Here is a 57,671-nt window from a genome sequence, read left to right as displayed (position 1 = left end):
TTTGTTATAGAGTGGTGTCAAAAGCAAAAGAAAAAGTATAAGTTTGAATCATACGAAGATTCAGGAAATCAAAGTAAGAAACACTTCAGTGTTCGGGTTAGTATAGATGGTAACATCATAGCTAAGGGTAGAGCAACGTCTAAGAAAAAAGCAGAGGAAATTGCAGCAAAAAGAGTATATTTTGCTATGCAAAAGCAAATGTTAAATTCTTAACACGTAAACAAAAAACGTTTTCGTAAATTTTACATAGTATTTTCTATACATTCATTAATTTAGCAAAAACAAATAATTGTTTTTATGCCAATTTATGAGGTGAATATAAATGAATTTTCCGATGATGATTATACATTAATAGGAATTCATACTACTTTAGGAGAGTATAAATTAGCATATCTATTAAATAAACATTTGCAGGTTAAGTTTAATAGAGCGAGTTACGATTTAGACTTTATTAATAATGGTAGTCAATCATCTTATACAGTATATGAATATACCAATGCAAAACTATGTCAAGATTGGTTTTTAATAGCAAACGTATACAAGTCAACTATTGAATCAGAATCAATAAGTCTTTTTAATCAAAGTGATTCAATTACACGTTTGATACCAGAAAAGAAAAAGGTTGATTTTTTTTTAAAACTAGAAGGAGATTTTGATTATGACTCAATTCTAAAAATTATAGAAGTAATTAAACAAATTCCTCAAATTATAACCTCTTATCAAATAGAGGTAAACTCATTAAAATCGAAAGATTTTTTAATTTTTTAATTATATGCCACACAACAAGAAAACAAAAATTGTAGCAACATTAGGTCCAGCAACAAACACAAAAGAAATTTTGGCTAATATGGCAGCAGCTGGTGTAAATGTTTTTAGAATTAATTTTTCACATGCCGATTATGAAGTAGTAAAAGAACGTGTACGTCAAATACGTGAGATAAATGAAGAAAGAGGTTATAATGTAGCAATATTAGCAGATTTACAAGGTCCAAAGCTAAGAGTAGGTGTTATGCAAGATGGAGTGGAATTAAAAGCGGGAGACACCTTTAGTTTTACTACAGAAAAATGTGAAGGAACACAAGAGAAAGCTTTTATGACCTATCAGCGTTTTCCAAAAGATGTAAAGGTAGGAGAGAAGATTTTAGTTGATGATGGTAAGTTGATGTTTGAAGTAACAGCAACAGATAAAGAAAGTGAAGTTGTTACTAAAGTAATAGTTGGAGGAGCTTTAAAATCGAAAAAAGGAGTTAACCTTCCAAATACTAAAATTTCATTACCAGCTTTAACAGAAAAAGATAAAAAAGATGTAGTTTTTGCATTAGAGCAAGAAGTAGACTGGATTGCACTTTCGTTTGTAAGAACGCCAGAAGACTTACGTATTTTACGTGATATAATTAAACAGAAATCACGTTATAGAGTTCCTGTAATAGCAAAAATAGAAAAACCAGAAGCTGTTGAAAACATAGATGCTTTAATTCCGTATTGTGACGGATTAATGGTAGCTCGTGGTGATTTAGGGGTTGAAGTACCAATGCAAGATGTACCTTTAATACAAAAAATGTTAGTTCGTAGAGCTAAGCAAGCGAGGATTCCGGTAATTATAGCGACTCAAATGATGGAGACTATGATTGATAACTCTGTACCAACAAGAGCAGAGGTAAATGATGTAGCAAACTCTATTATGGATGGGGCAGATGCTGTAATGCTTTCAGGGGAAACTTCAGTAGGAAAACACCCAATAAGAGTTATTCAAAAAATGACTGAAATTATTGGAAGCGTAGAATTTTCAGATTTAATTGAAGTTCCACAAGAGCCACCACACATACGTACTAAAAGATTTATAACAAAATCAGTATGTCATCATGCAGCATTAATGGCTGATGATATTGATGCAGCAGCAATATCAACTTTAACCAATAGTGGATATACAGCTTTTCAAATTTCTGCTTGGAGACCAAAATCACACGTATTAGCGTTTTCATCTGAGAAAAGAATCTTAGGAAAGTTAAACCTTCTGTGGGGAGTTAGAGCCTATTTTTACGATAGAGAACTAAGTACCGATGATACTATTGAAGATATTAACGAAATAGCTAAAGAAAAAGGTTATGTAAAGACAGGAGATTTTATGATAAACTTATCATCAATGCCTGTAAAAGCAAAAGGTATGGTAAACACGTTACGTGTTTCTCATATTGACTAAATAAAGGTATTAAAAACACAAAAAATCCCTATCATAAATAAATGATAGGGATTTTTTACGGCTTACGCCTTCTTTTCAAAAGTAGCCAACTTTAAAGCATCTTTAATAAGTTTACCAGGTCTAAAAATAGTGCGTACACTTTTTATGTTACTAGCAGTTACCTTATCGGCAGTTTCACTACCTTCACTACTACCGCCAGCTTGTAAGGTAAAATAATCACCAGCATATACAATTTTACCATCAGCTACATCATTAGCTATTTTAGTAAATACTGTTTCTAGCACAGCAAGAATATCACCCTTGCTAACCGTAGAGGTTTCAGAAGCATATTTAGCTAAGTCATTTAACGAGGTTTTACCATTCCCAACAATATTTGCATAAAATTTTTCAGGTACTTGAGGGTCTCTTGGATTTCTTCTTTTTACTACAGTGAATTTCACAGCCATAATTTTTAATTTTTTAAGTTAATATTGTTTTTAAAATAACAAAAGTCATACCAAAATAACAGCTACTTTTCTAACACTTAACAACCTATAAAAACAACACACTAAGAAGACTTATAAAAAAGACCTTGACGTTTTTGTAAAAACATCAAGGTCTTTTCATCAAAACATCAAGGTGTTTTTAAAAAAAGATATAAGTCTTTTTATAACTACTCTAAAAACAATGCTTTTTTAGATGGCTTAAGAAAGCTTTTACTGGTTATAATTCAAGCTTTCGAGTACAAATAATAGCATCGTTAACTACAAAGGGCATTGGCATCATTATTTCACTTCTAGGTCGTATAGTAAACTTTGGGTGCGATAATAAATCATTAGATATTTCATTAATTACAATATCAGGTTGGGTATTTTTATTAATTGTAAAAGAAATAGTTAAATCTTTATCAGTATTCGCCATTTGATAAATTAATAGCGTTCCCTTACCGGTTGTAAAAGCTTCCCCTTTATCGTACAAAGTTCCATTAACAGTAAGATTAGTTAACTCTATTTGAGTGTTTGTGTACAACTCGTATTTATCAATGTTTCGCGTAGGCGCAATTGTGAATGAAACATTTCGGAGGTTATTAATAAGTGTATCCTTATTAATTTTAATATTAGAAATAGGAATGTTTTTATTTTCTGCTTTTTGATAATAATTAAAAGAAGTATTGTATTTACTTTTTCCCGCCATTAAATCGATACCACCTTGTTTAGATTCATCATTAAAATATTGTTTGGTATACCCATCTAAGGTTTTATTATGACTTGCCCAATAAGAGGTGTTAGTATCAGAATTTTGAATAAAAACTAAACTATTAGGCTTTTTCTTTTCTATTGAAAAACCGCTATTAAAAGTAGCAAGTACAAAGAATAGTAGCGCAAGAAAACCAGTCAACGTTTGCCATCCGTTTTTAGTTTTTTCCTGATAAAAAACAGGAAGTATCAACCCGAAAATAAACACTAAAAGTATGGCTGAAATAAATAATGTTTTTAAACCTAAGGCTACAGGAAATAATTGAATCATAGGAGCAATCATGTATATAGTAGGGATAGATATAATTGCAAACAACGTAGCTCTAGATGCTTTATTTATATTCATAAATAGCAAGATTGCTAAAATGAATAAAGAAGCAAAAACAGGAATAATAAAGAAACCCGCTTCTGGTAAATTCATATAAATTAAAACATTTATAATTAATCCAAAAGTTATAGGAGCAATTAGTAAATCGATGGCTTTGGCTTCTTTTAACTTATTATATACTTTAAAAAGAACCCAAAGATTTAAAAGAACAAAAGCAATAATGTATTGATATCCATTATAAGTAAAACCATGAAGTATATCGGTATATTGTGGATGGATAATTAATAATAATTGCCATAACCCGTATGATATACCTACGCATAGTACTAAAGATAGTATGTAAGGAATAAAACCTTTTAATACACCTATTACGGTCATCTTCTTCTTATATATACCAACTGCAATCAGTGCTATAAATAACAAAAAGGCAATGATTAGCATTGGCAGCACCCAAGAAAATGGATAGGTTAAAAGCTTTATAAAAGGAAAGTTTACATAAATATAATCTGTATCGCTATTCAGGTTGGTTAAATCAGCATTTGCAAAATAGTTTAACGAAGTGGTAAAATAATCCGCTTGATGTAAGAGTGTTTCTCTATTTAATCTTTCGTATGAATCTTGTTCAGTATGATAATCAAAATGATCATCAATAAAGGCAAAATTAAATCCGTTAATATTTCCTTTTTCTCTAAAAACAGTTAAATCGGTATCGTTAGGAAGTTTTTTATATACACCATACATTAAAGAGTTAGCTGCAGGGTAATTGGGGTTTGCATTTAAAAACTCAGTTAATAATGTTTTGTTTTTCCCGTTAGTCTCCATTAACATATAACTTGAACCACCGCTACCACGAGCTTCAAAATTTAGCACTAACCCAACATCTTTTGCCCAAGGATGATTTTCAACAAAAGCTTGTGCGCCTAAAAGTCCTAATTCTTCAGCATCCGAAAAAAGTATAATAATATCGTTTTTAGGTGTCTTATTTGCGGCTAGGTAAGCTCTTATACCTTCTAAAATAGTTACCACACCAGAGCCAGCGTCACTTGCACCTAAAGAAGAGTGTGGATTAGAGTCATAATGAGTTAAAAGTAATAAAGCTTTGCCGTTCTCAGTTCCTTTAATTTTAGCAATGATATTTTCTGTAGTAGTTGCTGCTCTCCATTTTTTATTAATAGCAGTTTGATATTGAATTTCAGGCTCTAAATTCAGTTTTTTCAACTCTTGTACCAGATAATTTTGCACATTTTTGTGTTCTTCAGATCCAGTATGATGCGGCTTTTGAGAAATGTTTTTTAAATGATACAGTGCATTATCAATTGAAAATTCAGTAGCACTAATTTCTTTTTTTGAAGAGGTTACACTGGGTATTATATCGTTAAAGCTCCAATAAACAGTTAAAATAATGATGAGAACTGCCAGGTAATTTCTTGATGATTTCATAGTTGGATTTTAGTATTTATAAAAGTAAGTAATTTATTTTTTAAGAAGAAAAAACATAATCAATTAAAAATCAGTATATTTAAGAGTAAAATTTAAGATTATGGCAATTAAAAGTTTTCAAGGAAAGAGATCGAGTACACCCCAAGAAGAGAAGGTACCAATGTTGGTTTCAGATTATATGAGTACAAAATTAATTACGTTTAAAGAAGAACAATCTATTGAAGATGTAATAGATGTACTTATAAAGCATAAAATATCAGGAGGGCCTGTTGTTAATAAAAAAAATGAATTGGTAGGAATTATTTCAGAAGGTGACTGTATAAAACAAATATCAGAAAGCAGGTATTACAACTCACCAACAGGTAAGAACAATACCGTTGGAAAAGCTATGGTGAAGGAAGTTGAAACGATTGATGGTAACATGAATATTTTAGATGCTGCCAATAAATTTTTACAATCACGTAGAAGACGCTTTCCCATTGTTGAAAATGGTAAGCTAGCAGGACAAATCAGTCAAAAAGACGTGCTTATTGCAGCTATGAAATTAAAAGGAAATACATGGAAGTAGTTAATCTTGCTTAACTAATAAATATAGTTCATTTTCTAATACTAAATATCCTTGGTCATACACATAAAAATAGGTGTTGCCTGTTTTTGTTGTATAAAGAGATGTAATAAATTTAAAGTCAAAACCTCTATCAAATAATTTACGTCGCGTTACTTTAGTTTTACCAGAAGTATTTAATTCGGAAAGAATTTTATAGTTCTTTCGTAAGCGGTTGTTGGTGTTTCGTATTAGGTTCTTACTTTCTTTATTAACTTTATTATTAAAAGCGTTTCGGCAGTAATCAGAACAAAACTTCTTGTCAACCCTACCAATTACTTTTTCTCCACACTCCAAACATTGCTTATTGCTCATAATCTGTTTTTTTAAGTTCGTACCAGTTAACATCTACACCCTTATAACCAAACTGGTTTATAAACTGTAATCCTATTTTTTGTAGAATTTTGTTAGAACCAATATTTTCTACATCAGCTGCACCATAAATAATATCATAATTCATTTCGTTAAAGCCAAAGTCTAAACAAGCAAAAGCAGCTTCTGAGGCAAAACCTTTACCCCAAAAACGCGGAATAAAACGATAACCAATATCAATAAAATTCGTAAAACCGTTCAAGCTTTCTTTTTCTCCTTGATTAAGCTTTAACCCAGACCATCCAATAAAATCACCCGAAGCTTTTTCAAAAGCAGCAAACCTACCAATACCTCTTTCTTTATATTGCTCTTCAAAAAAGGTTATAATGTCTTCAGCTTGCTTGTAAGTTGTAATAGGGTTCTTTCCTAAATATTTATGCACTTCAGCGTTTGAGTCTAACTCAAAAATTCCTTCAGTTTCACTTTCTCTAAACTCTCTTAAAATTAAACGTTCGGTTTCTAAATAAAATTTCATGCTAAATATTTGGTTTCAAAGGTATAAAATATAATTAAACGATTACATTCAATTACAAACGAAAACAAATGGTTGCTAACCGTTTTTAATTTGCATGCTGTATCATCTTTGCAGTGTCAATTCATTTGAATGACAAATTCTTAACTGTTTAACATTAAAACAAATATTATGAACGCACTAAAAAACAGAGTACAGTTAATAGGTAATTTAGGAAACACACCAGAAATCATTACTCTTGAAAGTGGAAAGAAACTAGCAAAGTTTGCTATTGCAACTAATGAAACGTATAAAAATGCACAAGGAGAAAAGATAACCGATACACAATGGCATAATGTGGTTGCATGGAATAAAACAGCAGAGATTATAGAAAAATATTTAGAAAAAGGAAAAGAAGTGATGATAGAAGGGAGGCTTACTTCACGTTCTTTTGAAGATAAAGAAGATAATAAGCGTTATATAACAGAAGTAGTTTGTAATGAATTGTTAATGCTAGGAAATAAATAAGTGGGTAAGTTGTTGAAAAAGAGACTAATAAAAGAGCCTAAGAAAATAGGTTTTTTTTTTTTGAAAAAAAGATAAGGTAGTATTTAAAAAATACTTACTTTTGCCGGCCATTCCCCCGACCATATCTAATTCGTAAGAATACTCTATACCCATTATTAATTATATAATTACTTATATGAGAAAGTATTTTTTAGTAGTTTTTTTATTGTCGTCTTTTAATTTCTATGCTCAACGAGAAGTATGCGAATCTCCTGATGAATCTTTGATTGATGTTAATAGTATAACAAAATGTACTATTGAACCAATAAAAAACTCAAAGAAAAAAGCAGATAGACAAATTAAAGTTAAAATATCTGCAAGTAAAAGATATCTTAAAAAAAGAGTTGTTAAAAAAAAGGCACAAGCTATAAGCTCAGTTAGTACTTTAAATGTTAATGATGTTTCTGCTTCTGAAGATGTGAAGATAGAAAATGAAGAGATTGCTAAGAAAACATCAGGTTATAAAAACAATTTAACAAGGATAACAGAGATGTTATCAAAAGAAGAATTATCTGAGGCAAAAAAACTTTATTATACAGAAAAAATACCATCTTTTGATAAATGTAAAAACGCGAAGAAAAAAGACAGACTTGATTGTTTTAATCTAGAGATGGTTAATCACATTAATAAACACTTCCGCTATCCAGGAGAAGCAGTAAGAAACCAAATTCAAGGAGAAGTTTGGATTCGTTTCGTTATAGATAGAGATGGTTATGTAACAAATATTAAAACTTTAGGCCCTGACGGAGGAGAAATCCTTAATGAAGAAGCAAAACGAGTGGTATCTATGCTACCTCGCTTCGAACCAGGAAAAAATAAAGGAAAACGTGTGCCTGTAAAATATGGTTTTCCAATAAACTTTTCATTAGAAGAATAAAAATCAATTAAATTTAAAATGTTAAAAAAACAATTAGTAATGATTGTTTTTACCTTAGCTGCTATAACAAGTTATGCTCAGGTAAAAATATCAGGTTCGGTGTATGATGAATATTTAGAGCCGTTTTACAATGCGAAAATTTCAAACGGTGAAACTTTTACAGTTTCAGATGAAGAAGGAAACTTTTCAATCGTTTTATCAAGTAATACGTTACCTCAAACATTAACAATTTCTGCTTTTGGATTTAAAACAGAAGAGGTTTCAATTATTTCTTTTGAGAAAAAGATAAACGTAGTTTTGAAAGAAAACCTTCTGTTAGATCAAGTGGTTATATCAGCTTCTAGAACTCCAGAAAAAATTATTGAATCTCCTGTTACCATAGAAAGGCTAGGGTTAACTGATATTAAAAAAAATAGCTCAAATTCTTTTTATGATGGATTAGCTAATTTAAAAGGAGTTGATGCCAGAGAAGTTAGTTATGGTTACAAATCTATAAACACCAGAGGTTTTGCCGATTTTAATAATTCAAGATTTGTTCAGCTAGTAGATGGTATGGATACAGCAGCACCAGCTTTAAATACTAGTGCTGGTAATTTATCTGGTGTTTCTGAACTAGATATTTTAAGTGTAGAGATATTACCAGGAGCATCTTCGGCTTTATATGGTGCCAATGCTTATAATGGTATTATGATAATGGATACTAAAAACCCATTTAACCATACAGGTGTAAGTGTTTTAGTAAAGGGAGGAATGACTAGTCAAGAAGCGGCAGGCAACAACCCTTTTTATGATGTTAGTACTCGAATGGCATATAAGTTTAGTGATGCTTTTGCAGCAAAAGTAAACTTCTCTTATTTTGAAGCAGAAGAGTGGCATGCTACCGATAATAGAAACAAAAGAATTGACACTAATGAGATTATTGACGGAAGCTTTGATGCTTCTCAAAGTTTAGATTACGATGGTGTCAACATGTATGGAGACGAAGATTTTGCAGACTTAGCAAGCTCAACTCCTATACTTGTATATTTAGGGTATTTACCAGCATCATCGTTAGATGAAGATTCTACATTAAATTTTCCAGTAGGAACACATATTAGTAGAAAAGGATATTCAGAAAGAGAATTAGTTAGAGATTACAAGTCTAAAAACTTAAAATTTTCTACCTCATTGCATTACAGACCTTTTAAAGATGAATCGTTAGAAATTCAGTTAGCTACAAGAATAGCAATGGGTGATAATATGTTTCAAGGGGCAGCATCAAGATTTGCACAACGCAACTATTATATAGGGCAGTCTAAGTTAGAGGTAAAAGGAGATAATTTCTTTGTAAGAGGATATTATACACGTAATGATGCAGGAGATAGTTACGATTTAACAAGCACAGCTCAAAGATTAAACTCATTAGCAGACGCTAAAATTCCTGTTTTATCTGGTACAAATTACATACCAACTTGGGGAGATTACTACGCAGAACAATATATGGCTCTTATAAATAATGATCCATCTCTTATAGGAGCTTCTGGAAATGCTTTTAACGTTAACGATGTTGATCCAAGAGTTATAGCAATGTCTAGAGAATATGCAGATCAATTTAGATTAAATCCAGGTACTGCTGAATTTACGAACGGATTTAACTCAATTACATCAACATTAATAACTGAAGGAGGGAGTAAAATTTACGACAAAAGTGCTTATGCGCATGTAGATGCAAACTATAACTTTAGAAGTTTAGTTAATGATTGGGCTGATATCCAAATAGGAGGTTCATATAGAAACTATAATCCAGAATCAAAAGGAACAATATTTAATGATGCTAACGAAGAAATAAATATTGAAGAATACGGTTTCTATACACAACTTCAAAAGAAATTTTTAAATGAAAGATTAAAGTTTACAGGTTCTATCCGTTACGATAAATCTGAAAACTTTTCAGCAAACTATTCACCGAGGTTAGCGCTTAACTATGCTTTAGGAGAGGAAAAATTGCATATAATTAGAGCATCATATCAAACAGGATTTAGAAATCCAACAATTCAAGAGCAGTACATGTTCGCTCCATCAGCTAGAAAAATTACCGTAGGTTCTACAGCTGATAACCTAAGAAGAATAGGAATACCTACTGTTAGCAGATATGAAGATCCTACAACAGGTGGTACTGTAACAGAAAATTCTATTACAACAGGAGATGATATAATTAATAATGCTTTATTAACAAGATCTGTATATGATTTAGGTTTTATTGATGAGAGAGGACAAAATATTAAATCTGAATATAAAGAAATACAAGCAGAAGAAGTTAGAACATTTGAGTTAGGGTATAGAAGTCTTTTAAATATAAATAATACTAATTTAGATATAGACTTTAATGCATTTTATAGTGTACACAACGATTTTGTGTTTTTCCAAGATGTGGTGGTGCCAAATATAGGAAACGTAATAGCAACAGGTCAATTAGATCCTTTAGCTGCTGAAGCAATTAGAACAGGAAGTGTAACTGAGTTTAACTTAATTACGAATGCTAAATCTAAGATTAATTCTTACGGTATTGGTATTGGTTTCAATACAAAGTTATTTAGAAATTTCAATATAGGTGCAAATTATAATTTCACAGATTTTGAAATGAAAGAAGACTTAGATTTTGGATCTTTTGAGCCTAATTTTAATACCCCAAAACATAGTGCTAAAATTCAGTTTGGAAATGAAAAGCTTTTCAAAAATTTTGGATTTAATATCAATGCAAGATGGACTGATAAATATAGATGGGTTTCAACTTTTGTAAAAGGTAATGTTGATGCAAGAACTGTTTTAGATGCACAATTAAATTATCGTATTCCTAGTTTAAAATCTAAGTTTAAAATTGGAGGTACAAATTTATTCGGTAAAGAATACCAACATGCTCCAGGGTTAGGGAACATAGGTAGGTTATATTACCTTTCTTGGATTATTAATAACTAAAAAAGAAGTTATTATTCACACAAAAAAACGAGCTAATTTAATTAGCTCGTTTTTTTGGTTAAAAATTCATACTTAACTGAATACGTTTTCTTACAGTGTCCACCTCCAATATCTTAACTTGAACGTGTTGATGCAAGCTTACATGCTCATTTACATCTTTAACAAACGTATTAGATAAATTAGATACGTGTACTAAACCACTTTCTTTAATGCCTATATCAACAAAGCAACCAAAATTGGTAATGTTATTTACAATTCCGGGTAGTACCATGCCTGTTTGTATATCATCTATTGTTTTAATATGTTCGTTAAAACTAAAGGCTTTGGCTTTTTTACGAGGGTCTAAACCAGGTTTTTCTAACTCTTTTACTATATCTTGTAGCGTAGGTAACCCGTAAGAATCGGTTACATATTGCTGAAGCTTAATTTGTTTTAAAACAGAAGAATTACCAATCAAGTCATCTACTTTTTTACCAATATCTTTGGCTATTTGTTTTACTAAGGAATAACGTTCAGGATGTACAGCAGAGTCATCTAATGGATTATTACCATTTTTAACACGTAGAAAACCAGCCGATTGCTCGAATGCTTTTCCTCCTAAACGAGGAACTTTTTTAATAGCAGTTCTATCGGTAAAAGTTCCATTTTCATTTCTGTAATTCACTATGTTTTCAGCCAATTTAGGTCCAATTCCAGAAACATAACTTAATAAAGAAGCACTAGCAGTATTAATATTAACACCTACTTTGTTTACACAATGTTCTACTACAGTGTCTAGTGATTTTTTTAATTGTGTTTGATCTACATCGTGTTGGTATTGACCTACACCAATCGATTTGGCTTCAATCTTTACCAGCTCAGCTAAAGGGTCAGCTAATCTACGACCTATTGAAACTGCACCACGAACCGTTACATCATAATTCGGAAACTCATCTCGTGCAATTTTAGAAGCAGAATAAATAGAAGCACCAGCTTCACTTACAACAAATACTTCTATATCATTTTTAAAGTGGATACGTTTCACCAAGCGTTCAGTTTCTCTTGAAGCAGTTCCGTTACCTATAGCAATAGCTTCTATTTTATAAGCATCTGTTAAAGAGCTAAGTTTGTTCATTGCTTCTTTGGATTGGTGTTGAGGTGCGTGCGGAAAAATAGTTTCGTTATGTAATAACTTTCCTTGTTCACTTAAACAAACCACTTTACAACCCGTTCTAAATCCAGGGTCGATAGCTAAAATTCGTTTTCCACCTAATGGAGAACCTAATAATAATTGTTTCAGGTTTTTAGCAAATACTTTAATGGCGCTTTCATCTGCCTTTTCTTTAGCTATAGACAAAGCTTCATTTGATAACGCAGGAAAAATTAAACGCTTATAAGCATCAGTAATTGCTAATTCAATTTGTTCAGTACATTCGTTATGCGAACGAATAATTCTGTCTTCCATTTTTTGAAGTGCTCGTTCATCATCAATACTAATTTTTATACGAATAAAACCTTCTTTTTCGGCACGTAAAATAGCTAGCAATCGATGCGAGGGAATTCTACTTAGATTTTCCTCCCAATCAAAGTAATCTTTAAATTTTTGGGCAGCATCCTCGTCTTTTTTAGTTTTGATAACCTTGGTAGCAATGGTGGCAAAACGCTCTAACTGGTAACGAATGTTATTACGGATATCCGTTCGTTCGTTAATCCATTCAGAAATAATATGGCGAGCGCCTTCTAACGCTTTTTCTTCAGATTCTACTTCGTTGTTTATATATTTTGAAGCCGTGTATTCCAAATCGTTTACTCGCTGACTCATAATCATCTTCGCCAATGGTTCTAAACCGTTTTTACGAGCTGTTTCTGCTTTGGTTTTACGTTTCTTTTTATAGGGAAGGTAAATATCTTCTAGGGTAGTTAAATCTTCTGTCTTTTCAATTTTTGCTTTTAACTCATCGGTTAAAACTTCTTGCTCTTCTAAAGCTTTTAAAATTGCTGTCTTTCGTTTTTCTAAGGCTTCAAATTGTTCTTTAAGTTGTACAATTTGTCCTATTTCAACTTCATCTAAATTACCTGTTTTTTCTTTTCGGTAACGGGAAATAAAAGGAATGGTACAATCTTCATTTAATAATTCAATCGTATTTTGAATTGATTTTTGTGAGATTTGCGTACGAGAGGTTATATAGGAGATAAGTTGCATTGAAAAATTATTTTAAATAAAAAATCTCGCATGAATAGCGAGGTTTCAAATATAGTAAAAGGTTAATTTATCTTGTGAATTTTCTTAAGTGATATGTTTTGTCGCTAGGGGTATAATCACTTCTAATATAAAAATCTTTATATTTAAAAATAGTGTAGCCAATATCACTTTTTCTAGGGGTACTTTTTATTTTATCAAAAATATTCCTAGCTATTTTGGTGTCTTTAATGTGTTCAAAACGTGTGTCAAATAAACATTCAATTTGAGTTGATTTTGTATTATTGAAAGAGTTATATGCAAACATAATAGGATTAAAATAAAGGTTCACATTTACACCTCCTAGATTAGCTATTGGTCCACCTACACCTCCAAACCCTGCCATCATCATTGGAGCAGTAGATCGTTGTTCAACATACCCCCCTAAAGTAAACAAGTAACTGTTTTTATTTTTAATGACTGAAACACCAATTTTACCAGTAGTTATTTTACGTAAAAATTTCTTGGTTTTTTCTAGCTCTCTATAACCGTTATATAAACCTCCTTTTTGAATGATTGGAGAGTTTTTAAAGAGTATTTCCTCGTCTTTACTAGCAGCATATTCTTTTATGAAATTCCCAGTTGCTAAGTCTAAGATGTACATTGATAAAACATCCTTTGTAGCTGCTACTACGGCTATTTTATTGTCAAAAATAAAAGAATTGGTTTTTTTTCTTCCTGATTTAATATTAGAAAGAGGTTTGTTAAAAATTGCTGTTGAAACTTTATAGTTTGTTAAGTTTACAGTAAATAATTGAGTTATATTTTTATTATTATCAAAAGAAAAAATAAGGTTATTATCTTTTAAATACATTTTGGCAGTCTCAGAAACTGACTCAATTGAGTTAGGCGTATTTTCTTCAAACTTTTTGATAGGTGAGTAGTTAAAAGGTAATAACAAATCTACAACTCTTACTTTTTTATTCTTTTCGTTAAGAAGTCTTAGCTCAGAAATGTCTAGTGGAATATATTGTAAGTTACCATCTTCATTAATATAGTTTAGATATACACTGCCATTTATTTTATTTCCCGAAATGATATAAAACTTATTTTTTAATGATATTGTTTGGATAAAAGTTTGTCCAGAAGGAAGTAAAAACTCTTTTACGGTGTTTTTTTTATTGTTAAAAGAAAAACTTACAGCAGCAAACTGTGTGTTACTTTTATTGGTTAGAAATATTTTATATTCATTATTGTAAATACTGCTTCCTAAAAGTATTTTATACTTCCTTTTTTTAGTTTCTGATGAAAGTTGACCAGTTAATTTAAATTCATCATTAAATTTATATGCGTAGACATTTTTAGCGTCAGCAATTAAAATAGCTAAATCATTATTTTTTGTGTTTACAACAGGAATTACATCTTTAATATCTGTTGAGTTTTCTTTTAAAAAGTTTTTAAAACTAGTAATTTCTGTTTGAGCAAATAAAGAATTACACATAAACCCTATTAAAAATAGGATGTTGATACAATTTTTTTTCATTTTAGTTATTAAGAGGTATAAAAAAACTCGCAAATTTTGCGAGGTTTTTTTATATAATAAATACAGTTTTTTGTTTAAGCAATAAACTCTCCGTTATTAACCTTTTCAGAAGGTTGAACAAAAGCTAATTTACCCTCAGGAGTATCTGTCATTAAAATCATTCCTTGACTTTCTACACCACGTAATTTTCTAGGAGCTAAATTACATAATACAGACACTTGCTGACCAACGATATCTTCTGGTTTAAAGCTTTCTGCAATACCAGAAACAATGGTACGTGTGTCAATACCTACATCTACGGTAAGTTTTAGTAGTTTTTTTGTCTTAGCCACTTTTTCAGCAGCAACAATAGTCCCTATTCGAATATCCATTTTGGTAAAGTCGTCAAATTGGATAGTTTCTTTTTGAGGTTCTACTACTTTATTAGCAGCTTCATTTGCTTTCTTGGTAGCTTCTAACTTGTCTAGCTGTGTTTGAATTGTAGTATCTTCAATTTTAGAAAATAATAATTCAGCTTTATTAATTTGATGATCTGCTGGTAGTAAAATGTCTTTTTCAGCTACATCATTCCAAGCAAGTGTAGTATCAATATTTAAAATTGACTTTAACTTACTTGAAGTAAACGGTAAAAAAGGTTCTGATAACACTGCTAAACCTGCTGCGATTTGCAAGGCAACGTTCATAATAGTTTTGGTGCGCTCTTCGTCAACTTTAATTACTTTCCATGGTTCTTCGTCAGCTAAGTACTTATTACCTAAACGCGCTAAATTCATCATTTCTTGAGAAGCTTCTCTAAAACGATAACGTTCTATAGATTTTGCAATAATGTTTGGGAACTCTTTTAATTGCTCTAAGGTATCTTTATCAACTTCAGATAAATCACCAGCAGCAGGAATCACTCCATTATAGTATTTGTTTGTTAATACTACCACACGGTTAATAAAGTTCCCAAAAATAGCAACTAGCTCGTTATTGTTTTTTGCTTGAAAATCTTTCCAAGTAAAATCGTTGTCTTTATTCTCAGGAGCATTGGCTGTTAAGGTATAACGTAACACATCTTGTTGGTTAGGAAATTCTTCCAGATACTCATGTAACCAAACTGCCCAGTTTTTAGAAGTAGATAATTTATTTCCTTCTAAGTTTAAAAACTCGTTAGCTGGTACATTTTCAGGTAAAATAAAATCGCCATGCGCTTTTAACATTGCAGGGAAAATAATACAGTGAAATACAATATTATCTTTACCAATAAAGTGGACTAATTTAGTATCATCTTTTTTCCAATAGTCTTCCCAATTTTTACCTTCGCGTTCCGCCCATTCTTTGGTAGAAGAGATGTACCCGATTGGTGCATCAAACCAAACATACAATACTTTTCCGTCAGCACCTTCAACAGGAACAGGAATTCCCCAATCTAAATCACGGGTTACAGCACGAGGGCGTAATCCGTCATCAATCCAAGATTTACATTGCCCTAATACATTAGGTTTCCAATCATTTTTATGTCCCTCTAAAATCCATTCGCGTAAAAAAGCTTCGTGTTTATCTAAAGGTAAAAACCAATGTTTAGTTTCTTTTAAGGTAGGAACATTTCCTGTAATTGCTGATTTAGGGTTGATTAAATCGGTAGCGTTATGACTGGTTCCACACTTTTCACATTGATCTCCGTAACTTTCTTCATTTCCACATTTAGGGCAGGTACCAATAACAAAGCGATCAGCTAAAAACTGATTCGCTTCTTCGTCATATAGTTGTTGCGTAACTTCTTCAATAAATTGACCATCGTTATATAATTTTGTAAAAAAATCAGAAGCTGTTTTATGATGAATTTCAGCTGAAGTACGTGAATAATTATCAAAAGAAATTCCAAAATCTTCAAATGATTTTTTAATGATTCCGTTATATTTATCAATAATATCCTGTGGAGTAACACCTTCTTTTTTAGCACGCATTGGTATTGCAACTCCATGTTCATCAGAACCACAAATATAGGCTACGTCTTTTCCTTTTTGACGCAGATAACGCGCATAAATATCTCCAGGAACATACACCCCTGCTAAATGTCCAATATGGATTGGGCCATTTGTATAAGGTAATGCTGCTGTAATTGTATATCTTTTTGGTGTACTCATGTTTTTCTACTAAAATTAAAGCGCAAAAGTACGAAAAAGCAATTTTTTATACTGTTATAAATTAGGTACATTTGATGGAATTTAGACTTTTAAGATCAAGAAAAGAGACTTGTTTATGGAAAAAAGAATTTTTACCTTATTTTTTATACTGATAATTACATCAGTCTATGCGCAAAATGAAACGATGAAGTTAACTACACCACCATACTTGCAAAAGGGAGATACGATTGCAATTGTTGCTCCTGCAGGAATTTTAAAGAACCGTAAGCATACAATTGATAAAGCTAAAATATTAGCAGAAAGTTGGGGGTTAAAAGTGGTGTATGGTAAAAATATGTTTAATCAGAATAATCATTTTTCGGGCACTGATGACGAACGATGTCAAGATTTTCAAGATGCATTAGATGATCCGAATATTAAGGCTATTTGGAGTGCACGAGGCGGATATGGTTCTGTAAGAATTTTAGATAAATTGGATTTTACCAAGTTTAAAAAACATCCAAAATGGATTGTTGGGTATTCTGATGTTACAGCGTTTCATAATCACATTCATAATTTGGGTGTTGAAACTTTACATGCAATGATGGGTACGAGTATGGAAGAAAAAGCAGAAGAAATAGTACAAACCATAGCAACTTTTAAAAAAGCATTATTTGGAGAAAAATTAAGTTATAAAGTTGCTGCTTCAAACAAGAATAGAGTAGGAAGGGTTTCAGGTGAGTTAGTAGGTGGTAATATTGCTATTTTAGCTTCTATGTTAGGGTCAGATAGTCAAATTTCTGCAGATGGAAAAGTTTTGTTTATTGAAGAAATAGGAGAATATAAGTATTCGATAGATAGAATGTTACAAAGCTTAAAGCGGGCAGGGTATTTTACTAAAGTTAAAGCGATTATTGTTGGTGATATGACTAAGATTAAGAGAAATACCACTCCATGGGGAAGTTCAATAGAACAATTAATTTTAGAGGTTATTCCTAAGGATATTCCTGTGCTATTTAATTTTCCGGCTGGTCACGAACCAGACAATAGAGCATTGATAATGGGTAGAGAAGTTAAATTATCGATAAGTAAAAATAAGCAGTGTTTGGTAGAATTTAATTAACTGTTTTTTGTTTTACATGTGTTTATTCCTAATAACTTATATAGTGAGCAAAAGTTTATTAAACTGGTAACCAAAAGTATAATTGCTAATACAAGTAAGATATTACCAAAAATTCCTGTAATAAATTCAAAGTAAGATAACGTAGCTATTATTAGAGCAATTAAAGTTCTAATAGCTTTATCAGTGTTTCCCATGTTTTTTTTCATGATAAAAAGATTTAAGGTTACTCAAATATAAATTTTTTAAATGGCAGAACACAATGAACTTGGTAAAAAGGGAGAGCAACTAGCAATAAACTATCTTGTTAAAAAAGGATATATTATTGTTGAAAAAAACTATCGATTTCAAAAAGCTGAAGTTGATATTATTGCTCAAAATGGGGAGACTTTAGCTGTTGTTGAAGTTAAAACGAGATCAACAGCTTATTTTGGAAATCCGCAAGATTTTGTGAATCCGAAGAAAATAAAACTATTAGTTACAGCTATAGATAATTATGTAACAGAAAATGACTTAGATGTAGAAATACGGTTTGATATTATCGCTGTTATTAAACAACAAAACGAATTTGTAATTGAACATATTGAAGATGCGTTTTTATACTTTTAAAAAAGAAAAGCTCAACAAATTTGTTGAGCTTTTCTTATGTTATTTACACTAGTAATTACTTATCACTACTAAAGTATTTTTCTACATCCTCTTCATGATCAGGCATAGCAATAATGTTCTTATCTTTGTCTAATATAAAATAAGAAGGTGTGCCAAGTAGGTTATACTTTTTTACTGTTTCGTTGTCAAATTTATATTCAGGATGTGTTCCTATAGCATTGTGCCATCCTGGTAAATTCTTAACAAACTCGTCCCATTCATTTTCTTCATTTTCAATACCAAAAGAAACTACCGATACTTCTTTATGAGTTTGCATAAACTTATAAAGTTCTGGAATTTCTTTTATACAGTGTGGGCAACCAGTACTCCAGAATACTAATAAATACTTATTACCATCATTTAACGTTGATAATTTATATTCTTGATCATTTTCTTTCCAAGAAAAGTCAGGAGCTACTCTACCTACAGTTGCAAGTAATATATCTAATTTTTCCTTTTTAAAATCAGCATCTTGATCTTTGGTAGGAAGCTTATCGTAATATTCAGCAAACATCCAATCTACAATTGGTCCGTTACGTTTATCAGTAAGTGCACTAATTAAATAATCGATAACCGCTTTTTCTAATTTGTCAGAAGAAATTTTCTTCATAACTTTAGTAATAGACTCTTTAATTAGTTTTTGTTGAACATCTTTATCTTCAGAATAGTTTAAATAGAAAACGTAGTCGTTAATTCTATCGATTAAAAAAGAAGAATTATATAACTTATCACTTTTAAAATCGATATGTTCAAAAAAGTTTTCACTAGTAGCAGATAAATAATCTTGTACATTATCGTGAGGATTGGATGAGTTGTAACGACGAGAAGCTTTTATAAAGCTATTTACCAACATTCCTTCAGACTTGTTTTCATAAGTTTCTTGTACGTCTTCTAGTTTCTTAAGCTCTTTTTTATAGGTTTTTTTCGTGTCTTTTGATTTAGTTTCAATATAAGAAGCTTGTAATGAATCTATCTTTTTTTGCACAGCATTGTATGCTTGTAAGTATTCACTGTATAGCTTGTTTTCTCTAGAGCTAGTGAAAAGAACTGATTGATCAGGGTATCTTGGATTAAAAACAAATTCAACATTTTCTTTATTAAAGAAAAAATCAACAAAGCCAGCACCAGAATTTCTATAGGTAGCTCTATAGGCCCCAGAAGTTGCGGTGTTAGGTAGTTCAAAACTAAACTTTCCTAAAACTTGTTGTTCACCACTTATTGCAACAGTATCAAACTTAATTGTAGTATTTGCAAGAAACTTTTGTTTCGCCCCTTCAATTTTATATAAAATAACCCAATCTCCTTTGTCGGGAGGGGTCATAGTACCTTTAACAGTGTACTGTGCATTTACAAGTGATGTGGTGAATATTAATAGAGCCAGTAATTTTTTCATCATAATGTTTTAAAGGGTTATTAATAAGGTTTTAAAACTAGTCATTTGCGAACTTCTATCCAAGAAGTGTACCGTTTTTATTTTTTCTTATGTATTTTAGAAACATTTATTTAATTGTTTCAAAACATGAACTTTAAAGAACAAATATTTTGGGTAACCGGTGCTTCTTCAGGAATTGGCAAATTTCTAGCAGTTACGCTATCTAATTATGGAGCAAAGTTAATTATATCTTCAAGAAATGAAAGCTTTTTAAGAGAAGTGAAAAAACGTTGTAAATATCCAGAAAAAGTTATGGTTTTACCTTTGGATTTAGAAGATTATGAAAACCTTACGGATAAGGTAACCAAAGCGGTTTCGTTTTTTGGTAGCATTGATGTTTTAGTAAATAATGGAGGAATAAGTCAACGATCGTTGGTGAAAGATACTTCGATAAAAGTTGATAAACGTTTGATGGATATTAATTATTTAGGAACTGTAGCTTTAACAAAAGCTTTATTGCCTCATTTTATTGAAAATAAATCGGGACATTTTGTTGTAACTACAAGTATTGTTGGAAAAATAGGAACTCCACTGCGTTCTACCTATGCAGCAACTAAACATGCTTTGCATGGTTTCTTTGATAGTTTGCGAGCAGAACATTGTAATGATAATATTGCTGTTACTTTGGTTTGCCCAGGGTTTGTAACTACTAATGTGTCAAGAAATGCATTAACAGGAAATGGAACTCCTCAAAATAAAATGGATTCAGCCACAGCAAATGGTATAGATCCAGATAGGTTTGCCGAATTGATGCTAAAAGCGATAAAAAATAAAAAAGAAGAAGTTTATATAGCTGGAGCAAAGGAAAAATTAGGTGTATATACCAAACGCTTCTTTCCTAAGTTATTGTCAAAAATGATTCGGAAGTTAAGCGTTACTTAGTCAAAAAAGTTAATTATCTCAAAATAATTAATGATAGCTTCTTTCATTAAAACTGACTGTTCACCTGGCTTTAGGTTAGGTAATTCAGTTAGAGTTTTATAATGTGGCCATCCTTCATCATCAAAAAAATCAAACTCATAGTATCCGTAAGGTTCCAATAATTTACAAATAGCAATATGCATAAGGTTTACTTTTTCATCTTTTTTAAACTTACGATGTCCTTGTCCTAATTCTTGAACACCAATTAAGTAGATAACTCCGTCGATATTAAGATCGTCACCATCTGCGAATTGTTCTGATAACTGAGTTATTAGAAAATCCCATTTTTCTTTTAAGTTAGTTTCTTTTGTCATTTGTGCTTTTTGAAAAAAGCAAAGATAGGAATGAGTTATGTATATTTGTATAGTATCTACACACATAATTAATTTTGCTGTGTTTTTCTATTAAATCTCATTAATTTAGAATTTCAGAAAACAACAATGAATACATTCGACATAATAATAGCTGCGTTATTACTTTTTGGTTTTGTGCGTGGATTAATGAAAGGTTTGTTTGTAGAAGTAGCTTCTTTGGTAGCGCTTGTAGCTGGAGTTTATGGTGCAATACATTTTTCTTACTTTATTGGAGATTGGTTGAAAAACAGTGTTACTTGGGATGAAAAGTATATTTCTTTAGCGGCTTTTGCTGGAACTTTCGTGGTAATAATTGTAGCAATAGCGTTATTAGGAAAAATTTTAACCAAAATAGCAGATTTTGCAGCTTTAGGGATTTTAAATAAAATTTTGGGAGGTGTTTTCGGGGCTTTAAAAATTGGATTAATTTTAAGCGTAATTTTTATTTTTTTCGGGAAAATGAACGATACTATTCCGTTTGTAAAAGAAGAAAGCTTAGAGGAGTCTATTTTATTTAAACCTGTAAAAAAAATTGCTCCTACAATTTTCCCTTCAATTATAAAAGATGAAGGAGAGCAGGAGGATAGTAGTGAAGAGGTAGAAGTAGTAATATAAAAAAATGGATAAAAAAGTTATCCGTTTATATATTTAGTCTAAGTGGTAAATTTCCATAATGTCTTCCAAGATGTGTTCAAAATCGATGTTTAAATCGATGAGATTTCCTGTTTTAATATCAAAAACCCAACCATGTACTTTTAACCCTCTATCTCTATAAGCTTTTTGTACAGCAGCAGTTTTAATTAGGTTAACGCATTGTTCTTGCACATTTAAATCAACCAAACGATCGTAACGAGCATTTTCATCTTTAATTTTATTCAATTCATCTTTGTGTAAGCGATATACATCTCTTATATAACGTAACCAAGGATTTAACAATCCTAAATCGGCAGATTGCATAGCTGCTTTTACACCTCCGCAAGAGTAGTGACCACAAACCACAATATGATTTACTTTTAAATGTTCAACAGCATATTCAATTACTGAGGCAGAATTTAAGTCAATTGCGGGTACCATATTAGCAATGTTTCTATGTACAAAAACTTCACCAGGACTTGAACCCATCAAATCTTCTGCGGAAACTCTACTATCAGAACAACCGATATACAACAATTCAGGACTTTGTCCTTCATTTAATTTTTTAAAGTAACCTTTATTGGTAGATAGTTTGTTTTTTACCCACTCTTTATTGTTTTCAAAAATTTTAGATAGATTCATTAGTATAAAAATTGTTTGTTGGAAGAATCTTTTATACTTGCTTTTGAGTTAAGCAAAATAATTATCGAAGTTAATAAAAAAAGAGAACCTGAAACTAAGTTTAGATTCTCTTTATAATAATAATTATAGGAGATGTTTTTTATTCATAAAAAGTAACAGAACCATCTTTAATATTATACATAGCTCCAACAATCATAATTTCACCATTTTTGTGCATTTCAGCTAGTACATCACTTTCGTTTAAAATTCTATCAATAGTTAATTGTACATTTTTTTCTGCAACTTTATTTACAAACTCTAAATTAGAAGAGTTTCTTAAGCTCTCATCTTTAGGTTCAGTTACAGCTTCTACAGCAGGTTTAATTTTACCTAACATATTGGTTAGGTTACCTAACTTAGCATTATCACAAGCTCCTTTAATAGCTCCACAACTTGTGTGTCCTAACACAACAATTAACTTAGTGCCAGCTAATTTACAAGCAAACTCCATACTACCTAAAATATCTTCGTTTACAAAGTTACCAGCAATTCTTGCGCTAAAGATGTCTCCTAAACCTTGGTCGAATACTAATTCAGCTGAAACTCTAGAATCGATACAACTTAAAATAGTGGCGAAAGGAAATTGCCCTTCTCTAGTATCGTTAACTTGTTCTAATAAATTACGATTTGCTTTTAAGTTGTTTTGGAATCTTTGATTTCCTTCTTTTAAGTACTGTAACGACTTTTCAGGAGTCATTGTAGCTTGTGTTTCTTTAGTATGTGCTTTCATTGATATATTTTTATAAAATTATTTATGTCGTTTTTTTAATTTACGAAGTTAAAAAGTTTAGGCTGCTTTTGGCCTAAGTTTAAAGAACTTAATAAAGCTTTCAGGGTTTTCTACAACACCACGCTCAGAAATAAGTTTAATGTTGATGTTTCTTTCTTTGGCTTTAAATGCAAAATCTTCTAAAATTTCAACAATGTCATTATCCAAGTATCTTGTTTTTCTTACGTCTAACTCTAAATGAGTGCCTTCAGGTAAGCTGTCTAATTCTTTTAAAATTGCTCCTTTGTTAAAGAAAGTCACTTCTTCAGCAAGTGTCATTTTTATTTTGTGCACTCCGTTACTTTTATCTTCAATATGTAAGAAGTGAGAGTTTTGATAACTTTTTATCAAAATAACAAAAACTCCAACAGCTAACCCTAATGAAATTCCTGTAAGTAAATCGGTGAAAACAATACCTAAAACGGTTACAATAAAAGGCACAAATTGTTTCCATCCTAAAGCAAACATTTGTTTAAATAAGCTAGGTTTTGCTAGTTTATAACCAACAACTAATAAAATTGCCGCTAGTACAGATAAAGGTATTTTATTTAATAAGGTTGGAATTAAAATAACAGATAGTAACAAAAATAATCCGTGAATAATTGCAGACATTTTAGATCTACCTCCTGATTGAATGTTGGCAGAACTTCTTACAATTACTTGAGTAATAGGTAAACCTCCAATTAAACCAGATAAAATATTACCTGTTCCTTGTGCTAATAATTCTCTGTTGGTTGGAGTTACATTTTTTTCTGGGTCTAATTTATCTGTGGCTTCAACACAAAGTAGCGTTTCTAAACTTGCTACTAATGCAATCGTAAATGCAGTTACCCAAACTTCGTAGTTTGTAATAGCATTGAAGTTAGGGAATGTGAATTGTGTTAAGAAAGAATCAAAGCTCTCAGGAATAGGTACACTTACTAAATGTGAAGCTTGTATTGCTAACGTTTCATTTCCTTGCATTAAGGAAAAAAATATAATTCCTGTTACAACAGCTACTAAAGGTCCTTGAATTAAATGAAATATTTTCCCTTTTTTACTTAAAACTTTATCCCAAAGAATTAAAATAGCCAATCCAATAAAACCAATAACCATTGATCCCATGGTAATATTATCAGTAATGCTTAATATAGCTGAAAAAGTGTTTTCTCCTGAAGCTTCTATAAAGCTATCAGCCCCTTCTGGTTCAGCATCATATCCAAAGAAGTGAGGAATTTGCTTTAAAATAATAATAATACCAATACCAGTAAGCATTCCTTTAATAACCGATGATGGGAAGTAATAACCGATAACACCAGCTTTAAGAACACCAAAAAGTATTTGAATAATACCTCCTAATACAACGGCTACTAAAAAGTTTTCATAACCACCTAAAGACCCTATAGCGGTTAAAACAATAGCAGCTAAACCAGCTGCAGGACCACTAACTCCTATTTTCGAACCACTCAAGGCTCCAACAACAGTACCTCCAATAATTCCGGCAATTACACCTGAAAAAAGAGGAGCTCCACTTGCTAAAGCAATACCTAAACATAAAGGTAAAGCAACAAAGAATACGACAATACTTGCGGGTAAGTCGCTTTTAATAGTTTTAAACATAATATATGCGTATATTTTATACTCCAAATAAAAATTTAGAGTGTGTTTTTAAAATGTAAATAATTTTTACTTATTAGATTGATTGATTTAGAGCAGTTTTGTGAAAAGCTCAGATCAAAAAATATTGTTTTTGTTTACTAAATATCTATCGCAAGGGTTTTTGTTTTCCATGAAATAGTTAGTAAAAAAAATTAAGCAGTAAAAAATTCAGGAGGTGGAGTGAGAATTTTAGGATATTGTGACACGTAGTTTTTAGATTGAAAACGTACGTTTTTCTTTTTTTGAATTTTTTTATATAAAAAAGAAGTGTAATCTTCATTAGGGTGAGCTTTTAACTCAGCGACCTTAACATGTTTAGTGTTTTCTTCTTCTTCACTTAAACTTAAAAAAATAGTGATATCTTGGTTCTTATCTACCAACGTAATTATCGAAGGCGTAACAATAATGCCTGCGAACAAAACGATAAAAAAGATAGCGATTTTAGATTTCAAAATAACTTTTCTATTTAGTTAGAGGCAAAAGTAATTAATTTTTTACATCTAAAATGTTATAGTTCTTTTAAATTTTTTGCTTTTATCCATCCAACTTTTCCATCAGCGAGCTTTATTTTTTTCCAATTATCTACAGAATCTAAGACATTAACTTTGGTTCCTTCGTGCAATGTGAAAACTTCATTTGAATTATCAGTAGGTTCATTGCTAATTGAAACTTCTTGAGTAAAAATGATAGCTTCAATAGTGTTGTTAGCTTGATTGTATTGTGTGTATGTAATAGTTAAAGATATTATTAAAAGCAAAAAAGAAATAATACTAGTTGTAAAATAAGTTCTTTTTTTGTTTGGAGTATAGGCAAAATAAAACAGCAAAAATAAAATAGAAGCAACAAAAGAAAGCACAATGGTAATTATTGCCCAAGTGTTATAAGTAAACTTTTGTAAATAGTTTTCATTAAACCTTTGAAAAACTGATTTGGGTAATGCTTCAATTCTATCAAGAGTTAAACGCTTTGCTATAATTAAGTTATTTTTAGCATCTTCATTTAAAGGGTTTAATTGTAATGCTTTTTCATAATTATAAATAGTAGGCGCTATTTTATTAAGCTTATAGTAACAGTTAGCCAAGTTATAATACACTTCTGATGATACTAAATTTTCATCTTCTATTTGCTCATATAGTTTAATTGCTTCTTCGTACTTCCCTTCTTTATATAAAGAATTCGCGTTTGTAAATAAATCATTGGCATTTTGTGCTAACGTACTAATTGACACCAATAAGAATAAATATATAACTAACTTTCTCATTATAATTGTCTGTCTAATTGCGTTATTACTTGTTTTGCCTTCTCATACTCCTCTTTCATTTGTACATTGGTAATTGGAGTATATCTAGCAAAATCACAGTTGTTAAATACTTGAATAAAACTATTAATAGTTTCTTTATTAACGTTTTTATTAGCTAATAAATCAGTAATCTTTTCACGACTTATATCAGAAGTTTCTACACCTAGTTTTGCTTTTAAATAATTATGTAGGGCTCTTTCTAAAGCTTCATAAAAAGCTTCTTTATTACCTAATTGCTTTTGTGCTTCCGATAAGTATTTCTTGGCGAGTTTGTCTGCCTTTCGTAGCTTATTTCCTAATATATCACTATCACGCTCTTCTTTCTTTTTTTGAATAAAGATTCCAACAGGAATTGCTAAAATAGGAAGTAATAAAAGAACATAAAATAAGGTAGATTTAAAGAAATCATCTGTCTTTATGGGATGTAAGTTAGTAGATGTTTGGATGTATCTAAAGTCGTTACCCGTAACTTTCACATCTTGTTTAGCTACTGTGTTAGCATCTGAATTTGTCGGAATTTCTTTTCCTTCTAAAACATCAACATATAAATCATCAGTAGTAATAGTTTGATACACTTTTTCTTTCGGGTTAAAGTAAGAAAAGCTAGTTTTTGGAATTCTATATTTTCCTTTGAATTCGGGAACAACTGTATAGCTATCGGTAACTGAGCCTGATAATCCGGTTCCTGTAATACGAACGTTTTCTTTTCTTTCTGGTTGATAAACTTCTAGTTCTTTAGGAGTTTCAATTTTTGGAAGTTCAAATAATTTTAAATTTCCTTTACCATTTACAGAAACCTTAATTTGTGAAGATTCATTTGCCTTTAAGGTGTTTTTACTTAAAGAAACATCAAAAGAAAATTGACCCACTGCACCCGTAAAGCCCTCCGGTTTATTTTGAAGAGGTAAAGCCCGGGCGTTAACAACTTTCTTAGCGGAAGAAAACTCTTTACGAACTTGACGCGTAATTACGTTTCCAAAAAAATCAGCCCTTCCAGTAGGTACTGCCACGACTATATCCATCTTCATTGGGTCTATTGTTAGCTTACCGGAAGTGGTTGGTATTAATAGCGCCTTGTGTAATACTGCATAACGATAATTCTCTCCGTTATAGGTGCCAGTTTTAACACCCATTCCGTTACGCTTAATTTCCTGATTCCAAAAGCCATTGTATTGTGGAGCTTCTGTAATTGCATTATCGTAAATACCAACATTGTCGCTAAAGTACAAGCGATATTCTACATAAATACCTTCACCAACATAAGGTTGAGATTTGGAAATTTCAGCAACTAAATGAATGTTCTGTTCTGCAATATAATTAGGATCGTTCGGGTTTTTAGGGATGTCTACAGCATCTAGAACGATAACTTTTATAGGGTTAGAGGTGAGTGTCTTTCCATCAATTTCAATACTCGCAGAGGGAATATTAAATTCTCCTTTTCTTTTAGGTTGTAAAATGTAAGTGTATGATTGATTAAAGGAAACTTTACCGTTAATCCAAGATTGACTTACTGATTGACTAGGGCCACCAACTATTTTAAAATTAGTGAAATTAGGAGCTTTAAAATTATCGGCTCCTTGTTTATTGATAGAAAACTCAATACGTAATCGTTGGTTTACTCCCAATTTATTTTTACTAACCGCAGCCGTTAATGCAGCGTCTTGCGCACTAAGGGCAAGTGTAAAAAAACTAACTAATAACGATATGTATATTTTCAACTTCATGTTAATTTTCAAAAATGTATAAAAATAATTAAGATTTTAAAAACTGTAAAATTACCAGTCTTTTTCTTGTTTTACTTTTCTTCCTTTTGATTTTTTCGCATTCATCTTTTTCTGCGTTTTGTTTTCCTCATTATTTAAACTCTCTAACAATTGTTTCATCTGTTCTGGAGTCATTTTTCCTTGTTGAGGTTTAGGCTTTTGATTCTGTTTGTCTTTTTGGTCTTGATTAGGTTTTTGTTGATTTTTTTGATCGTCATTTTTCTGATCTTGCTTATCATCTTTTTTGTCCTTATCGTCGCCTTTTTGATCTTTATTCTTGTCGTTCTTTTTGTCTTTGTCGTTTTGTTTTTTCTGATCTTTCTGATCTTTATTTTTTTGGTCTTTATTTTTATCCTTGTTATCCTTCTGGTTTTGTTGTTGCTTTTTAACTTCTTTTTGGGCAACGGCTAAATTATAACGTGTTTCATCGTCATTCGGATTTCTACGTAGAGAGTTCTTAAAGGCTTCTACAGCTTGCTCATATTGTTTTTGTTCCATCATAGCATTACCAATGTTATGATAAGCTTCAGCCTGAGCCATTTTATCTTTTGAAGTCTCAGTAGTTACTTTAAACTGTTCTACAGCTTCTTTGTATTTCTTTTCTTGGTATAAAGTATTACCAAAGTTATAGCTTGCTTTTTCATACTTACTATTTTTACCCAAAGCTTTTCGGTAAGCAATAGCTGCATCGCTAAACTTTTGTTTATTGTATAGTTTGTTTCCTTCTCGTAATAAAGCACGTGCTTCACGTTGTAGTTTAAGTGTATCTTGCTGTGCATTTACGATTGCAGAAACTGTAAGAGCTATAATGAATATTAAATTTTGTAAACTTTTCATACTACATATTAAGATTCTTCGTTAAACAAATCTACTTTCTTCAACCATTTGGTTTTCTTATCAAACAAAAACATATCTAAAATTAAAAACAGGAGTCCAATAGCTACAAACCATTGAAATTGGTCTTTATAATCAGAAAACTGTTTTGTTTCAAATTCATTTTTTTGTGCGTTTCCTATAATTTTTTCAATGGCTTCTACTGGATTTTCAGTTTTATTACCATCAAAATATTGTCCATCAGAAGCATCAGCAACTCCTTGTAAAACATCAGGTTTTCTTTGGGTAATTACTGTTTCTCCCATTCTGTCTTTTTTGTAACCAATAAGCGCGCCATTTAATTTAATAGGAATTGGACCTCCTTTTTCGGTTCCTACACCTACGGTATATACTTTAACGCCTTCGTTGGCGATGTTTTGAGCAACTTGTTTAGTTTCTTCTTGATGGTCTTCACCATCAGAAATAATTATTAAAAAACGATTAGTTTGCTCATCGTTATCATAATAAGTGTTTGCTAAGTTTAGTGCTTCGTTAATGGCAGTACCTTGGCTTGAAACGATATCAGGATTTGCGTTTTGCAAAAACATTTTTGCAGCAGCATGATCTGTGGTAATAGGAAGTAGAGGATAAGCATTACCTGCATAGATAATAATACCAACTCTATCACTGCCTAACTTATCAATAGTTTTAGATATTATTTGTTTTGCTTTTTCTAATCTATTAGGGGCAATATCTTCTGCTAACATACTTTTAGAAACGTCTAAAGCAAACACCACATCAACACCTTCTCTTTTTACAGTTTTTAGTTTTGTTCCCATTTTAGGGTTAACTAATGATAGAATTAAAAATGATAATCCTACCAAAAAGAAAATAAGTTTTAGTACCGATTTAAAGGTTGATGTATTTGGTGCTATTTTAGATAAAAGCAACGGATTAGCAAACTTTTTTTGAGTTCGTTTTTTCCACCATAAAACGAATAGGAAAACCACAATTATTACAGGAATAATTGCAAAAAGATAAAAATATATTGGTTCTTCTAGTTTGTACATCCTTCGGATAGTTTAATTGTTGATGCGTTTAATCGTTTAACTGTGATTTTCGTAAAGAATTCAACATGTTAGAAATTTTGTATATAGTATTTCTTAATTTTAAATAGTCTTCTTTATTGATTTGTTAAACCAAACTCCTCTGAATCAGGAAAATTTTCTATAACAGAATATGTTTTTTTAGAAAGCTTAACAGCTTCTTTCCAAACTTCTAATTTTTCAAAAGAGAAAATATACATTTTTTAACTTTTAAACAGTTTAACAATTACACAATTTTATATAAAACTTTTAAATACTGTGTTTTTTAGGGTGAATTCTAGGAGCAAAAATATTCCTGCTAGAAATACTAAAAAACGATATTTTTCTGAGTAATTATAATATTTAAATTCTTCGATTTTAGTTTTTTCTAGCTTATCGATTTCGTCGTAAATTTCTTTTAATTTGGTGTTGTTAGTTGCTCTAAAATATTTCCCACTAGTTTCGCTGGCAATATGCTTTAGTAAGCTCTCATCAATTTCAACAGGTTGGTTTTTAAAAGAAATTTTACCAGTTCTTGGATCTTTAGCCCAAGGGAAAGGAGCCATTCCATTAGTTCCAATTCCAATAGTATAAACCTTAATTCCGTTTCCTTTTGCTAAATCAGTAGCAGTCTTAGGATCAACAAAACCAGCGTTATTAACACCATCTGTCAATAAGATAATAACTTTACTTTTGGCTTTGCTATCTTTTAATCTATTAACAGCAGAACCTAAGCCCATACCAATAGCAGTTCCACCTTCTAGCTGCCCCCATTTAATTTCTGAAATGGTTCTTTTTACGATAGATTTATCACTGGTTATCGGAGTTTGTGTAAAACTTTCTCCTGCATAAACTACAATACCAATACGATCATTTGGACGTCGGTTTATAAAGTCAGTTGCAACTCTTTTTAAAGCTTCCAGACGGTTTGGTTTAAGGTCTTTTGCCAACATACTGGCCGAAACATCAACAGCCATTACAATATCAATTCCTCGATTCGTCTTAGTTTTTTTACTAACAGCTACATTTCTAGGGCGTGCCAAAGCAACTATTAAGCAGGTTAATGCTAATAACCTTAAGAATTGTAGTAAAGGTTTTAGTTTAGGCAAAATTGAACCCTGTGCTTTAAAACCTTTAGTACTTGGCATTCTAAGCTGAGCACTATCTTTTTTTTGGGTATGAAAACTCCAAAAAGCTAATAAAGGAATTAATACTAGCAACCATAAAAACTCAGGACTATGAAACTCGAAATTATTCCACTTCATCATCTTCTTCTTGTTTTTTAGGTTTTAAATTGTCTATTATAAGCTTTGCATCTTTTCGATCTTCCTCTATTTCATGAGATAAAGGTTTCGATTTTGCAAACTTAACTAAATCAGACTCTTGTAAAAGTCCTTTTAGTTTATCAATAATTTCCTTAGGAGCTTCTATTGACTTTGTGTCGTTGAAATCTTTTAATACATCAATTAATTCATCAGTAGTACTTTCTAAGGCAGGAACATGTAACTCTCGTTCAATATAACCTCTTATGATGTCTGTTAATTCACTATAATACTTTTTAACCTGATTATTTTGCCATAATAATTTTTTGTCTAACTGCTCTAGCTTTTGGATGGCCTCTTCATAAGGAGGCAATAAAGGAATAATAATCTTTTCTTCTTGTTCTTTTTTCTTTTTGAAAACAAAGAAATAGAGTAGTGTCAAAATAACAATTAAAGCTATTATAACCCACCAAATATATTGTTTGAAATCATCAAGTTGATATGGTTCTCCTTTAATTCCTTTAATTGGAAATTTTTTAACTTTAGTAGTGTCGATAGGAACCGTAGCTACGTTAACTAATAAACTATCGGTTAAGTAAGCTTGGTTTCTAATAAATATTTGTTGTTTTGGAATGTAAAAAGCACCGCTATCAAAACCTGTTAAAATATATTTTTGGATTAGCTTGTTTTCAATGGTATCAATTTTTAATGTATCAATAACCTCCAATCCTTTTAAGTTTTCTAACTTAGGAATGATAACGTTTTCGGTTTCGTCAACAGATATTTTATATTGAAATTGTTCACCAATTCTGATGTTTGTTGTATCAATTTCTACTTTTACCTGAGGTTGTTGTGCAAAGGCAAAAGAAGTTAAAAACAAGCATATGTAAAGTAGTTTGTGTTTCATTGTTTGTTCTTATCCTTTTCGTTTAAAATAACCTAACAGTTTTCGTACATAACTCTCATCAACTCTAGTGCTAATTGTTCCTGCACCACTTTTTGTAAAAGTGGTTTCAAAATAATCAGACAAACGTAAAGCATTTGCTTTGTAATGAGTTCTAACTGATTTAGAACTAGTGTTAACTAGTTGTGTTTTTCCAGTTTCGGCATCCATCATAGAAACCATCCCTAGGTTTGGAATTTCTTCGTCGTGTTTATCGTATACACGTATGCCAGTTACGTCATGTTTATTACCAACAATTTTTAATGTACGTTCATAATCATCATCCATAAAATCAGAAAGCATAAAAACAATAGCTTTCTTTTTCATAATGTTTGATAAAAACTTGAGAGCTTCACTAATATTGGTTTGTCTACTTTTTGGTTGAAACTCAATAAGTTCACGAATAATTCTTAACACATGACTTTTTCCTTTTTTAGGAGGAATGTACAGTTCAACTTGATCTGAAAATAAAATTAAACCAACTTTATCGTTGTTTTGAATAGCAGAAAACGCTAGTGTAGCTGCAATTTCTGTAACGGTATCTTTTTTAAATTGTTCAGAAGTACCAAAAAATTCAGAACCAGAAATATCGACCACCAACATCAAGGTAAGTTCACGTTCTTCTTCAAAAACTTTCACATAAGGTTCGTTATAACGAGCAGTAACATTCCAGTCAATTGCCCTAATGTCGTCTCCGAATTGATATTGACGAACTTCAGAAAAAGTCATACCCCTACCTTTAAAGGTTGAATGATACTCTCCTCCAAAAATATGATTAGACAACTTACGTGTCTTTATTTCTATTTTTCGAACTTTTTTTAGTAACTCTTTTGTATCCATATTTTCAATTGTCAGTTAACAGTTATCAATTAATCAGTAAAATATTTTAAGCTGATAATTGCTTATTGATAATTGATTAAGGTACTTGCACTTCGTTAATAATAGAATTGATAATATCTATAGATGTTATATTCTCAGCTTCGGCTTCATACGTAATACCAATTCTATGACGTAAAACATCGTTTACGATTGCTCGAACATCTTCAGGAATTACATACCCTCTTCGTTTAATAAAAGCATAGCATTTTGCAGCTTTTGCTAAGGCAATACTACCACGAGGAGAAGAACCAAAACTGATAAGTGGTTGTAGTTTTTCTAAATTATATTTTTCAGGATAACGAGTTGCAAAAACAATATCTAAGATATATTTTTCAATTTTTTCATCCATATAAACCTCATTAACTACGTTACGAGCTTTAATAATTTGTTCTATTGAAATTACAGGATTTATTTTTTGAAAACTTCCGTTTAAGTTTTGACGCATAATAAGCTGCTCGTCTTGTAATTTTGGGTAATCAATTACTGTTTTTAACATAAAACGATCTACCTGTGCTTCAGGGAGCGGATAAGTTCCTTCTTGCTCTACTGGGTTTTGAGTAGCCATTACTAAGAAAGGCTCATCTAACTTAAAAGTTTCATCACCAATCGTAATTTGACGCTCTTGCATGGCTTCTAATAAAGCAGATTGAACTTTAGCAGGCGCACGGTTAATTTCATCGGCTAATACAAAATTGGCAAAAATAGGTCCCTTTTTAATTGAGAAATCATTTTCTTTTACATTGTATATCATGGTACCTACTACATCGGCAGGTAATAAATCTGGAGTAAACTGAACACGACTAAAGCTTCCGTCAACAGCTTTAGAAAGTGTGTTAATTGCTAATGTTTTTGCTAGCCCAGGTACACCTTCTAATAAGATATGTCCATTTCCTAAAAGTCCAATTAGTAATCGTTCAATCATGTGTTTTTGACCTACAATTACTTTATTCATTTCTGTAGTTAATAAGTCTACAAAAGCACTTTCTCTTTCTATTTTTTCATTGATGGCTCTTACATCTATATCCATAGTAATTGAAATAAATTAGAATTTATATGAAACAAAGCTACAATAATAGTGTTTTTTTAGTTGTTAAAAGTTGGTTAAACCTTGTATTTACAAGCTAAAAGGTGTTGTTCTTTAAAGTTAAGTTTTTGGTTGTGTGTTTTATGTTACTGAAAATAAGTTGTTTATAATTTGTTTTTGTGAGTAAAAAAAATGAAATTTAGCTTCTACTAACTTTAAACTTAAATTTTATGAAGAAAATGTCTTTTAGCAAAACGTTGCTAATTAACGCACTTATCTTTCTGTTTTCTAGTTTTGTTTACGGGCAAACAATAAAAGGAAAAATTGTGGATGTAAATGGAGAAAGTATTCCTTTTGCAAACATTATAGAGAAAGGAACAACAAATGGTACCACTTCTAATGAGAATGGTGAATTTAGCTTAAATATAAAAACCTTTCCGGCAGTAGTAACAATATCTTCCTTAGGGTTTGTTATAATAGAAAGGAATATAGCTAATACAGAAGCTTTTTTACAAGTAACATTACGAGAAGATTCTGATGTTTTAGAAGAAGTAGTGATCTCGGGGCTAGCATCTACTGTGAAAAGAAAAAACTTAGCAAATTCTGTGGCTACTATTTCTGCTGAAAAGCTGGCAGGGGTTGCACCACCACAAACATTAGACGGGGCTTTAGCAGGGAAGTTTACAGGAGCTGTGATAACATCGAATTCAGGAGCACCAGGAGGAGGATTGTCTGTGAAGTTAAGGGGAGTAACATCAATTAATGGTAATTCTCAACCTTTGTATATTATAGATGGTGTTTATGTAGATAATAGCAGTATTTCTTCTGGAGGGCTAAATGCAGTTTCTCAAGCTTCAACAGGTGGTAATGCTTCTTCTCAAGATAATGCTACTAACAGGATAGCAGATATTAATCCGAATGATATAGAAAACATAGAGATATTAAAAGGGGCTTCAGCTTCAGCTATTTACGGTTCAAGAGGTGCGGCTGGAGTTGTAATTATAACAACTAAATCAGGTAAAACAGGAAAAGCCAGAGTGAATTTTTCACAATCTGTGGGGTTTAATGAAATAATTAATTTACAAGGACAAAGAAAATGGACAGAAGAATTAGTTGAGTCTCAATTTCCAGGAGAAGGTGTGCTTTACACAGCAGCAAAAAATGCTGGTAGATTAAGAGATTATGAAAAAGAATTATTTGGAGAAAAAGGAATAATAACAAAGACTAATTTAAGTTTATCGGGAGGGTCTGAAAAGACAACTTACTTTGCAGGTTTTTCAAGAAGTCAAGAAGATGGAATTGTAAAAAATACAGGATATGATAAGACTTCAGTAAGATTGAATTTAGGGCATCAGTTAAATGAAAAAATGAAAATATCATTATCAAGTAATTATATAAATTCTTCAGCTGATAGAGGTTTTTTTAATAATGATAACTCAGGTGCGACTATTGGGGTAGCTTTAACAGCGACAAGACCTTGGGATTACTTATTGCCAGATACAAATGGTAACTATCCAGATCACCCTAATAATTCTTCAAATCCTCTTCAAACAAGAGATTTGATGACTAACAACGAAAAAATTAAAAGATTTATTGTTGGAGGGTCTTATGAATATGATCTGTATAGAAATGATAATTCAAGTTTAAAATTTGTGGCTAAAGCTGGTACAGATCATTATACTCTTACAGCTACTGTAATTTTCCCTAAAGAATTACAGTTTATGAGGCCTGATAATGGTGGGGTAAATGGTCTTACTGCAATTAGTAATACGGTAAATACAAACTCAAACTATTCAGCTTTTTTAGTGCATAATTTTAGTACAAAAAATGATCTAAGATTCGCAACACAAGCAGGTCTTACAAACGAACAATTTTCTCAAAATATAGTGAGGGTAACAGCAACAGATTTGATTGCTTCAGAAACAAATGTAGACCAAAGTGCTAATCAAAATGTTAATCAATTTAGATTAGAACAAGAAGATTTTGGATTTTATGTTCAAGAGGCTATTAATTATCAAAACAAGATAATTGCAACTTTAGGCGTAAGAGGAGATAAATCAACAAATAATGGAGATCCAAATGAGCTATTTTATTATCCAAAAGCATCTTTAGCTACGAATCTGCATAATTTTAAGTTTTGGGGAGAGAAAAAAGGATTTAATAGATTGAAATTGAGAGCGGCTTATGGTGAAGCAGGAACTTTTGCTGCATTTGGTTCTTTATATACTACATATGGAAATACTTCAATAGACGGGAACGTAGGTATTATTGTACCAGGAACTAGAGGAAATGCTGATATAAAACCAGAAAGACAAAAAGAATTAGAAGTAGGATTTGATGCAGGTTTTTTAAATGATAGATTGTCTTTAGAATTCACATATTATAAGAAAGATGTAGAAGATTTGTTATTGACTGCTAATATTGAGCCATCTACGGGGTATGTTACAGAGTGGGTAAATGCTGGAGAACTCCAAAATAAAGGTATTGAAGTAGGGTTGAATGCGAAGGTTTTTGACTCAGAAGATTTTACATGGGATTCAGGAATTAGCTGGTATAGGAATAGGTCGAAAATGACAAAACTGAATGTTCCAACATTTAACCTTGGAGGTTTTGGTAATAGTTTAGGGCAGTTTCAAATTGAAGAAGGAAAAAGTGTAACTCAAATTGTTGGGACGACTGGACCAGGAACACCTGTGATAAAATTAGGAGATGCTGAGCCAGATTTTCAAATGTCATTTAATAATACTTTAAAATATAAAAATATAAGCCTATCATTTTTATGGCACTGGAAAAAAGGAGGAGATAATATAAACTTATCTAAATTATTGTCAGATTTTGGGGGAACTAGTAATGATTATGATGAGATTACTTTAGATCCAAATGGAGTTATTCCAAATGGAACCTATAGGATTAATAATGGTTTGTTTGCTGGTAATGCAAGACCTTTTGTAGAAGATGCTTCTTATTTAAGACTTAGAGAATTAGGATTGTATTATAGTTTTGATAAAGAAGTGTTAGAAAATGTTTTTAGTGGAGCAGTTTCTAGTCTAAGACTCGGTTTCTCTGGGAATAATCTAATCAATATTTTTGATTATAATAGTTATGATCCAGAAGTGTCTAATTTTGGAGGAAACGGGCTCTCTACTGGGGTTGAGGTGACTCCTTTCCCATCTTCTAAAAGATACATGTTCCATCTATCAGCACAGTTTTAATTTTAAAAAGAATAACAATGAAAATAGCAAAAAAAATAAGTATAGTAACTTTAGCAATAACCTTACTAGGACTTACATCTTGTGAACTTGATGGTGGAGAAAGTTTAAATGGAGCAAGCACAGGGTCTATATCTTCTGATTTATCTAGAGGGGAACTACCTCAAGCTGTTTCAGGGGTTTTGTCGGATATGAGAGTTCGTCTAGCTACACAGGTTGATGTGCAAAGTATATTAGGTAGGGAGTATTATTATTTCACAAATTCAGATCCAAGGTTTGAAGGTGATGTTGTTACTGGAAATTTAGACAATAACACTTTTTATACTACCGCTCCTTGGGGCGCAAGATATGCAGCTATAAAGGATATTAATCTAGCTTTACAAGGATTGGAAAATACTACATCTGACTTTTCAGCTGAAGAAATAGCAGCTACTAGAGGGGTATTAAATACATTAAAGGCTCATGAATTTTTAATGTTGTCAAATAATCAAGCAGGTAATGGAATACGTTTAGATGTTAGTGATCCTGATAATTTGGGACCAATTGTTGATTATACAAGTGCTTTGACAGCAATTTTTAATCTATTATCAGAAGCTGCAACGGATCTTGAAAATGGTGGTTCTGATTTTCCGTTTGAATTAGGAAGTGGATACACTGGTTTTAACACACCTTCTTCTTTTTTAAAGTTTAATAAAGCTCTCAATGCCAGAGTAGAGGCATATAGGGGAAATTACGCAAATGTCTTAACCTTATTAGCTGATTCTTTTATTAATATGAATGGAGATTTAAACCTTGGAGCATATCATACTTTTTCATTAGCAGGAGCAGATTTAGCTAATCCACTATTCATAGCATTAAATCAGGAAGCAAATGTAAGGGTTGCTCATCAAAGTTTTGTTACTGATGCTGAGGCAAATGACAGTAGAGTTGATAAAGTTGTGCTAAGAGATAGTCCGAGAGAAGCTTCAGGTTTAATAGGGACTCATGATGTATGGATTTATCAATCTAATACTCAAAGCGTACCAGTAATTAGAAATGAAGAATTAATATTGTTATATGCAGAAGCAAATATGGTTAGCTCGCCAAGTGATGCTGTAATGGCAATCAATGTCATTAGAAATGCAGCAGGATTGGCAGCGTACACAGGAGGAACTTCAGAAATGGAATTAACTAATGAAATTTTAATGCAGAGAAGATATTCTCTTTTTGGTGAAGGGCATAGATGGGTTGATATGAGGAGGTTTAATAAATTAGATGAATTACCTAACGATAGAAGTACAGATAATGTACCTTCAGCAGTGCCAATACCAGCAAATGAAAACATTTAAAGTTAATATTTGAATTAATTATAGACTAAAAGGTTGGAATAGTAATATTTTCAACCTTTTGTTTTAATATTCTTTTAATCTTAAAACATTATCTTCAAAAACAGCATAGGTAAAATACTGAATCCAGTCACCAGTATTTAAATAAGCACTATTCTCTTTAAGCTGAATCTCTAATGGAAGGTGTCGGTGTCCAAATACAAAATAATCATAGTGTTTAGTTTCTAATTTTCGTTTGCAATACTGAACCAGCCACTCATTGTCTTCTCCTAAAAATTTAGCATCCTCATCACCAGAAATCAATTTGTTTTTTACGGACATATATTGTCCTAATCGAACACCTAAATCTGGATGTAGCCAACGAAACATCCATTGAAATAGCGGGAATGTAAACACTTTTTTCATACGTTTATATCCTCTGTCTCCAGGGCCTAATCCATCACCATGACCAATTAAAAACAATTTATCGTTAATTTTAAATTCTTGAGGAGAATGATATACAGGAATGTTTAATTCCTTTTCAAAATAATCACGCATCCATAAGTCGTGATTCCCAACAAAAAAGTAAATCGGGATACCGCTATCTTTTAGCTCAGCAAGTTTCCCTAAAACACGTATGAAGCCTTTAGGAACTACTGTTTTGTACTCGAACCAAAAATCGAATAAATCACCCAAAATAAAAATAGCCTCAGCGTCTTTTTTTATTTTATTTAACCATGTAACAAACTTTTGTTCACGAGGAAAACTAGCTTCAGAAGTTGGAGCTCCTAAATGTTGATCGGAAGCAAAATAAACTTTTTTATTATTAGAAATATTGATTGAAATCAAATCGTAAATTTTGGTAAAAATAAGTATTTTACCTAGAGTTTACACAAACAAATTTTGGCTACATTTGTTTATATACTTGCAAAAAGCTTTATTGATGAATCCATTTGACGACACCTACTTTATGAAAAAAGCTTTACAGGAAGCTGAACTAGCCTTTGATAAAGGCGAAGTTCCTGTGGGCGCGGTCATTGTTTTTAATAGCCAGATTATAGCGAGAGCACATAACTTAACGGAATTGCTAAATGATGTTACCGCCCATGCAGAAATGCAGGCATTTACTGCAGCAGCTGATTTTTTAGGAGGGAAATATTTGAAAGGTTGTACGTTGTACGTTACGTTAGAACCTTGCCAAATGTGCGCTGGTGCAAGTTACTGGACACAAATAGGCAAAATAGTGTACGGAGCTAGTGAGCCTAAACTTGGTTTTTCTGTTTTAGAAACCAAATTACATCCAAAAACAAAAGTAATATCAGGAGTTTTAGAAGAAGAATGTGGCTTTTTGTTGAAGAAGTTTTTTAGTGAAAAACGCAATTTAAATTGACGATAGTCATTCCGAACTTGTTTCGGAATCTCATTATGAGAAGTTGAAATTAAGTTTAACTAAATAACATTAAAATAATGTTTGTTGTTTTGCTCCACTTTCGTATTCCAATAACCATTTTTTACGCCAAACACCACCTGCATATCCTGTTAACGAGCCATCAGAACCTACAACTCTGTGGCACGGAATAACGATCCAAATAGGATTTTTACCATTGGCAGAGGCTACCGCACGAATAGCTTTTACATCTCCTAATCGTTTGGTTTGCTCTAAATAAGATCTAGTTCTTCCGAAGGGAATATTTAACAGTTCATCCCAAACGGATTGTTGAAAAACTGTTCCTTTCGGATTCAATTTTAGATCAAACGCTGTTCTTGTTCCAGCAAAATATTCATCTAGTTGGGTAACGCATTCTTGCAAACAAGTTGGAACTTTTGTTGGATTTTCAATGTCATCATCTATTACAGAAATTGATTGAATTCCATTTTCATTACCTTCTATTTTGGTAATTCCTATAGGAGTTTTATAATATGTGGTTTGTAGGTTAGACACCAAAAACGTTTTTAGAGTTCTGCGTTGTAATTTCTGAAATTTCTTCGAAAGTTAATCCATAAATATCAACTAACTTATCCACAACATTAGTTATGTAGCTACTTTCATTACGTTTTCCTCGGTATGGAGTAGGAGCTAAGTAAGGAGAATCAGTTTCTAATACAATATGTTTGATATCTATTTGATTTAGAAACTTATCAATTTTTCCGTTTTTAAAGGTTGCAACACCACCAACTCCTAATTTCATATTATAAGAAATTGCTTTTTCAGCTTGTTCTAAGGTTCCTGTAAAACAGTGGAAAATTCCGTATAAATCGTCTCCTTTTTCAGTTTCTAAAACTTCAAAAATTTCATCAAAGGCATCACGGCAATGAATTACAATCGGCAACTTTTTCTCTTTTGCCCATTGAATTTGAGTACGAAAAGCTTCTTGTTGTTGCGATAAAAAAGTTTTGTCCCAATACAAATCGATACCAATTTCACCAATCGCATAAAAATCACGTTTGTCTAACCACTCTTTTACATGTGCTAATTCTTCTTGATAGTTTTCTTTTACTGAAGTTGGATGCAATCCCATCATTAAAAACACATCGCTCGGATAATTTTTTTCTAAATCAAACATACGTTCTGTATACGAACTATCAATCGCAGGAATAAAGAAACGAGAAACGCCAGCTTCTTTAGCACGTTGTATCATTTCATTTCTGTCTTCGTCAAACTGACTTGAATATAAGTGAGTGTGTGTATCTGTAATCATTTATTGCTGTATCTTTACGGGACAAAAGTACGAGAAATGGCAAGTTTGAAAAAAGTATTACGAAAAAAGAAGTACATCAAGATAAAACTTAAAAAAATGGTGACGAATCATTTACAGTTGAACGCAGAGATAAACGGTGTTAAAGGAAGATTTATTTTAGATACTGGAGCTTCTAATTCGTGTGTTGGATTGGAGTTAATAGAACGTTTCAAGCTTATTTCTGAAGAAAGTGAAATTAAAGCAGCAGGAGCAGGTGCTACCGATATGGAGACACAAAAATCAGAAAACAATTCACTTAAAATAGGGAAATGGAAGACGAATGAGTGTGATTTGGTTCTGTTTGACTTAACACATGTAAATACAGCTTTAAAACAACATGATGCTGAAGAGGTAGATGGAATTATAGGAGCAGATATTTTAGAGGTAGGAAAAGCCTTTATTGATTATAATAAGAAGGCGTTGTATTTAAAGAAGCTTAAAAAGAAAAAAGTAAGGAAATTAAAAGTTCCTTTCTAATGTTGTGGCTCTATGTATAAATTTTTATAATGCGAATAGATTCAATACTAGAATGAAAACTCTAAAGATATTTTTTATAATAAAACACTGTGATAGCTATGAAAATAAATAAATTGTTTTTAACTATTTTGTTTTAGTTTGGGTAATATTTGGCTTAATTATTTATATATGGGAACTCTCTTATATTATCTACAATAAAGAATATAGTGAATTTTTTACTTATAAAAGTTTAAAAACAACATTCTTACCTTTATCAATTATTGTTTTATATATTGTCACTTTCTTGAAAAAAAACAAAAACGAAGAATCTAATTAAAAATTCAAATAAAAAATCCGTAAGATACGTCTTACGGATTTTTTTATGTTTAATGATGATATTGTTCTAAGTTAATTAACTTAAAACCTCTTTAATTCTCTTGATTGCCTCACGTAATTGTAATTCAGAAGCAGCATATGATAAACGAACACAGTTTGGTGCACCAAAAGCTTCACCAGTTACTGTAGCTACATTTGCTTTTTCTAATAATAACATAGAAAAATCATTCGCATCTTTAATTTCTTTTCCTTGGATAGTTTTTCCAAAGAAATCAGAAATATCAGGAAATACATAAAAAGCCCCTTCAGGTACATTTAATTTGAATCCTTCGATTTCCCCTAATAAATCAAGAACTAAATCTCTACGCTTTTTAAATTCATCTACCATGTACTGTACTTTTTCTGGAGATGCTTTTACGGCAGTAATTGCTGCACGTTGTGCAATACAGTTAGTTCCTGAAGTAATTTGACCTTGCATTTTAGTACATGCTTTAGCAATCCATTGAGGAGCACCAATAAAACCAATTCTCCATCCAGTCATAGCAAAAGCTTTCGCTAATCCGTTTACAGTAATGGTACGGTCGTACATGCTTTCAATAGCTGCAAAACTAAATGGCTTAGCTCCGTAGTTAATATGCTCATATATTTCGTCTGATAATATGTATATATGAGGATGCTTTTCTAATACTTTTGCCAGTGCTCTGTATTCTTCCTCGCTATAAATTGTTCCACTTGGGTTGTTTGGCGAGTTAAAGAAAATCATTTTTGTTTTTGGCGAAATAGCAGCTTCTAATTGTTCTGGAGTGATTTTGAAATCATTCTCAATAGAAGACGGAATTTCTGTAAATTTAGCTTCACACAAAATTGCAATCGCAGAATAACTTACCCAATATGGTGCTGGTAATAACACTTCATCACCAGGGTTTAATAATACCTGAGCTACATTCGCAATTGATTGTTTTGCTCCTGTAGAAACGACTACTTGATTTGGAGCATATGTTAGGTTATTATCACGCTTAAACTTTTCGCAAATAGCTTCTTTTAACTCTACGTACCCATCAACTGGAGTGTATGAGTTATAATCTTGGTTGATGGCTTCAATAGCAGCATCTTTAATAAAATCAGGTGTGTTAAAATCAGGTTCACCTAAGCTTAAACTAATGATGTCTTTACCCTTAGCTTTTAATTCTCTTGCTTTAGCAGCCATAGCCAAAGTTTGCGATACTGGTAAACTGTTAATTCTGTTTGATAATGCGTTTGACATTGTGTTGTTATGTTGTATGTTGATTTATGCTAATTGAGGTTTTCTTCCTAACTCAGCTAAATGTCTAAAATGCTCAATAATTGCTTTACGAGTAGTTTTATATTCGTTGTATGGAAGATTGAATTCTTTGGCAGTTTCTTTCACTATTTTAGCTAGTTTATCGTAGTGAATGTGCGATATGTGTGGAAAAATATGATGTTCAACTTGATGGTTTAAACCACCAGTATAAAAATTAACTAACCAGTTTTTAGGAGCAAAATTTGATGTAGTGTACAATTGGTGTATAGCCCATGTGTTTTTCATGTTACCATCTTCATCAGGCAAAGGCATTTCTGTTTTAGGAACAACATGTGCTAATTGAAATACAACACTTAAAATAATACCTGCAGTATAGTGCATTACAAAAAATCCAATTAATACCTTCCACCAAGTTACATCCATCACTGCGATAGGTAATATTACCCAAAGTGAATAATAGATTACTTTAGAAACTACTAATTTGGTCCATTCTTTAGCCGGGTTGGGAAATTCACCGTATGATAATTTACGTTTTAAATAATTGCGCATTTGTTTAAAATCGGTAGTAATTGCCCAGTTTATAGTTAGCAACCCGTATAAGAATACAGAATAGTATTTTTGAAATTTATGAATCCATAACCACTGTGCATGTTTAGAAAAACGAATTATTCTACCAGCATCAATGTCTTCATCATGATCTTGTATATTGGTATAAGTGTGGTGTAATACATTATGTTGTACTTTCCAATTGTATACATTCCCCGCTAAAATGTATATACTACTTCCAAAAAGTTTGTTTACCCATTTTTTACTTGAAAAAGATTCGTGGTTGGCATCGTGCATTACATTCATTCCAACTCCTGCCATTCCAACACCCATTAAAACGGTAAGTGCTAATTTTATCCATTGAGACATATCAATAGTTAAAATTAGTATAAACGGAACAATAAACATAGCTAGCATAATAATAGCTTTTGAGTATAGTTTCCAGTTACCTGTACGCTTAATGTTGTTTTCTTTAAAGTAAGTGTTAACTCTTTTATTTAGAGTTCTAAAAAACTTAGCGTTATCTATTCTTGAGAAGTTTACTGTCTTCATTTGTTGTTTATTTGTACCGCAAAAATAAACGTTTTTGGTTCACAGTTATTGCTAAAGGCTAACTTTTTAACTAGATTAATATCTTTTATATAAAAATTAACAATACCAATTAGTTTTTTATTTTTGCAACGGAAAAAATGACTTCATGGAACTTATAAAAAAATACTTTGACAATTTATCAGAAAAGCAGTTAGAACAATTTTCTAAGTTGCAAGAATTGTATCAAGATTGGAACTTAAAAATTAATGTTGTTTCTCGTAAAGATATTGATGAATTGTACTTACGTCATGTATTACATTCGTTAGGAATAGCAAAAGTGATGGAGTTTAAGTCTGGCGCTAAAGTAATGGATGTAGGAACAGGTGGTGGATTTCCAGGAATTCCGTTAGCAATTTTGTTTCCTCAAACACAATTTCATTTGGTAGATTCTATTGGGAAAAAGATAAAAGTGGTAAATGAAGTTACTGAAGGATTAGGTTTAAAAAATGTAAAAACTACTCACGGACGTGTTGAAGAAGTAAATGATACGTACGATTTTATTGTAAGTAGAGCAGTGGCACAAATGGAAACATTTCAACGTTGGGTAAAAAATAAAGTGCATAAAAAACAAAACCATGCACTTAAAAACGGAATTTTATATCTAAAAGGAGGTGATCTTACGGAAGAACTTGCGAACTTCCCTAAAGCCACCATTTATAATTTACTAGACTTTTTTGAAGAAGATTTCTTCGAAACTAAAAAAGTGGTACACTTACCGGTGAAATTTAAAGGCTAATTTTTACACAGGAAAACACATACTGCATTTCAGCTGCAATTTCTAAACTTCTTTCTAAATATTTTTGTTTTTCAGAAGGTGTCCCGTCATATAATTTAGGATCTTCATAAGTAACGGGAACTCTTTTTTCAGCACCAGCTATAAAAGGACAGCCTTCGTCGGCTTGTGAGCAGGTCATGATAGCACAAAACGCTGAAGTAGGATTAAACTCATTATCATACTTTTTAGAAAAACCTGTTATAGAAGGTACATTATCAGCGTATTTTATTGCATAAACAGGATTGGTTTCGTTTGACAATTGCTGAACTCTAAATCCGTTATTTACCAAAGTATCTACCACTGTTGAATTCATAGCGGTGATTTCAGTTCCTCCTGAATAGCTATATACATTTGGAGTTTGGTAATAAAAAGCCATGGTTTGTGCCCATATTTGCGATAAATGACTTCGTCTTGAGTTATGCGTGCAAATAAAATTTAGGTTTATTATCTCTTTGTTGTCTAGTTTTTTCTGAATGAATTGAATAAAGAGGTTGTAAAACTTCTTTGAGCTCTTCCAAAACAGTTGGTAATTCAGAGAGGGTTTCTTGTATACCAGAAAATAAAGATGAGTTTAGTGTTTTCATATTAGCAACATCCTGAATTTGGTTCACAAGCAGTTTGCTTTTGTAAATCTGATAGTTTTACGCTAGGTTTTTCTGTTGGAATACCGCAGTTATCTTTCGCCAAACAATCAGTTTGCTTCGTAGTAAGTAAGAAGTTGGTTCCGTCAAAATCTAATCCGTATTTTCCTATGGTGCTTCCTTGGTATTCAACCTCGATTTCTAAATCAGGAATATTTAATTCTTTTTCTGATAATTCTATGATATGAACTAATTTCTCAGGATGCAATCTGTGGTCATAGTCATTGGCATTCCATAATTGAAAGTTCACGACTTCTTCATTTCTAACAGTTCCACCACAATCAATAAAGTTTTTAGTGATTTTTCCTACTTCAGTTACGTGAAAATGATTTGGAACTAAACTACCGTCAGGTAATTGAAAAGCAATTGTTTTTAATGTACTTAAATGTTGTTTGATTTCTGATAGTTTCATGACTTATATATTTATTGTAATATTACGATTAATAAATTCAAATTTTTTTAACAGCAGTTTTTATTGTTTGTGTCAAGATTTAAAAAAGAAGAAAGTAAGGTTTTTATTTCTTTCCAGATTGAAGGGTTAATACAATAGCAAACGCTAGTTCCTTCAATAGTGCCTTTGATAATACCAACCTTCTTTAATTCTTTTAAATGTTGCGAAATGGTAGGTTGTGCCAAACCAATTTCATTTACCAAATCACCACAAACACAAGAATTCAATTTAAATAAGTGTTGTATAATAGCTATACGAGCTGGGTGACCGAGTACTTTTGCTATAGTGGCTAGCTGGTTTTGCTTTTCAGTAAATATTTCAGATTTGGTTAATCCCATATGTTAATTATTGTATCGTAATATTACGATTAATAAATAAAACACGAACTATTTTCCAGTGTTATTTTTTATAAAAAGTTTAATACCAGCGTTTTTTCTTCTTTTTAGAAGCTTCTGATTTTCTTCCTTTCTTGTGTTTGCTAACAGTATTGGGTTGCTTTTTATGTTTAGGTTTAGCAAGAGGAAATGGATGGTCTTCCACAATTTTGATAGACCTGTCCATGAATTCTTGAATAGCTTTGATATACGAAGTTTCATCAGCGCTACATAACGAAAAGGCAATTCCTGACTTCCCAGCTCTACCTGTTCTACCAATTCTGTGTACGTAGGTTTCAGGAATGTTTGGTAAATCAACATTAATTACTGCGTCTACTTTCCTAATATCAATTCCACGAGCGGCAACATCAGTTGCAATTAAAATATTGGCTTTGTTGCTTTTAAAGTCTTCAATAGCTTGGTTACGTAGGTTTTGTGATTTGTCGCCGTGTACGCTAGTAGCTTTATAACCGTTCTTTTGGAGTGTTTTTTCGAGTTTGTCTACTCCAAATTTGGTACGACGAAATATAATAATACGTCCTTTTATAGTGTTACGTAGTAGGTGCAAACACAAATCTACTTTATGCTTTTTAGGTGTATAATACAGTAATTGACCAATGTTTTTTGAAGTAGTTTCAGTAGGTGAAATGTCTACCTTCTCTGGTTTGTACAACATTGATGTTGCTAAATCGTTCACTTTATCAGGTATTGTGGCAGAAAACAATAAGGTTTGTTTTTTACGCGGACATAGTTCTTCAATCTTTCTCACATCATCAATAAAGCCCATATCGAGCATTAAATCAGCTTCGTCTAAAACAAAAGTCGTTAACTGGCGTACATCAATACTTCCTTGTTTGTGTAAATCAATAAAACGCCCAGGGGTTGCAATTAAAATATCAACACCTTTTTCTAGAATATCTTTTTGAGGTTGTGTAGGTACACCTCCGTAAACAACGGTAGTTCTTACATTGGTGTATTTACTATATGTTTTACAGTTTTCTTGAATTTGAATAGCCAATTCACGAGTAGGACTTATAATCAATGCTTTTATTTTCTTAGCTCTTTTCTCAACATCAGTCTCTTTAGAAAGCTCATTGATAATAGGCAATGCAAAAGCAGCCGTTTTGCCTGTACCCGTTTGAGCAGCTACAATCACATCTTTTTTGTTGAGTACTAACGGAATTACTTTTTGTTGTACTAAAGTAGGTGTGTGGTGTCTTTCTTCCGTAAGCGCTTTTAAGATAGATTTATTAAGGTGTAAGTCTGTAAACTGCATTCAAATATTTTTTTGCAAAGGTAGTCTAAAACAAAGAAGGAAAAATTTATTTTGTGGTATTTCAAGAGGTTAAACAGGCATGAACCAGTAGTTAAAAGCACTTTTTACACTTTTTTGACAATTGATTTACACTTTTAACGGAAGGTTGCGATAGTTTTGATGAAAACTTTAAATACGAATAGTATGAAAACCATTAAAAATAGAATTTTGTTAGTTGGGGCATTGTTAGCCATAGTGCTTGTAAGCGGATTTGCTAAAAGTACTTCAACAGTTACACCAAAAGAAATAAAAAAAGAGGTAGCCGAAGTTGTAGAAAACAAAACGATTAATATGTTTGTAACGCACGGTCATTGTAGTACGCCGTTTGGAGGTATTGTAGATGATTTAAAAGTAGACATTCCTGTACGAATGGATGCTGGAAATTCGTTAGAAAACATGCGTATTTCGTTTGAGGTTGATCCAAACTCATTTAGAGTATGCAGAGGTGATGAAGCTGATTTAACTGCAAGAATTAAAACAAAAGGGGTATTTATTAATGATCAAAACGATAGCATAACGTTTAGAACTACGAATGTTTTTGTGATGGGGGTAGATTGGTATCAAATTAACGGAATAATGTCTATTAAAGGAGTTGAAAAAGAGGTGAAGTTTTTTGCCACAGGAATTAGAAATTCATACAAAAGCATGTCTAGCGAACTGGTATTGCAAGGTCAAGTAAATTTATTAGATTGGGGTATTGATTATGATAAGTTAGTAAACGGGCAATCATTAAACATTCCTACCAAATGGTTGTACTTAAATATGAAAATTGAGTTGAGTTAGTTGTAGAAATTTAAAAGGTCCAAAATAGTATTTAGATAATATTTTGGGCTTTTTTCTAATGTTGATTATCTAGTAGAATTGATGGAGTAGGGATTACGACGTTGTGAGTTAGGGACTTGATTTCTTGGTCAAGTCAACTATTTTCTTTCCAACGTTAACAGCTGTTTGCGATGAATCAATGCCTTTACGTTGGTTAAATACGTTTAATTTCTTTCGGAAACTGAAATGATTTTAAGAGACCTTTTGAACAATCAATCTTTAAAATATCATTATGGAACTGAGTCAAGGTCTCTATGGCATTTGTAAAAATACTCATACGTTGATTAGCGATTTCATATCCTTTTTTTGTTTCTCTTAAAGTTGGATTTTCAATTGTTTTAGTTTTATAATGAACCAGGTCATTTCTTTCTTTTATTATTTTTATCATGGATTCATAATATTGGGAATCAGTTTGAAGAGATTCTGAATAAATCAATTTTAGAACTATTTCCCATTTTGCTGAAACTTTTAATTTATCCAGATTCTCATAGTATTTAGAGCCTAATTCAATTCTTCCAATTTCATTTATTAAAGCTTCGTAATAGGAAGCCAAAATTATAATTCCTTCAATACTACTTTTATACTTTTCTTTTTCAAGAGTAGAAATACGAATTGAAAGTCTAATTTTTTCTATTGGAGGAAATAGTCCTTCATCTGATTGAGCAATCGAATCATTTTTTTTTCTTAAATCAACTAACTCATTTTCGTATTTCAATAATCTATGATAAATATCGATTGAAATTTGTAAAAACAATTCTACATGCCCTCTTCTGAATCGACCTTTAGAATCTATATATGATTTTTCCAATTATTTGATTTTAGTTTGTGTGATTTTTTAGATAAAAATCTGTTTTAACAATTTGTATTTAATGGTAACCAAATTAGTTTAATTAAAGGGAAGAATCAACCTAAAAAATAGACTGCTCAGAAAGCGTAGTAAATTCTTCTAAAAAGCGCATACCTCTGTAGGAATTTCCTTTTTTATTCAATTTAGGACTCCATACTGCAATGGCGTATTGGTTAGGGTGTATGGCAATAATACCACCACCAACACCACTTTTACCAGCGAGTCCAACTTTAAAAGCAAACTCCCCAGATTCGTCATAAAAACCACAGGTTTGCATTAAGGCATTAATTCTTTTCGATTGACTTTTGGTTAATATTTGTTCACCTTGTCGTGTTTTTCCGTTATTGGCTAAGAAGAAAAACAATTCAGAAAGTTGTTCGCAAGTCAGTTCCAACGAACATAAATCGAAATAGAAATCTAGCACCACTTCAGGGTCGTTGTATATGTTTCCGTAGGATTTAATAAAATTACATAAGGCAACATTTCGATAGCCTACCGATTTTTCAGAAGCTGCAATTTTTGCTGAGTAGTCAATGTTTTTATTTTTGGAAAGACTTTTAATGAAATTCAATAAATCTTCCTTAGGATTTACCAAACTACTAATTAAAATATCAGCAATTACAATAGCACCTGCGTTGATAAACGGATTTCTAGGAATACCATTATCCGTTTCCAGTTGGATCAATGAATTAAAACTATTTCCAGATGGCTCAACACCTAATCTGTCCCAAATAGATTCACCAAGATGCTTATACGCCAAACAAAGAGATAATACTTTAGCAATACTCTGAATGGAGAACTTTTCTTGGAAGTTTCCTAATCCAAAATTAGTATTGGAAACAGTAGAAATATGTACGCCAAATTTATCAGTATCAATGGTGGCCAATTCAGGAATATAGGTGGCTAACTTTCCTATATTTTCAATAGGAGCGATTTTTTGATATATGTTTTCAAGTATTTCTTTATAGTTCATTGCTTGTTAAAATAAAACAAATTGACGCTAAACGAAATTAGTTGAATTCTGTTTGAAAACAAATAAAAACCTCATAGAAAGTAATGAGCTTAAGATTAAACCGATTTTATATAGCTTTAATTGATTTGACTAATTTCTTAAAGTGCTTTTGTGTTTTAAGAGATGTGTTAAAAGTATATTTCATTTCAATTAAATAGTTGTAACCATTTAAATTAATTAATCGATAATGATATAGATATCTGTTTTTATTTTCAACAACAAACCCAAATAAATATCCATAATCATCCTTGTCTGTTCTCATGTAATTGAGTATTTCGAAGTGTTGATTTAAATACGTGTGAAGTACGTTAGCTAGTTGTTCGTGATCAGGCTTTTTTTCTTTAAGAAATTTATTGTAAATCTTAAATTCAGGTTGAAAATCAATGTCTTCAACTCGACAATGAGTTTTAGGTAATTTAAATAATAGAAAATCTGAGTTTAGAGTTTTGTTATTTCTAATCTTTGAATCAAAGATAATTTTAGAGTTTGATAAATCGATTTTTGTATTCCATTCTTTATTGATGTATACTCTTTTGCTACAACTTAAAAAAAGTAAAGTAAGGATGAAAAAAGAAAGTGATTTCATTTTTAAAAGCAATTTTATTGGCGAAAGATATTTAAAAGTGGAAAAAGATTCAAAAAAATAAAAAGCAACCTCATAGAGGTTGCTTTTAACTTATAGTAAGATTCCTAGTTCGGAATTTTTTTTCTTATCCTAAGAAAGGGTAACGATAATCAGTTGGAGAAACAAAAGTTTCTTTGATTAAACGAGGAGATACCCAACGTAATAAGTTTTGAGCAGATCCTGCTTTATCGTTTGTTCCTGAAGCTCTTGCTCCACCAAATGGTTGTTGTCCTACAACAGCACCTGTTGGCTTGTCGTTTACATAGAAGTTACCAGCACAGTTTTCTAAAGCTTTAGTAGCTTCAACAACAGCGTAACGGTCTGTAGAGAATACAGCACCTGTTAAAGCGTATTCAGAAGTTTCGTCAACTAATTTTAACGTATCAGCCCAATCAGCATCTTCATATACGTAAATAGTTACTACAGGACCAAATAATTCGGTTTCCATAGTCGTATATTTAGGATTGGTAGTTAAGATAACGGTTGGCTCAATAAAGTATCCTTTTGATTTATCGTAGTTACCACCAGCAAAAACTTCTGCGTCAGCATCAGCTTTCGCTTGATCAATATATTTTGCCAACTTATCAAAAGAACCTTCGTGAATTACCGCAGTAATAAAATTGCTCATGTCTTCTGGAGAGCCCATTTTAAAAGAAGCAATATCTTCTTTTACGTAGTTTAAGGTTTCTTCAGCTAACGATTTTGGTAAGTATACTCTTGAAGCTGCGGAACATTTTTGACCTTGGAATTCAAAAGCACCACGAGAAATACCTGTTGCTACTTGTTTAGCATTTGCAGAAGGATGCGCAACGATAAAATCTTTACCACCAGTTTCACCAACAATTTTTGGATATGTTTTATAAATGTGGATATTTTCTCCAATTTTTTTCCAAAGATCTTGGAATACATTTGTAGAACCCGTAAAGTGGATTCCTGCAAAATCAGGAGACGACAACATTACCTCAGTAATCTCTGCAGGATTTCCTAATACCATGTTAATAACACCGTCAGGTAAGCCAGCTTCTTTAAAAATTTGCATAATTACATTTGCAGAGAAAATTTGGCTATTAGATGGTTTCCAAACTACAACATTCCCCATCATTGCAGCAGATGCTGGTAAGTTTGCGGCAATTGCAGTAAAGTTAAATGGAGTAACAGCATAAATAAACCCTTCTAAAGGTCTGTATTCAACACGGTTCCAAATTCCGTCGTCAGAGTTTGGTTGCTCATTGTAAATATCAGTCATATACTCTACGTTAAAACGTAAAAAGTCGATTAACTCACAAGCAGCGTCAATTTCTGCTTGATGTACTGTTTTAGACTGTGCAACCATCGTTGCTGCATTAATCTTCGCACGATAAGGTCCTGCAATTAACTCAGCAGCACGTAAAAAAATAGCCGCTCTTTGTTCCCATGGCATTTGTGCCCACTCTGTACGAGCCTCTAAAGCTGTGGCAACTGCCTTTTCAGCATGCGATTTGTCTCCAACATGATATTGTCCTACCACGTGTTTATGATCGTGAGGAGGAGTCATGTTTTTGGTGTTTCCTGTTCTAATTTCTTCACTACCAATGTACATTGGTACATCCATAGATCCGTTAAAATATTCTTTGTATTGTTTAGAAACTGCTTCGCGCTCTGGAGATCCTGGAGCGTAACTTTTTACGGTTTCGTTAATGGCAGTTGGTACGTGAAAAAATCCTTTTCCCATTTGTATGTTGTTTGTTGAATTAAATTTCTTTCTTTGTTATTGAAAAAGCCTATACCAGACTTTCTTAAATGACAAAGTTACGGTTATTTTAGGAATATTTAAAAGGACAAAAGGCTGGAATTATTTAAAAGTAAAACAACATGTGTACGGTAACTTATTTACCTTTAGGAGATAATGATTTTATATTAACCTCGAATAGAGATGAAGACCCAAAACGAAAAACTATTGCACCAAAAACGTATCTAGAAGACGGGGTAAGGTTAACCTATCCTAAAGATGAATTTGCAGGTGGTACATGGATTGGTTTAAGTGAAAAAAATAGATTGATTTGTTTACTAAATGGAGGATTTACCAAACACCAAAGAGCAGAGTCGTATCGAATGAGCAGAGGTGTTATTGTAAAACAATTATTAAAAGTTGAGAATCCTGTTGAAATAATCAATCATTTTGATTTTGAAGGGATTGAGCCTTTTACTATTGTTTTGGTTGATTGGAATAGCAACTTAAAAGCTTATGAGTTAGTTTGGGATGGAGCTAAAAAGTATTTTCAAGAGTTAAATAATAAACCTAAAATTTGGTCGTCATCTACACTGTATACTGATGAAATGAAACAGTTAAGAAAAGAGTGGTTTACCGATTGGTTATTAAATAATAGAAACTTTAATCAGTCAGATATTATCAATTTTCATCAAGATGAAACCAAAGGTAGTAAAGAGGTCTCTTTAAAAATGAAGCGTCAAAATGTAGAAACAGTGAGTGTAACGTCAGTTATAAAAAACGAAAAGAAGCTTACTATGAGTTATTACGATCTACATTCAAATATTAACAAAATAGGAGGAGAAATCATTCGTTTGTAATAAAACCTATTTAATATCTTTGCAAAAAATATTTTATGAATAAAAGATTATTATTGCTATTCTCTACAATTTCTATTTTCTTATTTACAAGTTGCTTTGAGTTTGTTGAAGAAGTAAGTTTTAATAAAGATGGTTCGGGAAGTGCTGTGCTTACCATAAACTTAAGTAAAAGTAAAACGAAGCTAGCTTCTATACTATTACTTGATAGTATAAATGGTTATAAAGTACCTTCAAAAGTAACCATAAGAAAAAAAGTACAAGAAATAGTTTCTAAGATTAAAGGGACAAAAGGAGTTCATAATGTAAAAAATACGTTAAACTTTAATGAGTTCATCGTAACAGTTTCATGTGATTTTGATAATGTGGAAGCTTTAAATGAAGTAATAGCTAATTTTAGCTCTAAAAAACATATAGAAGCTATCAAAAAAAACAGACATTTTACTTTTAATGAAAAGAGTAAAATATTTACACGTAGCCATCATTTTGATTTAGGGAAAGAGTTCAGAAAAACAAAAAATCAAGACCGTAAGGTGTTTGAAACTGCTACTTACACCAGTGTGTATAGGTTTGAAACGCCTATAAAAACGACAGAGAATAACCAAGCAAGAATATCACAAAGTAAAAAAGCTATTATGTTACATTTACAAGCACAAGACATCATAGCAAACAAACAAACAATCAAAAATAAAATACAATTAGAGAATTAAATTTAGGATGAAAAAAATTATTGCTACACTACTGTTTTTAAACACACTTACAGTTATACAAGCTCAACGATTAGAGTCTAAGATACCTAACAATGTAGACGTGTTAATTTCTGCAAATGCAGAAAATTTATTTAAGTTAATAGAAGTATCAGATATTGACAAGAATGCTATTGGAAAAGAAATTTTAAAGGATATTAATAGAAGACGTGATGAAGATAAAGTGTCTTCAGTTGCTAATGCTGGTATTAATATTAAATCGAATGCTTATTATTTCTTCAGTAAAACTGATAGTATTTCATACCATAACTTTTATGTTGAATTGAAAGATAGAGAGTTGTTCGAGTCAATGTTAAGTAAACGAAATAAGAAGAAGATAAGAAGAATGGAAGGCTATAATATCATTGAAGGACGTAGTGATATTAGAATTTGGAACGATGATTATCTTTTATTGGTAAACGGTGATGCGTCAAGAGGGTATTTCTCAACTCATAAAGAACGTTTAGATAAACTTAAAGAAGAAAGAGAGTATAACTATAATTTCAGAAAAAGAATAGGTAAGGGTTGGACAAAAAAGTATGTGTTAAACCTATTTAATAAGAATGTTATCAGCTCTATTGCTTCTAATACAAAATTTCAAAAAAGTAAAAAGAAAAATGCATCAGCAACACTTTGGGTTCGTAACTATGGTATGTTAATGACAGATTTGTTCAAGTCTTTTGGGGGGTATCTGTATCCTATGTATGCTGAAGGTGGAAATCAAAATATTTACGGGGTTGAAGAAGTAACAGCTAATTTGTTTTTTGATAAAAACGATGCAAGAATTTTATTAGACATGTCGGTTAGCTCTGATATGAAGAAATCTTTCAAAAAGATTTATAATAAAAGAATGAGTCGCAATTTAGTAAACAGCTTTGATCATGATAAAGCATTAGCTTTTTGGAGTATTTCGATAGACACTGAAGAAACGTTAAAGGAATATCCGGAACTATTACATAAGATGTACGGAGGCATTTTACCTAAATTTCAAGAAGAAATGGAAATTGTAGGTGATTTGTTCTCTTTAGTTATAGATGAAGAAGCAGTAGGGAAATTAGTTACTGGAGATGCTCTTTTAGTATTGAACGATTTTTCTAAACAAGAAGTAGAATACACTACTTACGAATATGACAAAGATTACAAGCGTAAAGAAGTAACAAAAACAAAAGAAGAAATTGTTCCTGATTTTACGTTAATGATAGGTTCAGAGGAAGAGGAATTGTTAAGTAAATTTTTTAGATTAGGAGAAAAACACAAAGCGTTAAAGATTGAAAATAATGTAGTAGAATTTAAAACTAAAAAGTCTGATATACCATTTAACCTATATTCAGTAATTAAAAATGATGTATTGTACTTAACTACATCAAGAACTAATGCGTTAAGTATTGCTAGAGGAAATAATAATTTTAATACTAAAAAACACAGCAAGTTGGTTAGAAATAATTCAACAGTATTTTTTGTTGACGCAAACGCTGTTTTAAATAAGATTCCTAATAAATGGATGAATAAGTCTGAAAAAGAAGCAATGCGTTTTTCAACAGAGAATTTAAATGAAGGTGTGTTTAGAGTGTCTAGAATGAGAGGTAATACAATTTCTTCTGAATTAAAAATATCTACACAAGGAACAGAAGAAAACACGTTAAAATTATTGTTAGAATTTATCAATACAGTAGCGAAATAAGCTAAATGACAAAAAGAATAGCATATATATTAGTAATCGTATGCTGCATTATAGTTACGGTTGGGTTTTTTAGATATAATCCAACCGTAATTTATGAAAAAAAAGTGCCAACTTCAGCTAAAACTATAGTTTATCTCAATCTTAGAGAAATAGAGTATAATATACTTTGTAGTTTCTTAAAACATCCACTTTCTCAGTTAGACTTCAAGAAATCTACAAGCAAAAAAGAAAAAAAGAAAACAATATGGTTAGATGAGGTAGAAGTGCCTCCTAGTTTGTTTTTTTATACTAATGAACAAGAGTTTAAAAACTTTTTTATTAGTAGCCCAATAGTTGTAAAACAAAATTTTAAAGAAGCTTTAAAAGAAGAAGGATTTGCAGTTAAAAATGTAAGTAAGACAACTGTTTATAGTAAAGGGGTAATAAGTTGTGTAGTGAAAGGTAATTCTTTGCAAGTACTATTGAAAAAACATAAAGGAGCACAAATACTTCCTCAGCTATTATCTAAACTAAATCATGAAAACTACTTTTCTCAAAACGACTTAATCTTAAGGCGGATAAAGGATAGTAAACAGCCAATAGTTATAGGTACTTTGCAAGGAGACTTTTTTGAATTTGCTGCAGATGGAGGTGGTTTAAAGGTTCAAGGAGAGTTAAGTGAAGAGAACAACTTGTTTAAGTCATTTAAAGCAACATCTATAGTTAGTTCAATGCTAAGTATATCAGGTAAGCTAAATACTAAAATAGTAGCAGACAGATTAGATAAAGATTTTAAAGATAAATTTAAAAAACTTACAACACTATCGCTAGATTCTGTCATTAGTAAATGGGATGGAGTAGTAGAAGGGAATCTTACCTCTTTTATAGAAAAATTAGATACGATTGTAACTTATGAATATGATGATGATTTTAATAAGATTGAAAAGAAGGAAGTTCAAAAAACAATAACACCCAAAGTAATTTTAGAAGTTGAAGGAGAGGGTTTATGTAGCTATTTAGAAGAAAAAAAAGCGATTCAGAAAGTAGACAATGAAGACCTATTAACATTAATGCCTTTGTTTACTACTTATAGCTTTTGTGAAGAGAGTGGTTTAAGGTTCACATCAGTAAAGAACCAAAAACTAGTTAAAAAAGCTAACAAAAACAGTAAGTTTTACTTCTTATTTAATGTTGATGACTATCAACAAAAAGACAGAGGTATTTATTCTTTTAAAAACAAATACTTAGATAAAGTAAAAACAATACAGTTGTCA

58 protein-coding genes (2 of these 58 cut by a window edge) are annotated in these 57,671 nt (G+C 31.5%); 21 read left to right on the top strand and 37 right to left on the bottom strand.

What is annotated here, in order from left to right; all coding sequences use genetic code 11:
• From rnc to pyk, 3 genes are all read left to right on the top strand, one after another.
• Nucleotides 1-213, top strand: partial view of a ribonuclease III gene (gene rnc / locus MK851_RS00530; RefSeq protein WP_115899425.1) — the final stretch only. 525 nt of this gene lie to the left of the window's left edge; only the last 213 of its 738 coding nucleotides appear in the window; its start codon lies off the left edge, out of view; its stop codon occupies nt 211-213.
• Between the two features lie 84 nt (nt 214-297).
• A complete protein-coding gene (locus MK851_RS00525; RefSeq protein WP_320240566.1) occupies nt 298-768 on the top strand; it encodes an IPExxxVDY family protein in 471 nt (156 codons plus the stop codon).
• A 4-nt stretch (nt 769-772) separates the two neighbouring features.
• Nucleotides 773-2,200: a pyruvate kinase gene (gene pyk / locus MK851_RS00520; protein ID WP_320240564.1), complete on the top strand. Its 1,428-nt coding sequence runs from the start codon at nt 773-775 to the stop codon at nt 2,198-2,200.
• A 62-nt stretch (nt 2,201-2,262) separates the two neighbouring features.
• Here pyk and MK851_RS00515 read toward each other — a convergent pair whose 3' ends face one another.
• Both MK851_RS00515 and MK851_RS00510 read right to left on the bottom strand, forming a co-directional pair.
• Entirely contained in the window at nt 2,263-2,646 is a 384-nt protein-coding gene (locus MK851_RS00515) for a DNA-binding protein (protein WP_303505748.1), read from the bottom strand.
• 256 nt (nt 2,647-2,902) lie between these two features.
• Entirely contained in the window at nt 2,903-5,203 is a 2,301-nt protein-coding gene (locus tag MK851_RS00510; protein ID WP_320240562.1) for a M20/M25/M40 family metallo-hydrolase, read from the bottom strand.
• A gap of 100 nt (nt 5,204-5,303) precedes the next feature.
• On the opposite strand from MK851_RS00510, the gene MK851_RS00505 reads away from it, so the two are divergent.
• Nucleotides 5,304-5,771 carry a CBS domain-containing protein gene (locus MK851_RS00505; protein WP_303505746.1) on the top strand — a complete coding sequence of 156 codons (468 nt, stop codon included), beginning with the start codon at nt 5,304-5,306 and terminating at the stop codon, nt 5,769-5,771.
• Here MK851_RS00505 and MK851_RS00500 read toward each other — a convergent pair whose 3' ends face one another.
• Together MK851_RS00500 and MK851_RS00495 are read right to left on the bottom strand one after the other, a co-directional pair.
• Nucleotides 5,772-6,122, bottom strand: coding sequence for a hypothetical protein (locus MK851_RS00500; RefSeq protein WP_303505745.1), 351 nt, complete (start codon nt 6,120-6,122; stop codon nt 5,772-5,774).
• Complete coding sequence (locus tag MK851_RS00495; RefSeq protein WP_303505743.1) at nt 6,112-6,654, bottom strand: GNAT family N-acetyltransferase; 543 nt, start codon at nt 6,652-6,654, stop codon at nt 6,112-6,114. The genes MK851_RS00500 and MK851_RS00495 overlap by 11 nt, the downstream gene beginning before the upstream one ends.
• A 168-nt stretch (nt 6,655-6,822) precedes the next feature.
• Here MK851_RS00495 and MK851_RS00490 point away from each other — a divergent pair, with 168 nt between their 5' ends.
• The 3 genes from MK851_RS00490 (at nt 6,823) to MK851_RS00480 (ending at nt 11,029) form a co-directional block, all read left to right on the top strand.
• On the top strand, nt 6,823-7,158 hold the full coding sequence (locus MK851_RS00490; protein ID WP_303505741.1) for a single-stranded DNA-binding protein: 336 nt from the start codon (nt 6,823-6,825) through the stop codon (nt 7,156-7,158).
• A 175-nt stretch (nt 7,159-7,333) separates the two neighbouring features.
• Nucleotides 7,334-8,074 (top strand): energy transducer TonB, encoded by a 741-nt coding sequence (locus MK851_RS00485; RefSeq protein WP_303505738.1) that lies wholly within the window; start codon nt 7,334-7,336, stop codon nt 8,072-8,074.
• Nucleotides 8,075-8,092: 18 nt separating this feature from the next.
• The gene (locus tag MK851_RS00480) at nt 8,093-11,029 is read left to right on the top strand and encodes a TonB-dependent receptor plug domain-containing protein (protein WP_320240558.1); all 2,937 of its coding nucleotides are present in this window, start codon (nt 8,093-8,095) and stop codon (nt 11,027-11,029) included.
• A gap of 58 nt (nt 11,030-11,087) precedes the next feature.
• On the opposite strand, the gene MK851_RS00475 is transcribed toward MK851_RS00480, so the two are convergent.
• The 3 genes from MK851_RS00475 to metG form a co-directional block, all read right to left on the bottom strand.
• Nucleotides 11,088-13,211, bottom strand: coding sequence for a Tex family protein (locus MK851_RS00475; RefSeq protein ID WP_320240556.1), 2,124 nt, complete (start codon nt 13,209-13,211; stop codon nt 11,088-11,090).
• Nucleotides 13,212-13,278: 67 nt separating this feature from the next.
• Nucleotides 13,279-14,730 (bottom strand): hypothetical protein, encoded by a 1,452-nt coding sequence (locus MK851_RS00470; RefSeq protein ID WP_320240555.1) that lies wholly within the window; start codon nt 14,728-14,730, stop codon nt 13,279-13,281.
• A gap of 74 nt (nt 14,731-14,804) precedes the next feature.
• A complete protein-coding gene (metG, locus tag MK851_RS00465) occupies nt 14,805-16,859 on the bottom strand; it encodes a methionine--tRNA ligase (protein WP_320240553.1) in 2,055 nt (684 codons plus the stop codon).
• Between the two features lie 115 nt (nt 16,860-16,974).
• Here metG and MK851_RS00460 point away from each other — a divergent pair, with 115 nt between their 5' ends.
• Nucleotides 16,975-17,961 (top strand): LD-carboxypeptidase, encoded by a 987-nt coding sequence (locus MK851_RS00460; protein WP_320240551.1) that lies wholly within the window; start codon nt 16,975-16,977, stop codon nt 17,959-17,961.
• Here MK851_RS00460 and MK851_RS00455 read toward each other — a convergent pair.
• Nucleotides 17,958-18,167, bottom strand: coding sequence for a DUF2892 domain-containing protein (locus MK851_RS00455; protein WP_320240549.1), 210 nt, complete (start codon nt 18,165-18,167; stop codon nt 17,958-17,960). The two genes, MK851_RS00460 and MK851_RS00455, sit on opposite strands and share 4 nt — an antisense overlap.
• A gap of 40 nt (nt 18,168-18,207) precedes the next feature.
• Between MK851_RS00455 and MK851_RS00450 the strand changes: the two genes are divergently transcribed.
• Nucleotides 18,208-18,567, top strand: coding sequence for a YraN family protein (locus tag MK851_RS00450; RefSeq protein ID WP_320240547.1), 360 nt, complete (start codon nt 18,208-18,210; stop codon nt 18,565-18,567).
• Nucleotides 18,568-18,622: 55 nt separating this feature from the next.
• Here the strand turns inward: MK851_RS00450 and MK851_RS00445 are convergent, their stop codons facing one another.
• Nucleotides 18,623-19,999 (bottom strand): TlpA disulfide reductase family protein, encoded by a 1,377-nt coding sequence (locus tag MK851_RS00445; protein WP_320240545.1) that lies wholly within the window; start codon nt 19,997-19,999, stop codon nt 18,623-18,625.
• A 126-nt stretch (nt 20,000-20,125) separates the two neighbouring features.
• Here MK851_RS00445 and MK851_RS00440 point away from each other — a divergent pair, with 126 nt between their 5' ends.
• Nucleotides 20,126-20,920, top strand: a complete 795-nt coding sequence (locus MK851_RS00440; protein ID WP_320240543.1) for an SDR family oxidoreductase — start codon at nt 20,126-20,128, stop codon at nt 20,918-20,920.
• Here the strand turns inward: MK851_RS00440 and MK851_RS00435 are convergent.
• The gene (locus tag MK851_RS00435; RefSeq protein WP_115900100.1) at nt 20,917-21,273 is read right to left on the bottom strand and encodes a hypothetical protein; all 357 of its coding nucleotides are present in this window, start codon (nt 21,271-21,273) and stop codon (nt 20,917-20,919) included. The two genes, MK851_RS00440 and MK851_RS00435, sit on opposite strands and share 4 nt — an antisense overlap.
• Nucleotides 21,274-21,399: 126 nt before the next feature.
• Here MK851_RS00435 and MK851_RS00430 point away from each other — a divergent pair, with 126 nt between their 5' ends.
• The gene (locus tag MK851_RS00430) at nt 21,400-21,927 is read left to right on the top strand and encodes a CvpA family protein (RefSeq protein ID WP_320240540.1); all 528 of its coding nucleotides are present in this window, start codon (nt 21,400-21,402) and stop codon (nt 21,925-21,927) included.
• 33 nt (nt 21,928-21,960) lie between these two features.
• Here MK851_RS00430 and MK851_RS00425 read toward each other — a convergent pair whose 3' ends face one another.
• The 13 genes from MK851_RS00425 to MK851_RS00365 all read right to left on the bottom strand — a co-directional run bounded on the left by MK851_RS00425 (nt 21,961) and on the right by MK851_RS00365 (nt 34,105).
• A complete protein-coding gene (locus MK851_RS00425; RefSeq protein ID WP_320240538.1) occupies nt 21,961-22,587 on the bottom strand; it encodes a carbonic anhydrase in 627 nt (208 codons plus the stop codon).
• A 139-nt stretch (nt 22,588-22,726) separates the two neighbouring features.
• Entirely contained in the window at nt 22,727-23,356 is a 630-nt protein-coding gene (locus MK851_RS00420) for a carbonic anhydrase family protein (RefSeq protein ID WP_320240536.1), read from the bottom strand.
• A 57-nt stretch (nt 23,357-23,413) separates the two neighbouring features.
• On the bottom strand, nt 23,414-24,994 hold the full coding sequence (locus MK851_RS00415) for a SulP family inorganic anion transporter (protein ID WP_303505710.1): 1,581 nt from the start codon (nt 24,992-24,994) through the stop codon (nt 23,414-23,416).
• 191 nt (nt 24,995-25,185) lie between these two features.
• Nucleotides 25,186-25,485 carry a hypothetical protein gene (locus tag MK851_RS00410; protein WP_303505708.1) on the bottom strand — a complete coding sequence of 100 codons (300 nt, stop codon included), beginning with the start codon at nt 25,483-25,485 and terminating at the stop codon, nt 25,186-25,188.
• 56 nt (nt 25,486-25,541) lie between these two features.
• On the bottom strand, nt 25,542-26,294 hold the full coding sequence (locus tag MK851_RS00405; protein ID WP_320240532.1) for a CDC27 family protein: 753 nt from the start codon (nt 26,292-26,294) through the stop codon (nt 25,542-25,544).
• Nucleotides 26,294-28,057: a BatD family protein gene (locus tag MK851_RS00400; protein WP_320240530.1), complete on the bottom strand. Its 1,764-nt coding sequence runs from the start codon at nt 28,055-28,057 to the stop codon at nt 26,294-26,296. The genes MK851_RS00405 and MK851_RS00400 overlap by 1 nt, the downstream gene beginning before the upstream one ends.
• Nucleotides 28,058-28,108: 51 nt before the next feature.
• On the bottom strand, nt 28,109-28,933 hold the full coding sequence (locus MK851_RS00395) for a tetratricopeptide repeat protein (protein WP_320240528.1): 825 nt from the start codon (nt 28,931-28,933) through the stop codon (nt 28,109-28,111).
• Nucleotides 28,934-28,941: 8 nt separating this feature from the next.
• Nucleotides 28,942-29,979, bottom strand: coding sequence for a VWA domain-containing protein (locus tag MK851_RS00390; protein WP_320240526.1), 1,038 nt, complete (start codon nt 29,977-29,979; stop codon nt 28,942-28,944).
• A gap of 113 nt (nt 29,980-30,092) precedes the next feature.
• Nucleotides 30,093-30,215 carry a four helix bundle protein gene (locus MK851_RS00385; protein ID WP_303505696.1) on the bottom strand — a complete coding sequence of 41 codons (123 nt, stop codon included), beginning with the start codon at nt 30,213-30,215 and terminating at the stop codon, nt 30,093-30,095.
• 36 nt (nt 30,216-30,251) lie between these two features.
• Nucleotides 30,252-31,259, bottom strand: a complete 1,008-nt coding sequence (locus tag MK851_RS00380) for a VWA domain-containing protein (RefSeq protein ID WP_320241261.1) — start codon at nt 31,257-31,259, stop codon at nt 30,252-30,254.
• Nucleotides 31,246-32,163 (bottom strand): hypothetical protein, encoded by a 918-nt coding sequence (locus tag MK851_RS00375; protein WP_320240523.1) that lies wholly within the window; start codon nt 32,161-32,163, stop codon nt 31,246-31,248. Before MK851_RS00375 ends, MK851_RS00380 begins: the two co-directional genes overlap by 14 nt.
• 9 nt (nt 32,164-32,172) lie before the next feature.
• Entirely contained in the window at nt 32,173-33,039 is an 867-nt protein-coding gene (locus MK851_RS00370) for a DUF58 domain-containing protein (RefSeq protein WP_320240521.1), read from the bottom strand.
• Nucleotides 33,040-33,115: 76 nt separating this feature from the next.
• The gene (locus MK851_RS00365) at nt 33,116-34,105 is read right to left on the bottom strand and encodes an AAA family ATPase (RefSeq protein WP_115899400.1); all 990 of its coding nucleotides are present in this window, start codon (nt 34,103-34,105) and stop codon (nt 33,116-33,118) included.
• A 227-nt stretch (nt 34,106-34,332) separates the two neighbouring features.
• On the opposite strand from MK851_RS00365, the gene MK851_RS00360 reads away from it, so the two are divergent.
• On the top strand, nt 34,333-37,314 hold the full coding sequence (locus MK851_RS00360) for a SusC/RagA family TonB-linked outer membrane protein (protein ID WP_320240518.1): 2,982 nt from the start codon (nt 34,333-34,335) through the stop codon (nt 37,312-37,314).
• Nucleotides 37,315-37,331: 17 nt separating this feature from the next.
• Nucleotides 37,332-38,639, top strand: a complete 1,308-nt coding sequence (locus tag MK851_RS00355; RefSeq protein ID WP_320240516.1) for a RagB/SusD family nutrient uptake outer membrane protein — start codon at nt 37,332-37,334, stop codon at nt 38,637-38,639.
• A 63-nt stretch (nt 38,640-38,702) separates the two neighbouring features.
• Here the strand turns inward: MK851_RS00355 and MK851_RS00350 are convergent, their stop codons facing one another.
• On the bottom strand, nt 38,703-39,455 hold the full coding sequence (locus tag MK851_RS00350; protein WP_320241260.1) for a UDP-2,3-diacylglucosamine diphosphatase: 753 nt from the start codon (nt 39,453-39,455) through the stop codon (nt 38,703-38,705).
• A 100-nt stretch (nt 39,456-39,555) separates the two neighbouring features.
• On the opposite strand from MK851_RS00350, the gene MK851_RS00345 reads away from it, so the two are divergent.
• Nucleotides 39,556-40,005: a nucleoside deaminase gene (locus MK851_RS00345; RefSeq protein ID WP_320240514.1), complete on the top strand. Its 450-nt coding sequence runs from the start codon at nt 39,556-39,558 to the stop codon at nt 40,003-40,005.
• Between the two features lie 69 nt (nt 40,006-40,074).
• On the opposite strand, the gene MK851_RS00340 is transcribed toward MK851_RS00345, so the two are convergent.
• Both MK851_RS00340 and MK851_RS00335 read right to left on the bottom strand, forming a co-directional pair.
• The gene (locus MK851_RS00340) at nt 40,075-40,557 is read right to left on the bottom strand and encodes a methylated-DNA--[protein]-cysteine S-methyltransferase (RefSeq protein WP_320240512.1); all 483 of its coding nucleotides are present in this window, start codon (nt 40,555-40,557) and stop codon (nt 40,075-40,077) included.
• Nucleotides 40,550-41,314 (bottom strand): TatD family hydrolase, encoded by a 765-nt coding sequence (locus tag MK851_RS00335; RefSeq protein WP_320240510.1) that lies wholly within the window; start codon nt 41,312-41,314, stop codon nt 40,550-40,552. Before MK851_RS00335 ends, MK851_RS00340 begins: the two co-directional genes overlap by 8 nt.
• 36 nt (nt 41,315-41,350) lie before the next feature.
• Here MK851_RS00335 and MK851_RS00330 point away from each other — a divergent pair, with 36 nt between their 5' ends.
• A complete protein-coding gene (locus MK851_RS00330; RefSeq protein ID WP_320240508.1) occupies nt 41,351-41,830 on the top strand; it encodes a retropepsin-like aspartic protease in 480 nt (159 codons plus the stop codon).
• A 391-nt stretch (nt 41,831-42,221) separates the two neighbouring features.
• Here the strand turns inward: MK851_RS00330 and MK851_RS00325 are convergent, their stop codons facing one another.
• Nucleotides 42,222-43,409 (bottom strand): pyridoxal phosphate-dependent aminotransferase, encoded by a 1,188-nt coding sequence (locus MK851_RS00325; RefSeq protein WP_320240506.1) that lies wholly within the window; start codon nt 43,407-43,409, stop codon nt 42,222-42,224.
• Nucleotides 43,410-43,433: 24 nt separating this feature from the next.
• On the bottom strand, nt 43,434-44,525 hold the full coding sequence (locus MK851_RS00320; RefSeq protein WP_303505670.1) for a fatty acid desaturase family protein: 1,092 nt from the start codon (nt 44,523-44,525) through the stop codon (nt 43,434-43,436).
• Between the two features lie 145 nt (nt 44,526-44,670).
• Here MK851_RS00320 and rsmG point away from each other — a divergent pair, with 145 nt between their 5' ends.
• The gene (rsmG, locus tag MK851_RS00315; protein WP_320240503.1) at nt 44,671-45,300 is read left to right on the top strand and encodes a 16S rRNA (guanine(527)-N(7))-methyltransferase RsmG; all 630 of its coding nucleotides are present in this window, start codon (nt 44,671-44,673) and stop codon (nt 45,298-45,300) included.
• Here the strand turns inward: rsmG and MK851_RS00310 are convergent.
• The 5 genes from MK851_RS00310 to MK851_RS00290 form a co-directional block, all read right to left on the bottom strand.
• On the bottom strand, nt 45,290-45,715 hold the full coding sequence (locus tag MK851_RS00310) for a hypothetical protein (protein ID WP_320240501.1): 426 nt from the start codon (nt 45,713-45,715) through the stop codon (nt 45,290-45,292). The genes rsmG and MK851_RS00310 overlap by 11 nt on opposite strands.
• Before the next feature lie 40 nt (nt 45,716-45,755).
• Complete coding sequence (locus MK851_RS00305) at nt 45,756-45,923, bottom strand: hypothetical protein (protein ID WP_320240499.1); 168 nt, start codon at nt 45,921-45,923, stop codon at nt 45,756-45,758.
• Between the two features lies 1 nt (nt 45,924).
• Entirely contained in the window at nt 45,925-46,392 is a 468-nt protein-coding gene (locus tag MK851_RS00300; RefSeq protein WP_115900094.1) for a DUF6428 family protein, read from the bottom strand.
• A 47-nt stretch (nt 46,393-46,439) separates the two neighbouring features.
• Entirely contained in the window at nt 46,440-46,769 is a 330-nt protein-coding gene (locus tag MK851_RS00295; protein ID WP_320240495.1) for a metalloregulator ArsR/SmtB family transcription factor, read from the bottom strand.
• A 79-nt stretch (nt 46,770-46,848) separates the two neighbouring features.
• Complete coding sequence (locus MK851_RS00290; protein WP_320240492.1) at nt 46,849-48,081, bottom strand: DEAD/DEAH box helicase; 1,233 nt, start codon at nt 48,079-48,081, stop codon at nt 46,849-46,851.
• Nucleotides 48,082-48,264: 183 nt separating this feature from the next.
• Between MK851_RS00290 and MK851_RS00285 the strand changes: the two genes are divergently transcribed.
• Complete coding sequence (locus MK851_RS00285) at nt 48,265-48,903, top strand: YceI family protein (RefSeq protein ID WP_320240490.1); 639 nt, start codon at nt 48,265-48,267, stop codon at nt 48,901-48,903.
• Nucleotides 48,904-49,096: 193 nt separating this feature from the next.
• Here the strand turns inward: MK851_RS00285 and MK851_RS00280 are convergent, their stop codons facing one another.
• From MK851_RS00280 to pruA, 4 genes are all read right to left on the bottom strand, one after another.
• Nucleotides 49,097-49,750 carry a hypothetical protein gene (locus MK851_RS00280; RefSeq protein ID WP_320240488.1) on the bottom strand — a complete coding sequence of 218 codons (654 nt, stop codon included), beginning with the start codon at nt 49,748-49,750 and terminating at the stop codon, nt 49,097-49,099.
• 100 nt (nt 49,751-49,850) lie between these two features.
• Complete coding sequence (locus MK851_RS00275) at nt 49,851-50,762, bottom strand: glutaminase (RefSeq protein WP_320240486.1); 912 nt, start codon at nt 50,760-50,762, stop codon at nt 49,851-49,853.
• A 106-nt stretch (nt 50,763-50,868) separates the two neighbouring features.
• Nucleotides 50,869-51,063: a hypothetical protein gene (locus MK851_RS00270; RefSeq protein ID WP_320240484.1), complete on the bottom strand. Its 195-nt coding sequence runs from the start codon at nt 51,061-51,063 to the stop codon at nt 50,869-50,871.
• A gap of 448 nt (nt 51,064-51,511) precedes the next feature.
• Nucleotides 51,512-53,137: an L-glutamate gamma-semialdehyde dehydrogenase gene (gene pruA / locus MK851_RS00265; protein WP_303505651.1), complete on the bottom strand. Its 1,626-nt coding sequence runs from the start codon at nt 53,135-53,137 to the stop codon at nt 51,512-51,514.
• Between the two features lie 140 nt (nt 53,138-53,277).
• Between pruA and MK851_RS00260 the strand changes: the two genes are divergently transcribed.
• The 4 genes in view from MK851_RS00260 to MK851_RS00245 are tightly spaced (at most 35 nt apart) and all read left to right on the top strand, a layout consistent with a single transcriptional unit that may run on beyond the window.
• Entirely contained in the window at nt 53,278-53,994 is a 717-nt protein-coding gene (locus MK851_RS00260) for an NRDE family protein (protein WP_303505649.1), read from the top strand.
• Between the two features lie 35 nt (nt 53,995-54,029).
• On the top strand, nt 54,030-54,701 hold the full coding sequence (locus tag MK851_RS00255) for a hypothetical protein (RefSeq protein ID WP_303505647.1): 672 nt from the start codon (nt 54,030-54,032) through the stop codon (nt 54,699-54,701).
• 7 nt (nt 54,702-54,708) lie between these two features.
• Nucleotides 54,709-56,418, top strand: coding sequence for a hypothetical protein (locus tag MK851_RS00250; protein WP_303505645.1), 1,710 nt, complete (start codon nt 54,709-54,711; stop codon nt 56,416-56,418).
• A gap of 5 nt (nt 56,419-56,423) precedes the next feature.
• Nucleotides 56,424-57,671, top strand: the 5' portion of a protein-coding gene (locus MK851_RS00245) for a hypothetical protein (RefSeq protein ID WP_303505643.1). The gene runs 81 nt beyond the window's last position; only the first 1,248 of its 1,329 coding nucleotides appear in the window; its start codon is at nt 56,424-56,426; its stop codon lies beyond the right edge, outside the window.

Origin of the sequence: Tenacibaculum sp. 1B UA, assembly GCF_033978845.1 — a bacterium.
Taxonomy (GTDB): domain Bacteria; phylum Bacteroidota; class Bacteroidia; order Flavobacteriales; family Flavobacteriaceae; genus Polaribacter.
Note: the sequence above shows the minus strand (reverse complement) of the source record. Positions and strands in the feature narration are given on the sequence as shown.

Bases quoted from the DNA above. Each gene is read 5' to 3' on its own strand.
- MK851_RS00390 (WP_320240526.1), bottom strand. From the start codon at position 29,979: ATGTACAAACTAGAAGAACCAATATATTTTTATCTTTTTGCAATTATT.
- MK851_RS00310 (WP_320240501.1), bottom strand. From the start codon at position 45,715: ATGGCTTTTTATTACCAAACTCCAAATGTATATAGCTATTCAGGAGGA.
- MK851_RS00470 (WP_320240555.1), bottom strand. From the start codon at position 14,730: ATGAAAAAAAATTGTATCAACATCCTATTTTTAATAGGGTTTATGTGT.
- MK851_RS00290 (WP_320240492.1), bottom strand. From the start codon at position 48,081: ATGCAGTTTACAGACTTACACCTTAATAAATCTATCTTAAAAGCGCTT.
- MK851_RS00335 (WP_320240510.1), bottom strand. From the start codon at position 41,314: ATGATTACAGATACACACACTCACTTATATTCAAGTCAGTTTGACGAA.
- MK851_RS00370 (WP_320240521.1), bottom strand. From the start codon at position 33,039: ATGGATACAAAAGAGTTACTAAAAAAAGTTCGAAAAATAGAAATAAAG.
- MK851_RS00325 (WP_320240506.1), bottom strand. From the start codon at position 43,409: ATGTCAAACGCATTATCAAACAGAATTAACAGTTTACCAGTATCGCAA.
- MK851_RS00270 (WP_320240484.1), bottom strand. From the start codon at position 51,063: ATGAGAACAGACAAGGATGATTATGGATATTTATTTGGGTTTGTTGTT.
- MK851_RS00525 (WP_320240566.1), top strand. From the start codon at position 298: ATGCCAATTTATGAGGTGAATATAAATGAATTTTCCGATGATGATTAT.
- MK851_RS00380 (WP_320241261.1), bottom strand. From the start codon at position 31,259: ATGAAGTGGAATAATTTCGAGTTTCATAGTCCTGAGTTTTTATGGTTG.
- MK851_RS00285 (WP_320240490.1), top strand. From the start codon at position 48,265: ATGAAAACCATTAAAAATAGAATTTTGTTAGTTGGGGCATTGTTAGCC.
- MK851_RS00405 (WP_320240532.1), bottom strand. From the start codon at position 26,294: ATGAGAAAGTTAGTTATATATTTATTCTTATTGGTGTCAATTAGTACG.
- MK851_RS00415 (WP_303505710.1), bottom strand. From the start codon at position 24,994: ATGTTTAAAACTATTAAAAGCGACTTACCCGCAAGTATTGTCGTATTC.
- MK851_RS00365 (WP_115899400.1), bottom strand. From the start codon at position 34,105: ATGGATATAGATGTAAGAGCCATCAATGAAAAAATAGAAAGAGAAAGT.
- MK851_RS00360 (WP_320240518.1), top strand. From the start codon at position 34,333: ATGAAGAAAATGTCTTTTAGCAAAACGTTGCTAATTAACGCACTTATC.
- MK851_RS00490 (WP_303505741.1), top strand. From the start codon at position 6,823: ATGAACGCACTAAAAAACAGAGTACAGTTAATAGGTAATTTAGGAAAC.
- MK851_RS00275 (WP_320240486.1), bottom strand. From the start codon at position 50,762: ATGAACTATAAAGAAATACTTGAAAACATATATCAAAAAATCGCTCCT.
- MK851_RS00445 (WP_320240545.1), bottom strand. From the start codon at position 19,999: ATGAAAAAATTACTGGCTCTATTAATATTCACCACATCACTTGTAAAT.
- MK851_RS00400 (WP_320240530.1), bottom strand. From the start codon at position 28,057: ATGAAGTTGAAAATATACATATCGTTATTAGTTAGTTTTTTTACACTT.
- MK851_RS00495 (WP_303505743.1), bottom strand. From the start codon at position 6,654: ATGAAATTTTATTTAGAAACCGAACGTTTAATTTTAAGAGAGTTTAGA.
- MK851_RS00505 (WP_303505746.1), top strand. From the start codon at position 5,304: ATGGCAATTAAAAGTTTTCAAGGAAAGAGATCGAGTACACCCCAAGAA.
- MK851_RS00485 (WP_303505738.1), top strand. From the start codon at position 7,334: ATGAGAAAGTATTTTTTAGTAGTTTTTTTATTGTCGTCTTTTAATTTC.
- MK851_RS00430 (WP_320240540.1), top strand. From the start codon at position 21,400: ATGAATACATTCGACATAATAATAGCTGCGTTATTACTTTTTGGTTTT.
- MK851_RS00435 (WP_115900100.1), bottom strand. From the start codon at position 21,273: ATGACAAAAGAAACTAACTTAAAAGAAAAATGGGATTTTCTAATAACT.
- MK851_RS00515 (WP_303505748.1), bottom strand. From the start codon at position 2,646: ATGGCTGTGAAATTCACTGTAGTAAAAAGAAGAAATCCAAGAGACCCT.
- pyk (WP_320240564.1), top strand. From the start codon at position 773: ATGCCACACAACAAGAAAACAAAAATTGTAGCAACATTAGGTCCAGCA.
- MK851_RS00300 (WP_115900094.1), bottom strand. From the start codon at position 46,392: ATGAAACTATCAGAAATCAAACAACATTTAAGTACATTAAAAACAATT.
- MK851_RS00260 (WP_303505649.1), top strand. From the start codon at position 53,278: ATGTGTACGGTAACTTATTTACCTTTAGGAGATAATGATTTTATATTA.
- MK851_RS00420 (WP_320240536.1), bottom strand. From the start codon at position 23,356: ATGAAAGCACATACTAAAGAAACACAAGCTACAATGACTCCTGAAAAG.
- MK851_RS00475 (WP_320240556.1), bottom strand. From the start codon at position 13,211: ATGCAACTTATCTCCTATATAACCTCTCGTACGCAAATCTCACAAAAA.
- pruA (WP_303505651.1), bottom strand. From the start codon at position 53,137: ATGGGAAAAGGATTTTTTCACGTACCAACTGCCATTAACGAAACCGTA.
- MK851_RS00460 (WP_320240551.1), top strand. From the start codon at position 16,975: ATGGAAAAAAGAATTTTTACCTTATTTTTTATACTGATAATTACATCA.
- MK851_RS00500 (WP_303505745.1), bottom strand. From the start codon at position 6,122: ATGAGCAATAAGCAATGTTTGGAGTGTGGAGAAAAAGTAATTGGTAGG.
- MK851_RS00355 (WP_320240516.1), top strand. From the start codon at position 37,332: ATGAAAATAGCAAAAAAAATAAGTATAGTAACTTTAGCAATAACCTTA.
- MK851_RS00305 (WP_320240499.1), bottom strand. From the start codon at position 45,923: ATGAAAACACTAAACTCATCTTTATTTTCTGGTATACAAGAAACCCTC.
- MK851_RS00450 (WP_320240547.1), top strand. From the start codon at position 18,208: ATGGCAGAACACAATGAACTTGGTAAAAAGGGAGAGCAACTAGCAATA.
- MK851_RS00330 (WP_320240508.1), top strand. From the start codon at position 41,351: ATGGCAAGTTTGAAAAAAGTATTACGAAAAAAGAAGTACATCAAGATA.
- MK851_RS00395 (WP_320240528.1), bottom strand. From the start codon at position 28,933: ATGAAAAGTTTACAAAATTTAATATTCATTATAGCTCTTACAGTTTCT.
- MK851_RS00385 (WP_303505696.1), bottom strand. From the start codon at position 30,215: ATGTATATTTTCTCTTTTGAAAAATTAGAAGTTTGGAAAGAAGCTGTT.
- MK851_RS00440 (WP_320240543.1), top strand. From the start codon at position 20,126: ATGAACTTTAAAGAACAAATATTTTGGGTAACCGGTGCTTCTTCAGGA.
- MK851_RS00510 (WP_320240562.1), bottom strand. From the start codon at position 5,203: ATGAAATCATCAAGAAATTACCTGGCAGTTCTCATCATTATTTTAACT.
- metG (WP_320240553.1), bottom strand. From the start codon at position 16,859: ATGAGTACACCAAAAAGATATACAATTACAGCAGCATTACCTTATACA.
- MK851_RS00375 (WP_320240523.1), bottom strand. From the start codon at position 32,163: ATGAAACACAAACTACTTTACATATGCTTGTTTTTAACTTCTTTTGCC.
- MK851_RS00320 (WP_303505670.1), bottom strand. From the start codon at position 44,525: ATGAAGACAGTAAACTTCTCAAGAATAGATAACGCTAAGTTTTTTAGA.
- MK851_RS00255 (WP_303505647.1), top strand. From the start codon at position 54,030: ATGAATAAAAGATTATTATTGCTATTCTCTACAATTTCTATTTTCTTA.
- MK851_RS00455 (WP_320240549.1), bottom strand. From the start codon at position 18,167: ATGAAAAAAAACATGGGAAACACTGATAAAGCTATTAGAACTTTAATT.
- MK851_RS00425 (WP_320240538.1), bottom strand. From the start codon at position 22,587: ATGAATCTATCTAAAATTTTTGAAAACAATAAAGAGTGGGTAAAAAAC.
- MK851_RS00295 (WP_320240495.1), bottom strand. From the start codon at position 46,769: ATGGGATTAACCAAATCTGAAATATTTACTGAAAAGCAAAACCAGCTA.
- MK851_RS00480 (WP_320240558.1), top strand. From the start codon at position 8,093: ATGTTAAAAAAACAATTAGTAATGATTGTTTTTACCTTAGCTGCTATA.
- rsmG (WP_320240503.1), top strand. From the start codon at position 44,671: ATGGAACTTATAAAAAAATACTTTGACAATTTATCAGAAAAGCAGTTA.
- MK851_RS00250 (WP_303505645.1), top strand. From the start codon at position 54,709: ATGAAAAAAATTATTGCTACACTACTGTTTTTAAACACACTTACAGTT.